At 67.9% G+C, this 57,261-nt stretch carries 53 protein-coding genes and 1 tRNA gene (1 of these 54 only partly in view); 15 read left to right on the top strand and 39 right to left on the bottom strand.

What is annotated here, in order from left to right; genetic code table 11:
* Window positions 1–255: 255 nt before the first annotated feature.
* From murA to argS, 23 genes are all read right to left on the bottom strand, one after another.
* Entirely contained in the window at window positions 256–1,518 is a 1,263-nt protein-coding gene (murA, locus tag ACPCUW_RS00005) for a UDP-N-acetylglucosamine 1-carboxyvinyltransferase (RefSeq protein ID WP_030518271.1), read from the bottom strand.
* Between the two features lie 10 nt (window positions 1,519–1,528).
* On the bottom strand, window positions 1,529–2,137 hold the full coding sequence (locus ACPCUW_RS00010) for a cob(I)yrinic acid a,c-diamide adenosyltransferase (protein ID WP_063015835.1): 609 nt from the start codon (window positions 2,135–2,137) through the stop codon (window positions 1,529–1,531).
* A gap of 24 nt (window positions 2,138–2,161) precedes the next feature.
* Window positions 2,162–2,584 carry a DUF2550 domain-containing protein gene (locus ACPCUW_RS00015; RefSeq protein WP_030518273.1) on the bottom strand — a complete coding sequence of 141 codons (423 nt, stop codon included), beginning with the start codon at window positions 2,582–2,584 and terminating at the stop codon, window positions 2,162–2,164.
* A gap of 435 nt (window positions 2,585–3,019) precedes the next feature.
* Window positions 3,020–3,394, bottom strand: coding sequence for a F0F1 ATP synthase subunit epsilon (locus ACPCUW_RS00020; RefSeq protein WP_030518274.1), 375 nt, complete (start codon window positions 3,392–3,394; stop codon window positions 3,020–3,022).
* 6 nt (window positions 3,395–3,400) lie between these two features.
* Window positions 3,401–4,849 (bottom strand): F0F1 ATP synthase subunit beta, encoded by a 1,449-nt coding sequence (gene atpD, locus ACPCUW_RS00025; RefSeq protein ID WP_039776817.1) that lies wholly within the window; start codon window positions 4,847–4,849, stop codon window positions 3,401–3,403.
* A gap of 26 nt (window positions 4,850–4,875) precedes the next feature.
* Window positions 4,876–5,844 (bottom strand): F0F1 ATP synthase subunit gamma, encoded by a 969-nt coding sequence (locus ACPCUW_RS00030; RefSeq protein WP_063015836.1) that lies wholly within the window; start codon window positions 5,842–5,844, stop codon window positions 4,876–4,878.
* 54 nt (window positions 5,845–5,898) lie between these two features.
* Entirely contained in the window at window positions 5,899–7,536 is a 1,638-nt protein-coding gene (gene atpA, locus ACPCUW_RS00035; RefSeq protein ID WP_063015837.1) for a F0F1 ATP synthase subunit alpha, read from the bottom strand.
* Window positions 7,537–7,597: 61 nt separating this feature from the next.
* Complete coding sequence (locus tag ACPCUW_RS00040) at window positions 7,598–8,407, bottom strand: F0F1 ATP synthase subunit delta (protein WP_030518278.1); 810 nt, start codon at window positions 8,405–8,407, stop codon at window positions 7,598–7,600.
* Between the two features lie 89 nt (window positions 8,408–8,496).
* The gene (locus ACPCUW_RS00045) at window positions 8,497–9,051 is read right to left on the bottom strand and encodes a F0F1 ATP synthase subunit B (RefSeq protein WP_039776814.1); all 555 of its coding nucleotides are present in this window, start codon (window positions 9,049–9,051) and stop codon (window positions 8,497–8,499) included.
* A 5-nt stretch (window positions 9,052–9,056) separates the two neighbouring features.
* Window positions 9,057–9,305: an ATP synthase F0 subunit C gene (locus ACPCUW_RS00050; RefSeq protein ID WP_025347580.1), complete on the bottom strand. Its 249-nt coding sequence runs from the start codon at window positions 9,303–9,305 to the stop codon at window positions 9,057–9,059.
* A gap of 70 nt (window positions 9,306–9,375) precedes the next feature.
* Window positions 9,376–10,101, bottom strand: a complete 726-nt coding sequence (gene atpB, locus ACPCUW_RS00055) for a F0F1 ATP synthase subunit A (protein WP_030518280.1) — start codon at window positions 10,099–10,101, stop codon at window positions 9,376–9,378.
* A 370-nt stretch (window positions 10,102–10,471) separates the two neighbouring features.
* Complete coding sequence (locus ACPCUW_RS00060; RefSeq protein ID WP_321190243.1) at window positions 10,472–10,849, bottom strand: hypothetical protein; 378 nt, start codon at window positions 10,847–10,849, stop codon at window positions 10,472–10,474.
* 97 nt (window positions 10,850–10,946) lie between these two features.
* A complete protein-coding gene (locus ACPCUW_RS00065) occupies window positions 10,947–12,098 on the bottom strand; it encodes an MraY family glycosyltransferase (protein ID WP_030518282.1) in 1,152 nt (383 codons plus the stop codon).
* 11 nt (window positions 12,099–12,109) lie between these two features.
* The gene (locus ACPCUW_RS00070) at window positions 12,110–12,775 is read right to left on the bottom strand and encodes an L-threonylcarbamoyladenylate synthase (RefSeq protein WP_036498542.1); all 666 of its coding nucleotides are present in this window, start codon (window positions 12,773–12,775) and stop codon (window positions 12,110–12,112) included.
* A gap of 71 nt (window positions 12,776–12,846) precedes the next feature.
* Window positions 12,847–13,746 carry a peptide chain release factor N(5)-glutamine methyltransferase gene (prmC, locus tag ACPCUW_RS00075; protein WP_423423314.1) on the bottom strand — a complete coding sequence of 300 codons (900 nt, stop codon included), beginning with the start codon at window positions 13,744–13,746 and terminating at the stop codon, window positions 12,847–12,849.
* Window positions 13,746–14,828 (bottom strand): peptide chain release factor 1, encoded by a 1,083-nt coding sequence (gene prfA, locus ACPCUW_RS00080; RefSeq protein WP_064910675.1) that lies wholly within the window; start codon window positions 14,826–14,828, stop codon window positions 13,746–13,748. The genes prmC and prfA overlap by 1 nt, the downstream gene beginning before the upstream one ends.
* A 90-nt stretch (window positions 14,829–14,918) precedes the next feature.
* A complete protein-coding gene (gene rpmE, locus ACPCUW_RS00085; RefSeq protein WP_030518286.1) occupies window positions 14,919–15,155 on the bottom strand; it encodes a 50S ribosomal protein L31 in 237 nt (78 codons plus the stop codon).
* 873 nt (window positions 15,156–16,028) lie between these two features.
* Window positions 16,029–18,032, bottom strand: coding sequence for a transcription termination factor Rho (gene rho, locus ACPCUW_RS00090; protein ID WP_423423315.1), 2,004 nt, complete (start codon window positions 18,030–18,032; stop codon window positions 16,029–16,031).
* 432 nt (window positions 18,033–18,464) lie between these two features.
* Window positions 18,465–19,424 carry a homoserine kinase gene (gene thrB / locus ACPCUW_RS00095; protein WP_423423316.1) on the bottom strand — a complete coding sequence of 320 codons (960 nt, stop codon included), beginning with the start codon at window positions 19,422–19,424 and terminating at the stop codon, window positions 18,465–18,467.
* A gap of 97 nt (window positions 19,425–19,521) precedes the next feature.
* Complete coding sequence (gene thrC, locus ACPCUW_RS00100) at window positions 19,522–20,619, bottom strand: threonine synthase (protein ID WP_063015840.1); 1,098 nt, start codon at window positions 20,617–20,619, stop codon at window positions 19,522–19,524.
* Window positions 20,616–22,016 (bottom strand): homoserine dehydrogenase, encoded by a 1,401-nt coding sequence (locus ACPCUW_RS00105; RefSeq protein WP_423423317.1) that lies wholly within the window; start codon window positions 22,014–22,016, stop codon window positions 20,616–20,618. The genes thrC and ACPCUW_RS00105 overlap by 4 nt, the downstream gene beginning before the upstream one ends.
* The gene (gene lysA, locus ACPCUW_RS00110) at window positions 22,013–23,443 is read right to left on the bottom strand and encodes a diaminopimelate decarboxylase (RefSeq protein WP_063015842.1); all 1,431 of its coding nucleotides are present in this window, start codon (window positions 23,441–23,443) and stop codon (window positions 22,013–22,015) included. Before lysA ends, ACPCUW_RS00105 begins: the two co-directional genes overlap by 4 nt.
* Before the next feature lie 40 nt (window positions 23,444–23,483).
* Window positions 23,484–25,142 carry an arginine--tRNA ligase gene (gene argS / locus ACPCUW_RS00115; RefSeq protein WP_063015843.1) on the bottom strand — a complete coding sequence of 553 codons (1,659 nt, stop codon included), beginning with the start codon at window positions 25,140–25,142 and terminating at the stop codon, window positions 23,484–23,486.
* Window positions 25,143–25,277: 135 nt separating this feature from the next.
* Between argS and ACPCUW_RS00120 the strand changes: the two genes are divergently transcribed.
* The 3 genes from ACPCUW_RS00120 (at window position 25,278) to ACPCUW_RS00130 (ending at window position 26,437) form a co-directional block, all read left to right on the top strand.
* On the top strand, window positions 25,278–25,577 hold the full coding sequence (locus ACPCUW_RS00120) for a hypothetical protein (RefSeq protein WP_423423318.1): 300 nt from the start codon (window positions 25,278–25,280) through the stop codon (window positions 25,575–25,577).
* Window positions 25,578–25,698: 121 nt separating this feature from the next.
* Window positions 25,699–25,771 (top strand) — tRNA-Arg (locus ACPCUW_RS00125).
* A gap of 261 nt (window positions 25,772–26,032) precedes the next feature.
* Complete coding sequence (locus ACPCUW_RS00130; RefSeq protein ID WP_423423319.1) at window positions 26,033–26,437, top strand: SgcJ/EcaC family oxidoreductase; 405 nt, start codon at window positions 26,033–26,035, stop codon at window positions 26,435–26,437.
* A 16-nt stretch (window positions 26,438–26,453) separates the two neighbouring features.
* Here ACPCUW_RS00130 and ACPCUW_RS00135 read toward each other — a convergent pair whose 3' ends face one another.
* Both ACPCUW_RS00135 and ACPCUW_RS00140 read right to left on the bottom strand, forming a co-directional pair.
* Window positions 26,454–27,392, bottom strand: a complete 939-nt coding sequence (locus ACPCUW_RS00135; RefSeq protein ID WP_063015846.1) for an undecaprenyl-diphosphate phosphatase — start codon at window positions 27,390–27,392, stop codon at window positions 26,454–26,456.
* Between the two features lie 162 nt (window positions 27,393–27,554).
* Window positions 27,555–28,997, bottom strand: a complete 1,443-nt coding sequence (locus ACPCUW_RS00140) for an MFS transporter (RefSeq protein WP_245922413.1) — start codon at window positions 28,995–28,997, stop codon at window positions 27,555–27,557.
* A 126-nt stretch (window positions 28,998–29,123) separates the two neighbouring features.
* Here ACPCUW_RS00140 and ACPCUW_RS00145 point away from each other — a divergent pair, with 126 nt between their 5' ends.
* Both ACPCUW_RS00145 and ACPCUW_RS00150 read left to right on the top strand, forming a co-directional pair.
* Entirely contained in the window at window positions 29,124–29,717 is a 594-nt protein-coding gene (locus tag ACPCUW_RS00145; protein ID WP_423423320.1) for a TetR/AcrR family transcriptional regulator, read from the top strand.
* Between the two features lie 82 nt (window positions 29,718–29,799).
* Complete coding sequence (locus tag ACPCUW_RS00150) at window positions 29,800–30,288, top strand: FBP domain-containing protein (RefSeq protein ID WP_423423321.1); 489 nt, start codon at window positions 29,800–29,802, stop codon at window positions 30,286–30,288.
* Window positions 30,289–30,426: 138 nt separating this feature from the next.
* On the opposite strand, the gene ACPCUW_RS00155 is transcribed toward ACPCUW_RS00150, so the two are convergent.
* A complete protein-coding gene (locus tag ACPCUW_RS00155) occupies window positions 30,427–31,002 on the bottom strand; it encodes a TetR family transcriptional regulator (protein WP_423423322.1) in 576 nt (191 codons plus the stop codon).
* Window positions 31,003–31,107: 105 nt separating this feature from the next.
* Here ACPCUW_RS00155 and ACPCUW_RS00160 point away from each other — a divergent pair, with 105 nt between their 5' ends.
* Complete coding sequence (locus tag ACPCUW_RS00160) at window positions 31,108–32,277, top strand: FAD-dependent oxidoreductase (protein ID WP_423423323.1); 1,170 nt, start codon at window positions 31,108–31,110, stop codon at window positions 32,275–32,277.
* Between the two features lie 7 nt (window positions 32,278–32,284).
* Here the strand turns inward: ACPCUW_RS00160 and ACPCUW_RS00165 are convergent, their stop codons facing one another.
* Window positions 32,285–32,695: a hypothetical protein gene (locus tag ACPCUW_RS00165; protein WP_146100742.1), complete on the bottom strand. Its 411-nt coding sequence runs from the start codon at window positions 32,693–32,695 to the stop codon at window positions 32,285–32,287.
* Between the two features lie 194 nt (window positions 32,696–32,889).
* Between ACPCUW_RS00165 and ACPCUW_RS00170 the strand changes: the two genes are divergently transcribed.
* The gene (locus tag ACPCUW_RS00170; RefSeq protein ID WP_423423324.1) at window positions 32,890–33,564 is read left to right on the top strand and encodes a hypothetical protein; all 675 of its coding nucleotides are present in this window, start codon (window positions 32,890–32,892) and stop codon (window positions 33,562–33,564) included.
* Between the two features lie 4 nt (window positions 33,565–33,568).
* On the opposite strand, the gene ACPCUW_RS00175 is transcribed toward ACPCUW_RS00170, so the two are convergent.
* Window positions 33,569–34,603 (bottom strand): extracellular solute-binding protein, encoded by a 1,035-nt coding sequence (locus tag ACPCUW_RS00175; RefSeq protein WP_195073258.1) that lies wholly within the window; start codon window positions 34,601–34,603, stop codon window positions 33,569–33,571.
* Window positions 34,604–34,746: 143 nt separating this feature from the next.
* Between ACPCUW_RS00175 and ACPCUW_RS00180 the strand changes: the two genes are divergently transcribed.
* From ACPCUW_RS00180 to ACPCUW_RS00190, 3 genes are all read left to right on the top strand, one after another.
* Window positions 34,747–36,156 carry a metallophosphoesterase gene (locus tag ACPCUW_RS00180; RefSeq protein WP_423423325.1) on the top strand — a complete coding sequence of 470 codons (1,410 nt, stop codon included), beginning with the start codon at window positions 34,747–34,749 and terminating at the stop codon, window positions 36,154–36,156.
* A 62-nt stretch (window positions 36,157–36,218) separates the two neighbouring features.
* Window positions 36,219–36,755, top strand: coding sequence for a MarR family winged helix-turn-helix transcriptional regulator (locus ACPCUW_RS00185; RefSeq protein WP_030518305.1), 537 nt, complete (start codon window positions 36,219–36,221; stop codon window positions 36,753–36,755).
* Between the two features lie 73 nt (window positions 36,756–36,828).
* On the top strand, window positions 36,829–37,911 hold the full coding sequence (locus ACPCUW_RS00190) for an Hsp70 family protein (protein ID WP_423423326.1): 1,083 nt from the start codon (window positions 36,829–36,831) through the stop codon (window positions 37,909–37,911).
* A 7-nt stretch (window positions 37,912–37,918) separates the two neighbouring features.
* Here ACPCUW_RS00190 and ACPCUW_RS00195 read toward each other — a convergent pair whose 3' ends face one another.
* The 7 genes from ACPCUW_RS00195 to ACPCUW_RS00225 all read right to left on the bottom strand — a co-directional run bounded on the left by ACPCUW_RS00195 (window position 37,919) and on the right by ACPCUW_RS00225 (window position 44,521).
* Window positions 37,919–38,425 (bottom strand): DUF3558 family protein, encoded by a 507-nt coding sequence (locus ACPCUW_RS00195; RefSeq protein WP_423423327.1) that lies wholly within the window; start codon window positions 38,423–38,425, stop codon window positions 37,919–37,921.
* 5 nt (window positions 38,426–38,430) lie between these two features.
* A complete protein-coding gene (locus tag ACPCUW_RS00200; RefSeq protein ID WP_423423328.1) occupies window positions 38,431–38,931 on the bottom strand; it encodes a DUF3558 family protein in 501 nt (166 codons plus the stop codon).
* 53 nt (window positions 38,932–38,984) lie between these two features.
* Window positions 38,985–39,761 carry an enoyl-CoA hydratase gene (locus ACPCUW_RS00205; RefSeq protein ID WP_030518309.1) on the bottom strand — a complete coding sequence of 259 codons (777 nt, stop codon included), beginning with the start codon at window positions 39,759–39,761 and terminating at the stop codon, window positions 38,985–38,987.
* A gap of 16 nt (window positions 39,762–39,777) precedes the next feature.
* A complete protein-coding gene (gene mmsB, locus ACPCUW_RS00210) occupies window positions 39,778–40,686 on the bottom strand; it encodes a 3-hydroxyisobutyrate dehydrogenase (protein WP_423423535.1) in 909 nt (302 codons plus the stop codon).
* Between the two features lie 5 nt (window positions 40,687–40,691).
* Window positions 40,692–41,774, bottom strand: a complete 1,083-nt coding sequence (locus ACPCUW_RS00215; RefSeq protein ID WP_423423329.1) for an enoyl-CoA hydratase/isomerase family protein — start codon at window positions 41,772–41,774, stop codon at window positions 40,692–40,694.
* Window positions 41,775–41,856: 82 nt separating this feature from the next.
* Window positions 41,857–42,996: an acyl-CoA dehydrogenase family protein gene (locus ACPCUW_RS00220; protein WP_063015862.1), complete on the bottom strand. Its 1,140-nt coding sequence runs from the start codon at window positions 42,994–42,996 to the stop codon at window positions 41,857–41,859.
* 4 nt (window positions 42,997–43,000) lie between these two features.
* On the bottom strand, window positions 43,001–44,521 hold the full coding sequence (locus tag ACPCUW_RS00225) for a CoA-acylating methylmalonate-semialdehyde dehydrogenase (RefSeq protein ID WP_423423330.1): 1,521 nt from the start codon (window positions 44,519–44,521) through the stop codon (window positions 43,001–43,003).
* 218 nt (window positions 44,522–44,739) lie between these two features.
* Between ACPCUW_RS00225 and icmF the strand changes: the two genes are divergently transcribed.
* The 3 genes from icmF (at window position 44,740) to ACPCUW_RS00240 (ending at window position 50,787) form a co-directional block, all read left to right on the top strand.
* Window positions 44,740–48,009 carry a fused isobutyryl-CoA mutase/GTPase IcmF gene (gene icmF, locus ACPCUW_RS00230; RefSeq protein ID WP_423423331.1) on the top strand — a complete coding sequence of 1,090 codons (3,270 nt, stop codon included), beginning with the start codon at window positions 44,740–44,742 and terminating at the stop codon, window positions 48,007–48,009.
* A gap of 84 nt (window positions 48,010–48,093) precedes the next feature.
* Window positions 48,094–49,179, top strand: coding sequence for an amidohydrolase family protein (locus ACPCUW_RS00235; RefSeq protein ID WP_064911231.1), 1,086 nt, complete (start codon window positions 48,094–48,096; stop codon window positions 49,177–49,179).
* Between the two features lie 93 nt (window positions 49,180–49,272).
* The gene (locus ACPCUW_RS00240) at window positions 49,273–50,787 is read left to right on the top strand and encodes a flavin-containing monooxygenase (protein ID WP_423423332.1); all 1,515 of its coding nucleotides are present in this window, start codon (window positions 49,273–49,275) and stop codon (window positions 50,785–50,787) included.
* On the opposite strand, the gene ACPCUW_RS00245 is transcribed toward ACPCUW_RS00240, so the two are convergent.
* Genes ACPCUW_RS00245 through ACPCUW_RS00255 form a run of 3 tightly spaced genes read right to left on the bottom strand, consistent with a single transcriptional unit; the run spans window position 50,760 to window position 55,193 of the window.
* A complete protein-coding gene (locus tag ACPCUW_RS00245; protein WP_423423333.1) occupies window positions 50,760–51,533 on the bottom strand; it encodes a helical backbone metal receptor in 774 nt (257 codons plus the stop codon). The genes ACPCUW_RS00240 and ACPCUW_RS00245 overlap by 28 nt on opposite strands.
* A gap of 16 nt (window positions 51,534–51,549) precedes the next feature.
* The gene (locus ACPCUW_RS00250) at window positions 51,550–52,338 is read right to left on the bottom strand and encodes an SWIM zinc finger family protein (RefSeq protein WP_423423334.1); all 789 of its coding nucleotides are present in this window, start codon (window positions 52,336–52,338) and stop codon (window positions 51,550–51,552) included.
* Window positions 52,335–55,193 carry a DEAD/DEAH box helicase gene (locus tag ACPCUW_RS00255; protein WP_423423335.1) on the bottom strand — a complete coding sequence of 953 codons (2,859 nt, stop codon included), beginning with the start codon at window positions 55,191–55,193 and terminating at the stop codon, window positions 52,335–52,337. Before ACPCUW_RS00255 ends, ACPCUW_RS00250 begins: the two co-directional genes overlap by 4 nt.
* Window positions 55,194–55,381: 188 nt before the next feature.
* Here ACPCUW_RS00255 and ACPCUW_RS00260 point away from each other — a divergent pair, with 188 nt between their 5' ends.
* Window positions 55,382–56,083 carry an HNH endonuclease family protein gene (locus tag ACPCUW_RS00260; protein WP_423423336.1) on the top strand — a complete coding sequence of 234 codons (702 nt, stop codon included), beginning with the start codon at window positions 55,382–55,384 and terminating at the stop codon, window positions 56,081–56,083.
* A 52-nt stretch (window positions 56,084–56,135) separates the two neighbouring features.
* Here ACPCUW_RS00260 and ACPCUW_RS00265 read toward each other — a convergent pair whose 3' ends face one another.
* A complete protein-coding gene (locus ACPCUW_RS00265; RefSeq protein WP_104407626.1) occupies window positions 56,136–56,804 on the bottom strand; it encodes a TetR/AcrR family transcriptional regulator in 669 nt (222 codons plus the stop codon).
* A 217-nt stretch (window positions 56,805–57,021) separates the two neighbouring features.
* Between ACPCUW_RS00265 and ACPCUW_RS00270 the strand changes: the two genes are divergently transcribed.
* A protein-coding gene (locus tag ACPCUW_RS00270; RefSeq protein ID WP_423423337.1) for an amino acid permease crosses the window boundary here: on the top strand, window positions 57,022–57,261 show its 5' portion. Its footprint extends 1,284 nt past the window's final position; only the first 240 of its 1,524 coding nucleotides appear in the window; its start codon is at window positions 57,022–57,024; the stop codon falls past the right edge of the window.

The raw sequence follows: 57,261 nt of genomic DNA on the forward strand, positions 1-57,261 counted from the left end.
TCACCATCTCCCAGATTTTCATCTGTTCGATCGGCGAGGCAACTTTTCCAGCTTAGCTCAACCATCGGACCCGAACCAAATCGGGGTCTCGGTCGAACCAGTGTGATCGTCAGGCGCTCCCCGTACTACCTCGTTGTCCCCTTGCCTTTCGGCCCGGGGTTGGTGTCCGTGTCGCTCTGACCTGGAATAAGTTACGTGGCGGTTGATTCTATGTCAAATCGCCTGGTCAGGAAGGTCTTTCGGATGTACGCCCGACTACGCCGGCGTGCCGACCCGTTCCACCTCGGCGCCCAGCGAGCGCAGGTTCTCCACGAAGTGCGGGTAGCCGCGGTCGATATGGAACACGTCGTGCACCTCGGTGACGCCGTCGGCGACCAGACCCGCGAGCACCAGACCCGCGCCGGCGCGGATATCCGACGACCACACCGGCGCACTGGACAGCCGCGGGATGCCCCGGACCACCGCGTGATGGCCGTCGGTGCGGGCGTCGGCGCCCAGGCGGATCATCTCCTCGACGAAACGGAAGCGCGCCTCGAAGATGTTCTCGGTGATCATGGACGTCCCGTCGGCGATGGTCGCCAGGCCGATCGCCATCGGCTGCAGATCGGTGGGAAAGCCCGGGAACGGCAGGGTGGAGAAGTTCACCGCGCGCGGCCGCTCCGGTTGTTCCACCCGGAAACCGTTGGGTTCGAACGTGATTCGCGCACCCGCCGAACGCAATTTGTCCAGCACCAGCGAGAGGTGCTTGGGGTTCAGGCCGGTGACGCGCACGTCGCCTCTCGTCATCGCGGCGGCGATTCCCCAGGTCGCGGCCACGATCCGGTCACCGATCACCTGATGGGTGGTGGGCGCGAGTTTGCGCACGCCGGAGATGGTGAGCACCGAGGTGCCTGCGCCGTCGATGCGGGCGCCCATCCGGGTGAGCATGGTGCACAGGTCGACGATCTCGGGTTCGCGCGCGGCGTTGTCGATCACCGTCTCCCCCTCCGCGAGGACCGCGGCCATGAGGATGTTCTCGGTCGCGCCGACCGACGGGAAATCCAGCCGGATGCGCGCACCCTGCAGCTCGTCGGCGCGCGCGACCAGGCAGCCGTGCTCGATTTCGCTGGTCGCGCCGAGCAGTCGCAGACCGGCCTGATGCATGTCGAGTGGACGGGACCCGATCGCATCACCGCCGGGCAGCGCGACGACCGCGCGCTTGCACCGCGCCATCAGCGGCCCCAGCACGCAGACCGAGGCGCGGAACTGCGTCACCGCCGGGAAGTCGGCGTGATACTTCGGCTCGGCCGGAGTGGTGATGGCGACCACCGATCCGTCGACGGTGACATCGCAGCCCAAACCGCGCAGAACCTCCGCCATCAGCGGTACGTCGAGGATGTCCGGGCAGTTGGTGATCGTCGTCGTGCCTTCGGCCAATAGGGCGGCGGCCATCAGCTTGAGGACGCTGTTCTTCGCGCCACCCACTGCGACCTCGCCGACCAGCCGACTGCCCCCGGTCACCAGAAACCGTTCACTCACGGGGGCCAGCCTAACGGGAGGGCTGGTCGGTCGCGGCCGGTCCGCCGGTCTCCGATCCCCCGGGCCGCCACAGCACGTCACCGTCCGGGTTGGCCACCCGGCCGAGGATGAACAGCAGATCGGACAGCCGATTGAGGTATTTCGCGGGCAACACGCTGATGTCGTCCGGATGTGCGTCTACCGCCGCCCACGCCGCGCGTTCGGCCCGGCGCGCCACGGTGCGGGCCGTGTGCAGCAGCGCGGCCAACGGCGTGCCGCCGGGCAGGATGAACGAATTCAGCGGAGCAAGTTCGGCATTGAACTCGTCACACCAGCGTTCCAGCCGGTCGATATAGGACTGGGTGATCCGCAGCGGCGGATATTTCGGATCCGGCACGACCGGGGTGGACAGATCGGCGCCGGCGTCGAACAGATCGTTCTGCACCTGGCGCAGCACCTCGGCGATGCGCGATTCCGGCCGGCCGAGGGCGAGAGCCACACCGAGTGCGGCGTTGGTCTCGTCGCAGTCGGCGTAGGCCACCAGCCGCGGATCGGTCTTCGGAACCCGGGAGAAGTCGCTCAAACCGGTGGTGCCGTCGTCTCCGGTCCGGGTATAGATCTTGGTCAGATGCACACTCATTGCTGGTGACCACCTACTTCTGGGTCAACGTCCCGGTCGGCGCCGGATGCGTTCGGAGGGCCGCGATTCGACCCAGGACAGGAATGCCGTCAGCGCCGGCCGATCCAGGGCGAGTTCATAGCTGCCGTCACCGTCGGAGACCGCGATCACAACGATGTCGTCGGTCATGATGTCGTACTCGTCGCCCACCGGAGAACGCCGATCGACCACTTCGATGCCCAGCCGCCGGATGGTCGAATCCGGTCCCACCTTCAGGCTGGTGAGCTTGTAGAAGACGAGCCGGGATTCGCCGTAGCGAATCAGGCCGTGCCGCCACCCTTGACCACCCTGCGCCGGAAGGACGCGCAGAATCGCCGCGGTTCCACCTCGACGCAACATGATCAGGCGATACAGCGACACCAGCGCTACGCCGACCAGCAGCAGCACCAGAATGATCAGAAGCACCATCCCGGTCCGCAATCCAGGTCCGTCCCTTCGCTTCGCCCCTGTGCCGTCGCCAGCGCCGTGCCATCCCCGAACAAGGCCGCTCCCGCAGCGAGTCTACAAACCAGGGCGCCGCGGCACACAGCCGGTACATCCGTTCCACAAACGAGGATATCGGCCGATTCGCCGATCCGGAGGAAGGTGATCAGAGGCACACTCGCGCAAGGGCATTCGAAGCCCGTCAGGGTTGGCTGTGCGCGGGTTCACGATGGGTCTCGTTTGCCCGCCGGCATCGGGTCGCGCTCAGGACAGGGTGGAGGGCGCACCACCGGACGGTCACCCCGGCGAGGGTGCGGCCGATTCATCACCAGCGATTCCGGCAGAAACGCCGGGTGGCGGCCCGGAGATCCGGACCGCCACACGGTTGCGCTATTCCGTTGTCGCCCTGAGGCGTTCGCGTCAGGCGCTCATCGCTTCCACCGCGCGAATTCGCGCGGTCGCCGCGTTCTGTTCCTGCTCCGAGGCATTCGGATCGGCCAGGACCGCGCGGGCGGCGTCGAGATCGATATCGCCCGCGAATTCCGCCGATTCGGCGAGAATCCGGACCGCCTCACCGGTGCACGAGAAGAAACCGCCGTGCACGGCCGCGACGATCCGCTCGCCCTCGGTGCTGTCGATGGTCACGATCCCGCCTTCGACCAGCTGGCCGAGTACGGGCTCGTGGCCGTGCAGAATACCGATCTGACCTTCCGTGGTCTGGGCGCTGACGAAACTCGCCGTCCCCGACCACAGCCGCCGCTCGATGGCGACCAGATCAACTGACATATCCGCCATGGTGGACTACTTCCCGGCGATCTTCTTCGCGGCCGCCTCGACGTCGTCCAGGCCACCGCAGGAGTTGAACGCCTGCTCCGGCAGGTGGTCGAATTCGCCCTTGCAGACCCGCTCGAAGTCGTCGATGGTCTGCTCCAGCGGCACGACCGAACCCGGCTGACCGGTGAACTTCTCGGCCACGATGAAGTTCTGACCGAGGAACTTCTCCAGACGACGCGCCCGGCCGACCAGGACCTTGTCCTCTTCGGAGAGCTCGTCCATACCCAGAATCGCGATGATGTCCTGCAGTTCCTTGTACTTCTGCAGGATTCGCTTGACCTCGTTGGCCACCGCGAAGTGCCGCTCGCCGACGATCGAGGCCTCGAGGATTCGCGAGGTCGAGGTCAGCGGGTCGACGGCGGGGTAGATACCCTTCTGCGAAATTGGGCGGGAGAGCTCGGTGGTCGCGTCCAGGTGGGCGAAGGTGGTCGCCGGCGCCGGGTCGGTGTAGTCGTCGGCGGGGACGTAGATCGCCTGCATCGAGGTGATCGAACGACCACGGGTCGAGGTGATGCGCTCCTGCAGCTGACCCATCTCGTCCGCCAGGGTCGGCTGGTAACCGACGGCCGAAGGCATACGACCCAGCAGGGTCGAGACCTCGGAACCGGCCTGGGTGAAACGGAAGATGTTGTCGATGAACAGCAGCACGTCCTGGCCCTGCACATCGCGGAAGTACTCCGCCATGGTCAGCGCGGACAGCGCGACGCGCATACGGGTGCCCGGCGGCTCGTCCATCTGGCCGAAGACGAGGGCGGTGTCCTGAAGGACGCCCATCTCTTCCATTTCCAGGTGGAGGTCGGTGCCCTCACGGGTGCGCTCACCGACGCCGGCGAACACCGACGTACCGGAGAACTCACGCGCGATACGGGTGATCATCTCCTGGATCAGAACGGTCTTGCCGACACCGGCACCACCGAACAGACCGATCTTGCCGCCCTTCACGTACGGGGTCAGCAGGTCGATGACCTTGATGCCCGTCTCCAGGATCTCGGTCTTACCCTCGAGCTGGTCGAAGGCCGGCGGCTGGCGGTGGATGCCCCACTGCTCGCCGTCGCGGCCCAGGCCGGGGGTGTCGAGGCAGTCGCCGAGGGCGTTGAACACGTGGCCCTTGGTGACGTCGCCGACCGGAACCGAGATCGGCTTGCCGGTGTCGGATACCGGGACGCCGCGGACCAGGCCGTCGGTCGGCTGCATCGAAATGGTGCGGACGATGTTGTCGCCCAGATGCTGCGCGACCTCGAGGGTCAGCGTCTTGGCCACCGACGGCAGGGTGACGTCGGCGTGCAGCGCGTTGAACAGATCTGGGATGGCGCCGCGCGGAAACTCGACGTCCACAACGGGGCCGTTGACCCGGACGACGCGGCCTGTGCCAGCGCCCGCCCGGCTTGCGTTTTCTTGCGTGACAGCTGCGGTCATTTGTTCTCTTCCATGGGGGCTAGGGCTTAGTCGCGATCCGAGGACGCAGCCAGCGCGTTCGCGCCGCCGACGATTTCACTGATTTCCTGCGTGATGTTCGCCTGCCGGATCGAGTTCGCCTGGCGGGTCAGCGTATTGACCAGCTCGGTGGCGTTGTCGGTGGCAGCCTTCATTGCGGTGCGGCGCGCGGCCGACTCCGAGGCCGCGGCCTCGAGCAACGACGAGTAGATGCGGGTGTTGATGTACTTCGGCAGCAGGGCGCCGAGCAGCTTGTCCGCATCCGGTTCGAACTCGTAGAGCGAGGTGATCTTCGCGTCCGGCGAGTCGGTGAGCATGTCCTCGCCGAGTTCGAAGTTCTCGTCGATGAAGCTCACCTGGATCGGAGCGAGCCGGCGAACCTCGGGCACCTGCGACAGCATCGAGACGAAGCGGGTGTAGACGATGTGGATCTCGTCCACGCCCTCCATGGTCCCGCCGCCCGGAGCCTCCACCTCGGTCTCGGAACCCGCCATGAACACATCCACCAGGTGATGGCATGCGGCCGAGGCATCGGTGTAGTGCGGCTGCTGCGAGAACCCGGTCCACGAACCGGCCAGCGGCCGGTTGCGGAACGTGTAGTACGTCAGGCCCTTGTTGCCCATCACGTACAGCACCGGCTCCTTGCCCTCGGAGCGCAGCGTCGTGATGAGCTCCTCGGTGCGCTTGAGCACGTTGGAGTTGTAGCCACCGCACATACCGCTGTCACTGGTGATCACCAGGATGGCGGCGCGGCGCGGAGTGGCCCGCTCGGTGAGCAGCGGGTGGTTGAGATTCGAGGACGCACTGGCCAATTCGCCGAGCACCTTCGTGATCTCTTCCGCATACGGCTTCGCGGCGGCCACCCGGGCCTGGGCCTTGCTGATTCGCGAGGTCGCGATCAGTTCCTGGGCCTTGGTGATCTTCTTGATCGAGCTCACGCCACGAATACGGGAGCGCAATTCACGCAAGTTCGCCATCAGCGGTTCACACTCCCTTCGCGTATCGAATTCGTAGGCATCGTCGGACCCGGCTTACTTCTCGACGTGCTTACGGGTGACCGACAGCGACTCGACCTCTTCGTGGTCCAGCTCGCCGGCCTCGGCCTCGTTGACGACGCGGCTGCCGTCGGAGGCCAGGAAGCCCTGCTTGAACCGCTCGGTCTCGGTCTTGATCGCGTCGGCGGCCTCGCCCTCGAGGACCTTGCCACCAGCGATCGACTCGAAGGCCTGCGGCGCGGCGCGGTGCAGCGTCTCCAGCAGTTCGGAGTTGAAGCGGCGGACGTCGCCGACCGGCACCGAGTCGTAGTAGCCGGCGTCGACCAGGTAGATCGAGACGATCTGGTCCTCGACGGCGACCGGCGAGTACTGGTCCTGCTTGAGCAGCTCGACCCAGCGGGCACCACGCTCGAGCTGGGCCAGCGAGGCGGCGTCCAGGTCGGAGGCGAAGGCGGAGAACGCCTCCAGCTCGCGGTAGGAGGCCAGCTCCAGACGCAGCGAACCGGCGACCTTCTTCATGCCCTTGGTCTGCGCGGCGCCACCGACACGGGAGACGGAGGTACCGACGTTGATGGCCGGACGCACACCCTTGTTGAACAGGTCGGACTCGAGGAAGACCTGGCCGTCGGTGATGGAGATGACGTTGGTCGGGATGAACGCCGAGATGTCGTTGGCCTTCGTCTCGATGATCGGCAGACCAGTCATCGAACCGGCGCCCATCGCGTCGGACAGCTTCGCGCAACGCTCCAGCAGACGGGAGTGCAGGTAGAAGACGTCACCGGGGTACGCCTCACGGCCCGGCGGGCGACGCAGCAGCAGCGAGATGGCGCGGTAGGCCTCGGCCTGCTTGGACAGGTCATCGAACACGATCAGGACGTGCTTGCCCTGGTACATCCAGTGCTGGCCGAGCGCGGAACCGGTGTAGGGCGCGAGCCACTTGAAACCGGCGGAGTCGGAGGCCGGGGCCGCGACGATGGTGGTGTACTCCATCGCACCGTGCGCCTCGAGCGCGGACTTCACGCCGGCGATGGTGGAGCCCTTCTGGCCGATCGCGACGTAGATGCAGCGCATCTGCTTCTTCGGATCGCCGGACTCCCAGTTGGCCTTCTGGTTCAGGATGGCGTCGATGCAGACCGCGGTCTTGCCGGTCTTGCGGTCGCCGATGACCAGCTGACGCTGGCCGCGGCCGATGGCGGTCAGCGCGTCGATGGCGGTGATGCCGGTGGCCATCGGCTCCTCGACCGGCTGGCGCTCCAGCACGGTCGCGGCCTGCAGCTCCAGCACGCGGCGCTCGTCGGCCTCGATCTCGCCCAGGCCGTCGATCGGCTGGCCGAGGGGGTTGATGACGCGGCCCAGGAACTTGTCGCCGACCGGCACCGAGAGCACGTCACCGGTGCGGCGGACCTGCTGGCCCTCTTCGATGCCGTCGAACTCACCGAGGATGACCGCACCGATCTCGTCGGGGTCGAGGTTCAACGCGACACCCAGCACACCGCCGGGGAATTCGAGGATCTCGTTGGTCATCGCCGACGGCAGGCCGCTGACGTGCGCGATGCCGTCACTGGTGTCGGTGACCGTGCCGATTTCCTCGATGGAGGTTTCGGGGGTGTAGCTCTGGGTGTAGCTTTCGATCGCGCTACGGATCTCATCGGGGGAGATCGTCAGCTCCGCCATGGTTCTTCCTGCTCTCGCTGTGGTCTGGAATGTCGGGTGGGTGCCGGGCTCGGGGGCTCGGCTAGGCCAGGGCCTGGCGCAGGCGCTGCAGTCGGCCGACGGCGCTGCCGTCGATGACGTCGTCGCCGATGCGCACGACGACACCGGCCAGCAGTGCCGGATCGACCTGCACGTGGATGGTGACCGGCTTGTCGTAGATTCGCTGCAGCGATGCGGCGAGATGCTCCCGCTGCTGCTGCGTCAGGGCCGTCGCCGAACGAACGTGCGCGACGATCTGCTTGCGCAGCGACGCCGCCAGATCGGACAGCTGGTCGAAGGCGACGCCGACATCACCGCGCGACCGGCCGACCGCCTGCTCGGCCAGCTGCATGGTGACGTCTTCGACCTTCCCGGCGAGCAGCCGCGCCAGCAGGTCGCGCTTGGCGGCCGCCGGCTTACCGCGATCGGTGAGTGCCTGCTCCAGATCCGGGTTGTCCTCGACGGTGCGGCCCAGCCGGAACAACTCGTCCTCGACGGCGTCGATACGTCCGCGGTCGGCCGCGGCGCGCAACAGCGCCTCCTGCCCGAGCAGCACCAGGGTGTCGACCAGATCTCGGGTCCGAGACCAGTCCTGGGCGACGGCAGTGGTCAGCACGGCCTGGGTGGCCGCGCTGATCTTGCCGCCGAAAACGCGTTCGGCCAGTTCGGCACGCACCGAACTCGACACCGACTTATCCGCGAGCGCCACACGCAGCGAACGCTGGTCGTCGAGCACGGCGACTACGGCGAACAGTTCGGAGCCCGTCGTGGCGGCGACGGAGTCACTCCCGGTGAGTGCGGCCGAAAGAGCTTCCCTCGCACGGGAACTCGCCTCGCGGCTCGCTGCGTACATGCTTCCCACTTTCACTGTGTTGAATTCCGGGGCCCGGAGTGGTCGGGCGCCGGTGACTTGCGTCACCGACAAGACCTCTCAGGCGCAGGTTACCTTCCGACCCCGATGCCGGCCTTCTGATCCAGCTCGGTGAGGAACCGATCGATGGACGCCGCCTGCTTGGCTTCGTCCGCCACGGACTGCCCGATGATCTTCTCGGCCAGGTCGACCGCGGTGCGGCCGAGCTCGGACCGGAGCTCGGTCACGATCTGCTGACGCTGCGCGTCGAGCTGCGCGTGACCGGCGGAGACGATGCGATCGGCTTCGGCCTGAGCCTCCGAGCGCAGCTGCGCGAGAATCTGCTGGCCCTGGGTACGCGCTTCCTCGCGGATGCGCGCGGCCTCGAGCCGAGCCTCGGCCAGCTGCTGCTGGTACTGCTGCAGGGTTTCCTGCGCCTCGGCCTGTGCGGCCTCGGCCTTGGCCATGCCGCCTTCGATCTTCTCCGAGCGCTCGTCGAGCACCTTCGTCAATCGAGGAACCACGTACTTGTAGAACAGGATCCCGATGACGACAACGCACACCACCGACCAGACGATGTCGTATGGCTCCGGAATCAGAGGGTTCTTGTCCTCTGCATTCTCGGCGAGCAAGTACATGCTGTTCATCGGAATCAGAAGATGAAGCCGGCGACGAGGCCGATCAGCGCGAGGGCCTCGGTGAACGCGATACCCAGGAACATGTTGGTCCGGATGGTGCCCTGCAGCTCGGGCTGACGGGCGATGCCCTCGATCGCCTTACCGACGACGATGCCGACGCCGACACCCGGGCCGATCGCGGCCAGACCGTAACCGATAGCGCCGTAGCCCTTGACCCGATCCGAGGTCTGGGCGAGTTCGGCGGCCACGTAGGAGAGGCTCATGAGATTTCTTTCCCTTTCTGTTGCCCACCCGCCCGGCGGCCGGTGGGGCAGTTCTTGTGCGGTCGTGCGGTCAGTGCGAGTCGGCGTGCTGCGCGAGGCCGATGTAGACGGCCGTCAGGAGCGCGAACACGTAGGCCTGCAGGAAGATCACCAGGAGTTCGAACAGGGTGAATCCGAATCCCGCGAGCAAGGAGAACGGCGAGAAGATCTTCATCCACGAAGCGGCGTCGAAGAGGAAGAACTGGGTGGCGCTGAAGAACAGCACCAGCATGATGTGACCGGACAGCATGTTGGCCATGAGTCGGACGGTCAGCGTGAACGGACGCAGGATGAAGGTCGAGATGAACTCGATCGGAATCAGCAGCACGTGCAGCGCGACCGGAACATTCGGCACGACGATGGACGAGCGCATGTATTTCCAGAAGCCGTACTTGCGGATACCCACGTAGTTGAAGGCGATATAGGCGATGACCGCCAGCACCAACGGCATACCGACGCGTGCGTTCGAGGAGATGTTCAAGAACGGGATGACGCTGGAGAAGTTCAGGAACAGCACCGTGAAGAAGATCGTGGCGATCAACGGGAAATACCGGCGGCCACTTTCCTTGCCGAGCACCTCTTCGCAGATCTGCTCCCGAACGAACAGCAGACCGATTTCCGCGGCGTTCTGCAGGCCACGCGGCACCAAGCGCGGGCTCCGGAATGCGAGCAACATGACCGCGACCAGGACTGCCGCCATGATGATGCGAATGAGCATCAAACGGTCGAGCTCGAAAGGCGTCCCCTCGAACAGCACAGCCGGAGGGAAGAAGTCTTGCAGCGAAGGCGCGTGGAACTCGCCCGCCAAAGTGGTGACGCTCAGCGTTCTCTCCCGTGTTCGGGCCGCGAGACATGTTCCATCTCGCGGTTCGATCGGACATTGACGATCAGGTGGGTCGACTCAGGTCGGCTCGAAGTTCGTCAGCAGCTGCGCGGGAAGTCCCGCCGTGGCGTCTGTACGTCGGCGACATCGTCGACGGTGCAGGGCCGGATCTTCTCACCGAAGGACCGGCACGGCAGCAAGCATAACCTCTCGCACCGGCGACGATGCGGTCGGCCCCGTTGGTTCGGATGCTTACGGTAAAGAGTTTACCAAGGTATCTACGACAACGTGTAGGGGGTCTTGTTCACACGTTCGAACGATCTTGGTCGGCGGAGCCCGCGGGCGGGTCGATCACCGGAACACGTTGGCGCAGAAGCCCGTACGTCTCGGCTCCGAGAACAATCAGCAACGCGCCCACGACGGTCAGGAAGAGGGTGCCGGGGCTGTAGAAATCGAACTGGTGCAAGATCGCGACCACGATCATCACGACCAGTATTTTGCCGATCCAGCTCGCCAGCATCACCATGCCCTGAATGCCGGAATCCAATTTCGCACTGAACAGCACGAGCGCGGCCGTGGTGAGAATGAAGAAACCACCGATCGCGGATCCGATGAGCGCGCCCCAGAAACCGGCCCAGCCCGCGACGACCGAGCCGGCGACGACCGAAACCACCACCAGCACGCACAATCCGGCGATGCCGTAACGCAGCGCTGCTCGTAGTGGCGCGTCGGGGTGCAATTCGGGTGCCGTGCTCACGTCGAGCCACTTTACCCGTTCCTTACTTGCGGCGACCGCGGAGCCCGACCACTTCGCGCAGCGATGGGACGGCCGTCACAACCAAGGCGAAAACCAAACCCGCCGCGAACAGCAGAACCACCACGCGACGGTCCATCAAAGAGGTTCCGACGGCCGCGAATGCGAGCACGCCGACCCACAGATAGATCAACAACACCACGCGTCGGTGCGAATGGCCGATCTGCAACAAACGGTGATGCAAATGCATTTTGTCGGGAGTGGAGAAACTCACACCCGCGCGCACGCGACGCACGATTGCCAGCACCAGATCCAATACCGGAATGAACATCACCGCTCCCACCAGCAACAGCGGTGACAGCAGACCCACGATGTCGCGCGGCCCGTATCCGGTGAGCGGAATTCGGCCGGACGCGCCGGTCGACACGGCGGCGAGCATCAAACCGATCAACATCGATCCGGAATCGCCCATGAATATTCGCGCCGGGTGGAAATTGTGTGGCAGAAATCCCAGACATCCGCCCGCCAGCGCCGCGGCCAGCAGGGCCGGCGGATAGCCGTCGGTGGCACCGCCCTGCTGGTAGAGCAAACCCACGGTGAACACGAAGACCGCCGCCGCGGCGATCAGCCCCAGCCCGGCCGCGAGACCGTCGAGGCCGTCCACGAAGTTCATCGCGTTGATCATGGTGACGGTGATGGCTACCGTGACCACCCACCCCTGCAGCTGGTCGAGCACGACCGTGGTGTTGCTGAACGGGTTGTAGATGGCCACCCAGCTCAGGCCCATCACGGCCATCGCCCCGGCGGCCGAGATCTGGCCCACGAACTTCGTCAGCGCGTCCAGGCCCCAGCGGTCGTCGACGATGCCGACCAGGACGATCAGCGTGCCCGCGACCAGCACGGCCGGAATGTCGCGCGGGTAGTCGAAACCGCGGCGCAGCGCCGGCAGCTGGTGGGCGAACAGCACCGCGGCCAGTACGCCCAGATAGATGCCGACCCCGCCCATGCGGGGAATCGGCTCGAGATGCACATCACGATCGCGTGGCACCGCGATGGCGCCGAAACCGATGGCCAGCACCCGAATTCCGCCGGTGGACAACATCGTCACCACCGCGGACACGAGCAGCACCAGAAGCAGCTCGCGCAGCGGGACGACCGCACCCTGACTGAAAACCATCTACCGGGCCGTCAGCGGGTGGTCTCGGGCGAGAGTTCGTCCGGCGCCATGCCCAGCACCTCGGCCACCTGCGCGACGGTCACCGCGCCGGCCCGCAGCACCCGCGGGCGGTCGCCGGTCAGGTCCACGATCGTGGAGGGCACGCCGTGTTCGGCCGGGCCGCCGTCGAGGTAGACGCCGACCTGGTTCCCGAGCTGGTGTCGCGCCTCGGTGACCGTCGTGGCGGGCGGCTGCCCGGAGACGTTCGCGCTCGATACGGCCATCGGGCCGACCTCGCGCAGCAGTTCCAGCGCGATCGGGTGCAGCGGCATGCGCAACATCACCGTGCCCCGGGCGTCGCCGAGATCCCAGGCCAGCGAGGGCGCCTGCTGCACGACCAGGCTCAGCCCGCCCGGCCAGAAGGCACGGATCAGATCCCGTGCCTGCGGCTGCACGGAGAAGACGAGTCCGTCGATGGTGTTCCACGAGCCCACCAGCACCGGCACGGGCATGTCGCGCCCGCGCCGCTTGGCCGCCAGCAGACCGGCCACAGCCGTGGAATCGAACGCGTCCGCGGCGATTCCGTAGACCGTATCGGTAGGGATGACGGCCAGCCGTCCGGATTTCAAGGTGGTCCGCGCGGCGGTCAATCCGGCGGCACGAGAATCGGGATCGGAGCAGTCGTAGACGGTACTCACGGCGGTGAGTCTATTGAATGTGTCTCACGGCACGTTGCCCGGCTTCGCGCAAATTCTCGGCAATCCGTGCGTCAGCGGGTGCGACGGGCGGCGACGAAGCGCGGCCGGCCGGCCAGATCCGGATGTTCGACGATGTCGGAGAATCCGCCGTGCCCGGCGAACAACTCCGCGACCTGGGCACCGTGCGAGTCGTCGTGTTCGACGGCGGTCACGCCCTCGGGCCGCAGCAGCCGCGCGATGGTGGCGACCATGGGGGCGATCACCTCGAGTCCGTCCGGGCCGCCGAACAGCGCGAGATGCGGATCGTGTTCGGCCACTTCGGGATCCAGCCGCGCGCCGGTGGGGATGTAGGGCGGGTTGGCGACCACGACGTCGACGCGGCCGTTCAGCTCGGCCAGCACGTGCGCGTCGGTGACATCGCCGGCATGCAGAACGATCGGCGTATCTCCCTGCGCTGCTTGCCGATCGGCGTTGCGCTGCGCCCACTGCCTTGCGGTGGCGTCGATTTCGACCGCGTGCACCTCGGCGTCGGGACGGGCGTTGGCGATCGCCAGGGCCAGCGCGCCCGATCCGGTGCACAGGTCGACGACGATCGGGGGGTGCTCGTGACCGGCGGCCTCGAGCTGGGCCAGCGCCCACGCGAAGATCAGCTCGGTCTCCGGTCGCGGAATGAAGACGCCGGGGCCCACCGCCAGATCCACCTCGCCCATGGAGGCGGCGCCGGTCAGATGCTGCAGCGGCACCCGCTCGGCCCGGCGAGCCACCAGTTTGTGGAACCGTTCGAGCTGTTCCGGTGTGACCATCGGAATCAGCGCCAGGCGCGAACGCTCGACCTCGAGGACGAAAGCGGCCAGGAATTCCGCGTCGATCTGCGGGCTGTGCACCCCGGCCGCCGCGAGCGTGCGAGCCGCGTCGAGGATCGCGGGTCGCAGCGGCAGCCGGTGCTTGCCCGCCTCACCCGGGTCCGGCATCATTCCGCCGCGAGCCGGGCGGTGCGATCGGCTTCGCCCAGAGCGTCCAGCAGCGCGTCCAGTTCGCCGTCCAGCACCGAATCCAGATTGTGAGCCTTGAAGCCGATGCGGTGGTCGGTGATGCGGTTCTCGGGGAAGTTGTAGGTGCGGATGCGCTCGGAGCGGTCGACCGTGCGGATCTGTGACGCGCGGCCCGCGGCCGCGTCGGCCTCGGCCTGCTCCTCGGCCAGGCTCTGCAACCGCGCCGAGAGGACCTGCATCGCGCGGATCTTGTTCTGCAGCTGCGAACGCTCGTTCTGGCAGGTCACGACGATCCCGGTGGGCAGGTGCGTGATGCGGACCGCGGAGTCGGTGGTGTTGACGCCCTGGCCGCCCTTACCGGAGGAGCGGTAGACGTCGATGCGCAGATCGGATTCGTCGATCTGGACCTGTTCGACCTCGTCGGGTTCGGGGTAGATCAGCACGCCGGCCGCCGAGGTGTGGATGCGCCCCTGTGATTCGGTGACCGGCACGCGCTGCACGCGATGGACCCCGCCCTCGAACTTCAGCCGGGACCAGACGCCGTCGCGACTGGGCTCGCGGCTCTTGATCGACAGCGTCGCCTCCTTGTATCCGCCCAGGTCGGACACGTTGGCGTCGAGTACTTCGACCTTCCAGCCGTGGCGTTCGGCGTAGCGGATGTACATGCGAGCCAGATCGGAGGCGAACAGGGCCGACTCCTCGCCGCCCTCCCCCGACTTCACCTCGAGCACGACATCGTCGGCATCGTGCGGATCGCGCGGGGCGAGCAGATCGGTGAGCGTCTTCTCCAGTTCCTCGACCTGCTGTTCGAGGCCGGGCACCTCGGCGGCGAAGGACGAGTCGTCGGCTGCCAGCTCCCGGGCCGCGGCCAGATCGTCGCGGGCCGCGGTGAGCTTGGTGTAGGTCGACATGATCGGCGCCAATTCGGCGAACCGCTTACCGACGCGACGGGCCTCACCGGGATTGTTGTGCAGCGCCGGATCCGACAGCTGGGTTTCCAGGCCGGCGTGCTCGGCGAGAATGTCGTCGATGGCGGATGGGGCCGTGATCTTGTCGGCCATGGCGGTTATGCCTCCTGCTGGGAGCTTTCGGTCACCTATAAACGCACCAACGCCCGGCCTGCGAATGCAGGACGGGCGTTGGCGGGGCAGCTACTTGGCTTCCGAACCCTCGGCCTTCTTGGCGCGCTTGCCGTAGCGGGCCTCGAAGCGGGCGACGCGACCGCCGGTGTCGAGGATCTTCTGCTTGCCCGTGTAGAACGGGTGGCACTGCGAGCAGACCTCGACGGTGATGTGGCCCGACTCCTTGGTGCTGTGAGTCTGGAAGGTGTTGCCGCAACCGCAGACAACGGTGGTCGGCACGTATGCCGGGTGGATTCCTGCCTTCATGGGTGTCCTCTCGATCTGGCCCCGGGTCGCCCCGGCCCACGGCTGTATCTGCCGTGCTGCCGTGCTGGACGTGAACCGGAACCGACTAGGCGGGATGGTCTGCCGATCGCAGACGCACCGACGGTCCAGTATGCCAGAACCGCCGATACGCACTCACAACGCACCCCGCACCGGATTTGTTCCGGCATCGGCGCGCCCCGGAAGGCCGCACACCCCAAGGAACTGACGGCACGCGAACTCGCGGTTCTCGAGCCACCCTGAAAACGAGTAGTCGGCTACTCGGGAATATGAACACCTTTGTTCGTAGATTCGTTGCAGGAAGAAGACCCATGGCAATCGAGCCGACGATCCGAGGGACAGCAGTGAATTTCCACACCGCGCGGGGGGCGAGTAGGAGATCGCGCGCCCCCGCCGTCGGCGAGCCCCGCCCCGGAGACCGCCGCCTGGGAGATCGCACCATCCGCCCGGTGCCGGGCCACGGACATGCGAAGGAGATCGGCGCGGCGACCGTATTGGCCACGCTGGGCGTACTCGTCGTCACCGGGTGGCTGACCGCCTCCGGCACCCCGCCCCGCGCGACCGTCGCGACGCCCGCCGGACCGGATCGGCCCTACGAATTCGCCGCGACCTCGGTCTCCACCGGGTCCATCACCGGCGTCACCGCCCTGATTCTGATCTGCCTGATCACCGGCGCCGCGGTGATCGGCCTGCTGTTCTATGCGCCGACCCCGCCACACGCCGACCGGCGACGCGATCATCGACGTGGACGGTTACCGCAGACAGCAATGCGGCCCCGCCGAAGCGGGGCCGCATTATCGCGAGCCGAGCGGCACCTGCGGGTGCGCACCGGGCACGGAGAGATGTACTGCTCTCCTATTCGTCCAAGGCGCCCGGCGCGGTCTTCGAGACCGTCATCAGGAATTCGACGTTGCTCTTCGACTTCTTCAAACGGTCGATGAGCAGGTCGATCGCCTGCTGCGAATCGAGGCCCGAGAGCACCCGGCGCAGCTTGTGGATGACCGCCATCTCGTCGGGCGACATCAGCAGCTCGTCGTGGCGGGTGCTGGACGGGTTGATGTCGACGGCCGGGAACACGCGGCGCTCGGCGATCTTGCGATCGAGCTTGAGCTCGGCGTTACCGGTGCCCTTGAACTCCTCGAAGATCACCGTGTCACCGGTGGAACCGGTCTCCACCATGGCGGTGGCGATGATGGTCAGCGAGCCGCCGTTCTCGATGTTGCGAGCCGCGCCGAGGAACCGCTTGGGCGGGTACAGCGCGGTCGAGTCCACACCACCGGACAGGATGCGACCGGAGGCCGGCGAGGAGTTGTTGTACGCACGACCCAGCCGGGTGATCGAGTCGAGCAGCACGACGACGTCCTGCCCCATCTCGACCAGGCGCTTGGCCCGCTCGATGGCGAGTTCGGCGACCGAGGTGTGGTCGCTCGGCGGACGGTCGAACGTGGAGGCGATGACCTCGCCGCGCACCGAGCGCTGCATATCGGTGACCTCTTCGGGACGCTCGTCCACCAGCACCACCATCAGGTAGCACTCGGGGTTGTTGGTGGCGATCGCGTTCGCGATGTCCTGCAGGATCGTGGTCTTACCCGCCTTGGGCGGCGACACGATCAGCGCACGCTGACCCTTACCGATCGGCATGATCAGGTCGATCACGCGGGTCGTCAGCTTGTTCGGCGTGGTCTCGAGCCGCAGCCGCTGGTTGGGGTACAACGGGGTGAGCTTGTTGAATTCCGGCCGGCGGCGGGCGGATTCGACATCCGAGCCGTTGACCGTGTCCAGCCGCACCAGCGGATCGAACTTCTGCCGCTGGTTGCCCTGTTCGCCCTCGCGCGGAGCACGCACCGCACCGGTGATCGCGTCGCCGCGGCGCAGGCCGTTCTTACGCACCAGGTTCATCGACACGTAGACGTCGTTCGGGCCGGCCAGGTAGCCGGAGGTGCGGACGAACGCGTAGTTGTCCAGCACGTCGAGGATGCCGGCGACCGGCTGCAGGACGTCGTCCTCGCGGATCTCGACCTCGCGGCCCTCGCCGCCCTCGCGGTCACGCCCGCCACGACGGCGCTCCCGGAACCGGCGGCCGCGGCGCCCGCGCCCACCTTCCTCGTCGTCGCCACCACGGTCTCCGCCACGGTCGCCACCGCGGGCGGCGCCGTTCTGGCCGGCCTGGTTCTGACCGCCGGACTGGTTGCGGTCGCGGCGACGATCGCCCGACTCCTGATCCGCCTTGGCGTCGCCGCCCTCGGCCTTCGGTTCGGTCTTGGTTTCGGCGCGAGCCTCACCACCGCGGTTGTCGCCACGGTTGTCGCCGCCCTCGCCACGCTGGTCGCGGCCACGACGCTGGCGGCCGCGGCCACGCTGGCCGCCGTCACGGCCGGACTCGTCACCCGAATCGGCCGGGCGCGCAGCCGATTCCGCGGTTTCCGCCTTGGCGGACGCGTTCTCGGCGCCCACACCGTCGAGAGTCTGCTGCTGACCGCGCGCGGCACCGTTGCGGGTGCCCTTCGGCGCATCGTTCTTGGCGCGGCCCTTGCCGGTGGACTCGGCGGCGTTCTCGGAGGTCTGGGGGGAGTCCGTCTTCGCCGCCGCGCCGGATTCGGTCGCAGCGCCGGCATTCGACGCGGACTTCGCGACGGGCTCGACGCCCGAGTCCGCTTCGGCGGATTTCGCATCACCCCGGCCACCACGCGCGGACTTGCCGGCGCCGGCGGAAGCCTGATTTTCCTTGATGGCGGCGATGAGATCGCCCTTACGCATTCCGGATGTGCCTCGGATACCGAGCTCTCCGGCAAGCGCACGCAACTGCGGCAACAACATTCCAGTCAGCCCCGATCGTGCGACGTCGGTGTGTTCGCTCATCTTCGAAATCTGTCCGGAGTCACTTTCGCGGCCGTCCGAGGGATTTGCAGTGTCCACCCCGGGTGTCGCGAGCAGGTCCGTATCTGTCACGGAGATCCTTTCCTTCCCTCGATTGCCGTGTGCATATTCGAGGGTTCGTCCCGAAGCCCGATCACTGTGCCGAGCTCGGATGCCGTATCGCCTGCCCCGCCGGACCGATGGAATCACCACCTGGTCACGGCCACCGGTTCATTGAGTGGGAGTGATCATTCCAGTCGCTGTCCCCGACGTCGAGGTCGAAGTCCCGAGTGATTCGAGCCCCCGAGCCACCGAGCTTGAGCAAGGAGCCTGCTGGAGCGATTGCCCTGATGAAGCACCGGCGTCTGACGCGCACGATGTACGGACGTGCTCAGGATAGCTCTGTATGACCACGTCAGCAAGGCAGCCACGCCATCAATCCACGCGTACACCCGCGGAAATGTCGGGTTCGACGACGCGCAGACCGTCGGCCTCGGCGAGTTTGCGCAGGTCGTCCGGAAATTCTCCGGTGCCCAGCGCCAGGATGGTCGGACCGGCGCCCGACACCATCGCGGCGAGTCCGGCGGTGCGCAGCCGGGTGATCCAGGCGGTGGTCAGCGGCAGCGCGGCGGCGCGATAACCCTGGTGCAGACGGTCCTGGGTCGCGGGCAGGAGCAGGTCGGGACGCTCGGTCAGGGCGACCACCGACAGTGCGGCGCGGCTGACGTTGAACGCGGCGTCGCCGTGCGGGACCATCTCCGGCAGCAGGCCGCGGGTGTGCGCGGTCGAGGACCGCTCCTGCGGGATCAGCACCGTCGCGCGCAGTCGCGGGTGCGGATCCAGCCGCACCGCACGGTAGACGCGCTGGTAGCGCTCGACCGAGCTGCTCGCGTCGAGTTCGCCGGCCCGGTCGGATTCGGTCCACGACACCACGATGCCGCCGAGCACGCTGGCGGCCGCGTTGTCGGGATGTCCCTCGAATTCCGAAGCCAGCTGCACCAATTCGGCATCCGAACCCGTCAGCGCCGGGTCGAATTTCGCGGCCAGTCCGCGCGCGGCGGCGAGTCCGCCGACCGCCGCCGAGGCCGAGGATCCCAGCCCGCGCGAATGCGGAATGACGTTGCGGCACACCACGTCCAGCCCGTCGGCCCACACGCCCGCGGCTTCCAGACCGCGTTCGATCGCGCGCACCACCAGATGCGAAGGGCCCCAAGGAACGTCGTCGGCGCCCTCACCCTCCACTCGGATGGTAAGCCCGGAATCGGTGGTACGTACCACGATTTCGTCGTACAGCCCCAAAGCGATACCGAGCGAATCGAATCCGGGGCCGAGATTGGCGCTGGAGGCGGGCACCCGGGCCGTGACGGTGATTCCGGGGGGCAGGGTTCGCGTCACCGCGGCACCGTGCTGTCGCTCGGCGCCGTCCGACGAAGGCGCTGCGGGGTCGACTCGCCGCGCCCGCTCACTGAGCTGACCTTCGCGCGCACTCAACTCAGGCCAACTCGAGCTCGCGAGCCACCGCTACCGGATCGACCGCGATCGCCTCGACCGCGGGCATACCCAGCAGCGCGGTGTCGGGATCCTTGAGACCGTTGCCGGTGACGGTGCACACGACGGTGAGCCCGGAATCGAGCCAGCCCTCCTTGCGCGCGGCCAGCAGACCGGCCACGCTCGCGGCCGAGGCGGGTTCCACGAAGACGCCCTCGGTGCTCGCGACCAGGCGGTACGCGGCGAGGATCTCCTCGTCGGTGGCGGCCCGGAAGGCGCCGCCGGACTGCTCCTTGGCGGCCACCGCGCTGTTCCAGGACGCGGGCGCGCCGATCCGGATCGCGGTCGCGATGGTTTCGGGGTCCTTCACCGGCGCGCCGTTGACCAGCGGCGCGGCCCCGGCGGCCTGCACACCGAGCATGCGCGGACGGCTCGCGGTGAGGCCGTCGGCGTGATATTCGCTGTAGCCCTTCCAATACGCGGTGATGTTGCCCGCGTTGCCGACCGGCAGGGCGTGCACATCGGGAGCCTTGCCCAGTGCGTCGCAGATCTCGAAGGCCGCGGTCTTCTGCCCCTCGATGCGCGCCGGGTTGACCGAGTTCACGAGACCGACCTCGGGAAAGTCCGAGGTGACCTTGCGGGCCAGCTCGAGGCAGTCGTCGAAATTGCCCTCGACCTGAATGATCTTGGCGCCGAGCATGACCGCCTGCGCGAGCTTGCCCATCGCGATCTTGCCCTGCGGGATCAGCACCGCGCAGTGCATGCCGGCCCGGGTGGCGTAGGCCGCCGCCGACGCGGAGGTGTTACCCGTGGAGGCGCACAGCACCGCCTTCTGGCCGCGGGCCTTCGCATCGGTCATCGCCATAGTCATGCCGCGGTCCTTGAAGGAACCGGTCGGGTTGAGGCCCTCGACCTTGAGATACACCTCACAGCCCGTGAGCTCGGACAGGTGATGCGCGGGCACCAGCGGCGTGCCGCCCTCGTAGAGGGTGACCGGCTCCCAATCGGCGCCGACCGCCAGGCGTTCCCGATAGGCGGCGATCAGCCCCGGCCACGGAGTGTGCACGGCCCCGGCCGACGGCGGCGCTCCTGTCTGACTCATTCCTCGGTGCCTTCCAATCTCAAGACGCTGGTCACGGACGTGACGGATTCCAGCTCGGCAAGTGCTGCCACCGTATCGGCCAGCGCCGACTCCGGTGCGTGGTGGGTGACCACGACCAGTCGGGCGCCCTCGTCGTGTCCCTCCTGGCGGACCGTCGAGATGCTGACACCGTGCTCGGCGAATTTGCCGGACACCGCCTGCAGAACCCCGGTGCGGTCGGCAACCTGCAGGTTCACGTGATAGCGGGTCGGGATGTCGCCGATCGGCGCGATCGGCAGCTCAGCATAAACCGATTCACCCGGTGCGCGGCCACCGTAGAACTTGTTGCGGGCCGCCATCACCAGATCGCCCATGACGGCCGAGGCGGTCGGCGCGCCGCCGGCGCCCTGGCCGTAGAACATCAGCCGGCCGGCGTTCTCGGCCTCGACCACCACCGCGTTGAAGGCGCCGTTCACCGACGACAGCGGATGCCGCCGCGGGATCAGCGCCGGGTAGACGCGCACCGACACCCGGTCCTTACCGGCGGGCGTGCTGCCCGCTTCCCCCGGCGCGGCCACCGTCGAGCCGTCCATCGACAGCCGCTCGCCGCCGGGCATCCGCTCGCAGATGGCCAGCAGCTTCACGGTGCAGCCGACCGCCGCCGCGGTTTCCATATCCTCGGCGGTGATCTTCGAGATGCCCTCGCGGTACACATCGGCCGCGGTCACGCGGGTGTGGAAGGCCAGCGAGGCCAGGATCGCGGCCTTGGCGGCGGCGTCGTACCCCTCGACATCGGCGGTGGGATCGGCTTCGGCGTAGCCGAGCCGAGTCGCCTCGGCGAGCGTATCGGTGTAGTCTGCGCCGGTCTCGTCCATCGCCGAGAGAATGAAATTCGTTGTGCCGTTGACGATTCCGACCACCCGGTTCACCCGGTCGCCGGACATCGACTGGATCAGCGGGCGCACCACCGGGATGGCGCCGGCGACCGCGGCCTCGAAGTACAGGTCGGCGCGGCTGCCCTCGGCCGCCGCGGCCAGCTCACCGGTGTAGTCGGCCAGCAGCGCCTTGTTCGCGGTCACCACCGACTTGCCGCCGTTGAGCGCGGACAGGATCAGCTTGCGAGCCGGATCGATACCGCCCATCACCTCGACCACCAGGTCGACGTCGTCGCGGGCGACCAGCGCTTCGGCGTCGGTGGTCAGCAGCTCGGCCGGAATGCCGCGGTCGACGTCGAGGCGCCGCACCGCGACGCCCCGCAGCACCACCGGGGCACCGACCCGCGAGCGCAGGTCGTCGGCGTGCTCGCGCAGGATGCGCACCACCTCGGTGCCGACATTGCCCATGCCGAGCACCGCGACCCCGATGGGATGTTCGATTCCGAACGCACCGCCTCGGGCCTGGTTCGTCGCCTCGGTCATGAGTGCACCTCCGTCGCTTCCAGGCTCATCAGATCCGCCACCGTCTCGCGGCGCAGCAGCAGCCGCGCCTGCCCGTCGCGGACCGCGACAACGGCCGGGCGGGTGAGCATGTTGTAGCGGCTCGCCATCGAATAGCAGTACGCTCCCGTGGCCGCGACCGCAACCAGGTCTCCCGGTCCGACGTCGGCGGGCATCCAGGTGTCCCGGATGACGATATCGCCACTCTCACAATGCTTTCCGACCACACGCGCCACCACGGGGGCGGACTCGCTGGAGCGCGAGACCAGCCGGCAGTCGTAGTCGGCCTGATACAGCGCGGGGCGGATGTTGTCGCTCATCCCGCCGTCGACGCTGACGTAGCGGCGCTGCGCGCCCGCGTCGAGCGAGACGTCCTTGGTGGTACCGACCTCGTAGAGGGTGACGGTGCCGGGGCCGGCGATCGCGCGGCCGGGCTCCACCGCGATGGTCGGGGTGGGCAGGCCGATCTGCGCCGCCTCCACCTCGACGATGTCGCGCACCTTCGCGGCGAAGTCGTCCAGCGGCGGCGGATCGTCGCTCGGCAGATACGAAATGCCCAGGCCGCCACCGAGATCCAGGATCGCGATCTGTTCGGTGCGCTCGACGCCGAACTTCTCGATCGCATCGCGCAGCAGTCGCAACATGCGCCGCGCCGAGATCTCGAAGCCGTCGATGTCGAAGATCTGCGATCCGATGTGGCTGTGCAGGCCGACGAGGCGCAGATTGTCCGCCTCGAAGACCCGGGCCAACGCCTCCATCGCATCGCCGCCGGCGATCGAGAAGCCGAACTTCTGATCCTCGTGCGCGGTCGAAATGTATTCGTGCGTATGCGCTTCCACGCCGACGGTGACGCGGACCAACACGTCCTGCACCACGCCCGCGCGGGCGGCGACCGACTCCAGGCGCTCGATTTCGATCAGCGAGTCGACCACGACGTGACCGACGCCCGCCGCGACGGCCTGCTCCAGCTCGGCGACCGATTTGTTGTTGCCGTGCAAGGCGATTCGCTCGGCGGGGAAGCCGCCGTGCAGCGCCACCGCCAGTTCACCGCCGGAACACACGTCCAGGTGCAGGCCCTCGTCACGCACCCAGCGCGCGATCTCGCCGCACAGAAATGCCTTGGACGCGTAGTGGACTCGCGCGCCGGGCCCGAAGGCGCGGACCATGTCGCGGCAGCGGGAACGGAAGTCGTCCTCGTCGACCACGAACAGCGGTGTGCCGAATTCGGCGGCGAGCTGCGTGACGGGCATACCGGCCAGGCGCACCACGCCGTCGGCGTCGCGAGAGGCGTTGCGGGGCCAGACCTTTTCGGGCAGGTCGATCATCGCGCGGGGGTCGGCGGGCCGCTCCGGCAGGTTGGGGGCGTGGGGGATCTCGGCGTGCCGAGGTCCCGCCGGATGCGCACTCACAATAATTCCTTCCTCACACGATGACCTGACCGACGGCGGTTCACATGCGCTCCGGGGCGGATACGCCCAGCAGCGCCAGACCGTTGGACAGCACCTGACGGGTGGCGTCGACCAGTTGCAGGCGGGCGGCGTTGACCGGCAGGACCGGGTCGTCGTTCTGCGGCAGGATCCGCAGCGTCTTGTTGGTCTGGAAGCGGTGGTAGGCGCCGGCCAGTTCCTCCAGATAGCGGGCCACGCGGTGCGGTTCGCGCAGGCTCGCCGCGCTCGCCACCACGGCCGGGAACTCGCCGAGGGTGCGGATCAGCTCACCCTCCTCGTCGGCGGACAGCAGACCGAGATCCGGTGTGACACCGGCGAATCCGAAGTCCGTGGCGTTGCGGGCGACCGCACAGGTGCGGGCGTGCGCGTACTGCACGTAGTAGACCGGATTCTCACTGCTCTGCTTGGTCCACAGATCCAGGTCGATATCGATACTCGAGTTGACCGAACTGCGCACCAGCACGTAGCGGGCGGCGTCGACGCCGATCGCCTCGACCAGATCGTCGAGAGTGACGACCGTGCCGGCGCGCTTGCTCATCCGCACCGCCACACCGTCGCGCAGCAGATTCACCATCTGGCCGATCAGCACCTCGACGGTGTCCGGATCGTCGCCGAACGCGGCCGCCGCCGCCTTCAACCGGCCGATGTAGCCGTGATGGTCGGCGCCGAGCATGTAGATGCAGAGATCGAACCCGCGCGAGCGCTTGTTCTGGAAGTAGGCGATGTCGCCGCCGATATAGGCGGATTTGCCGTCGCTCTTGATGACGACGCGGTCCTTGTCGTCACCGTATTCGGTGCTGGCGATCCACCAGGCGCCGTCCTTCTCGTACAGGTTGCCCGAGGCCTTGAGCTGGTCGAGTGCCTTCTCGACGGCACCGGAGGCGAACAGCGAGCTCTCGTTGAAGTACACGTCGAAATCGGTGCCGAAATCGTGCAGCGTCTGCTTGATGTGGGCGAACATCAGCTCGACACCCTCGCGGCGGAACAGTTCGTGCCGCTCGTCCTCCGGCAGCGTCACCGCATCCGGATGCGCGGCGGTGATCTGGCCGGCGATATCGGAGATGTAGGCACCGGCGTAGCCGTTCTCCGGGGTGGGCGCGCCGGTGGCGGCGGCGACCAGCGATTCGGCGAAGCGGTCGATCTGCGCGCCGTGGTCGTTGAAGTAGTACTCGCGGGTCACGTCGGCGCCCTGAGCGGCCAGGATGCGGCCCAGCGCATCGCCGACCGAGGCCCAGCGGGTGCCGCCCAGATGGACCGGGCCGGTCGGATTGGCGGAGACGAACTCCAGGTTGATCTTGGTGCCGGCGAGCGTCTGCGCGGTGCCGTAGGCGGCGCCCGCGGCGCGGATCTGCTCCACGATGGCGCCCTGGGCGGCCGCGGCGAGACGGATATTGAGGAAGCCCGGACCGGCCACATCGGCCGATTCGATGCCGTCGGTGGCGGCCAGCGCGTCGGCCAGCAGACCGGCCAGTTCGCGCGGATTCATTCCGGCCTTCTTGCCCACCTGCATGGCCACATTCGTGGCATAGTCTCCGTGTTCCGGATTACGGGGACGCTCCACCTTGACCTCGTCGGGCAGGACCGCAGGGTCGGATCCACGTTCGACGAGCACCTTCGCCGCGGTCGCACGAAGGAGTTCTGCAAGGTCAGCTGGAGTCACGAGTCTCTATCCTATGGTCCGAGGGGGTGTGCGCCGCCAGCGGGCACCTGCTCGGCGCACCCGGCATCCGGCACCGGCGGCCCCGGCCCGCCACGCCCGTACTCCTCCGACATACCCGAAGAGAGCGCTACGCCGATGCCGAACACCAGCGCGAAATCAGCCAAGGCGATTCGTGCCGCCGCGAAATCCGCCCCCGGCGGGGCGTACAACGGTAATTCCAACCCGCCGAAGCACCGGCGTGTTCCCTGGGCGCTGGTCGGCGCGGTCGTGGTGATCGCCGCCCTGGTCGTCGCCCTGGTCGTCTATTTCGTCCCCAAATCGCGCCACCACGCCGACAAGGAGAAGGCCGTCCCGCCCACCGGTCAGATGGACGAACTCCCCGCCGGCATCCCTGCCATTCCCGGCATGCCGGGTGCGCCGATGCCGACGCGTTAGTGCCGCGCCGCCGCTGAATCCCTGCTCGGACCTGTCTTTTGGCGCACGCCGTGTGATGCGATACGCTTTCCCCGCCCGATCGGACGACGTATCCACTGGTGTCGACCCGGGTCCAATCCCCGCCCTCGTAGCTCAGGGGATAGAGCGTCTGCCTCCGGAGCAGAAGGCCGCAGGTTCGAATCCTGCCGAGGGCACAGAAAACAGACCCCTGACCAGCGATCCACTGGTCAGGGGCTTTTTTTTCGTCCACACCTTCTGCGCGAGCAGTTGTGGTCCGGACCGCTGGAGAATTCAGTAGCTCGCGTTGCCGGGGCGGCTCCCACACCCCATTTAGGACGGTCCGGTCGGGCCAGTAGGCACACAGTCCCGTTCGGGTTGTCGATTCCGGGGAAGCTCGCGCGTCGGAGGGGTGTACGGCCCGAACGAGGGCCACGCCGACGAACGAAGGACATGCCATGACCACGACTCGAACCGACGACTCGGCCGCCATCGCGCAGATCTTGGCCGATCAGTACAAGGCCTGGACGGCCGGGGACGCCGACGCTTTCGTCGCGGACTACGCCGAGGACGCCACGGCGATCATGCCGGGGACCTATCGGCGCAGCCGGGCGGAGATCCGGCAGGGTATGGCGGACAGTTTCGCGACCGTTCTCGCGAACTCGACCGTCATCGACGACATCGGAGATATCCGATTCCTCGGCGCGGACCACGCCGTGGTGGTCAGCAGGGCCGCGATTCTGTTCGCCGGGGAAACCGACGTCCCCGCCGACCGGTACGTCAACGCGACCTGGATCCTGCACCGGCGCGACGGCAAGTGGACGGTTGCCGCGTACCACAACAGCCCCGCCGCGACGCGCTAGCGGCTCGCTACGCTGCTCACCCGAATCGAACGATCGACACCACCCCCACGATCACGCAGTACGCCGCGAACGGCAACAGGGTTCGAGTCTGGAAGTAGCGTTCGAGATAGCGGACGGCGAACCACGACGTGACACCGGACACCACCGCGCCGACGAGGATCGGGCCCCAGATCACCTCGGCGCGTGGGGATATCAGGTCCGGGAGGTCGACTATCCCGGCGCCGAAGATCGCGGGGGTGGCGAGGAGGAAGGCGAATTTGGCGGCATGTTCGTGCTCCAGACCGCGCCAGAGACCGCCGACCATGGTGAGGCCGGCCCGGCTGAAGCCGGTGAGGAGGGCGCCGGCTTGAGCCAGGCCGATGCCGACCGCGTCCCGGGAGTCGAGGGCCGCCAAGCGGCGGTCCGATTGCGGGAGAGAAAGCGTTGTCGCCGTGCGAGTTCGGCCGTTCGCCTGGTTCAGGGCGAAGCGACGGCCGTATTCGGCGAGGGTGGGCTCGTTGCGGCGACGCAGCCCCTCGCCGACGACCAGCACCACGCCGTTGACGGTCAGAAAGGCCGCGGCGCACAACGGAGCCGCGAAGACATCGTGCAGAGGATGTTCGAGCAGCGGACCGAGCACCGCGACCGGCACGGTCGCGACGATGATCAACCAGGCCAGCCGCTGCGGAACGGTATCCAGGCGCCGTGTCCGCACCATCTCGACGAATCCGACGATGATCGCGCACCAGTCGCGCCGGTAGTAGATCACCAGCGCGACCGCCGTCGCCACGTGCAGGGCGACGACGAACGCCAAATAGGTTGCGGCGGATTCGGTTCCGCCCCGGTCGGCCAGCGCTCCCCAGCGTCCACCCAGCCAGGCCGCCACGAGAACCGAATGTCCGAGACTGGAGATCGGGAACAGCTCGGTGAAACCCTGCACCGCGCCGATGACCATCGCTTCGAAATAGGTGAGCATCGCGACGAGTTTCGCACGGCAATCATAAAGGTTCCTGTGAGTCGAATCTCGGATAAGTCACTGCGCGACAACGAGTTTCGAATCGTCCGATATGCCCGAAGTTGATCTTGGATATCGAGGACGGCGGCCCTGGGGCATCTCCGAGGGCCGCCGTCCCGGCACTCACCGCTGCGCCCGTACGCTCCGAAATGTCGACGCCACAAGCAATGTCAGTACCGCGATCCCCGCCGCCGCGGCGAAGGCGGTCGTGATGCCGGAGACGAGCACATGCACGGCCGAGCCGGACGCGGCCCGGACAGCGGTGCCGAAGACCGTGACCAGCACCGCCAGCCCCAGCGCCGCACCGGTCTGCTGCAGCGTCTGCAGCGCACCGCCCGCCGCACCGGCCTCCTCGGGCGCCACATTCGCCATGATGATCACGTTCAGCGGCGAAAACGCCAGGCCGATACCGCACCCCATCAAGACCGTCGCCACCGCGAGCAGCGGGAAGTAACCGGTATCGGTATCGAGCAGGGTGAGCAGGACCAGTCCGGCGATCATCGCGGCCGTCCCCACCAGCGTCACCGGCTTGGGTCCGAAACGGGGCAGCAGGCGGGGAATCAGCCGGATCATGGTGAACATCGTCACCGCGGTCGGCAGAAAGGCGAAACCCGTTGCCAGCGCGCTCATTCCCCGCACTTCCTGCAGATACTGGGTGAGGAAGAAGAACATCGAGGTTCCCGCCATCGGGCCGAGGAACATATTCGCGTACGCGGCGGCGCGATTGCGGTCGGCGAACAGGTGCAGGGGCAGCAGCGGCTGGACGGCGCGGCGTTCGATGAGCAGGAACGCCACCAGTGCGACGACGCCGACCGTCAGCGACACATCGGTCGTCACATCGTCCCAGCCGTGCGCCGCGGCGCTGATGAAGCCGTAGACCAACGCGGCCACCGCACCCGTCGCGGTCACCGCTCCGGGGAGGTCGAGGTGCGCGCGACGGCGCGGCGCGTCGGGCAGATACCGCACCGCCAGCAGGGCCACCACCAGTCCGAACGGCACGTTGATGAACAGCACCGAGCGCCAGCTCAGCCACTGGGTCAGCAGCCCGCCCAGGATCAACCCGATCGCGAATCCCGCACTCGACATTCCGGAGAACAGGGCGAGCACCCGGACCCGCATCTTCGGATCGGCGAATGTGGTGGTGAGCAGGGCGAGAGTATTCGGTCCGGCCATCGCGCCGCCCAGACCCTGCACGATGCGCGCGACGATCAGCCAGGCGGCCGACGGCGCCAGACCGCCGCCGAGGGAGGCGAGGGTGAAGAGCACGGTCCCGAGGATGAACAGGCGCCGGCGTCCGAACAGGTCACCGGCCCGGCCGCCGAGCAGCAGCAGCCCACCGAAGACCAGCGTGTAGGCGTTCATCACCCAGGACAGGCCGGTGGCGCTGAAGTGCAGATCGTGCTGAATGCGCGGCAGCGCCACATTCATGACGGTGATGTCGAGCACGATCATCAACTGGCAGGTCAGCAGCGTGACGAGCACGATGCCGGAGCGCAGGCGGCCGGGCGGTGCGCCGGCCTGCGCAGACGAGGAAAGCACGGAGGTAGAGGTCGTGGAGGTAGACAAGGAGGCTCCATCGGATGCGGAACTAAAACGGAGAATGTCTCCGTTTCCAATGGAGATAGCATATGGAGAAGTTCTCCGGTTACGCAAGACTAAGCGGAGAGTTCGTCCGTTTCCACTGGAGGAATCGTGAGCGCACCGTCGACACAGGGGTCCGGGCGCGCGGCGCCGCCGCGTCCGATGCGCGCGGATGCGCGGCGTAACTACGAGCGCATACTCGAATGCGCGCGCGAGGCGTTCGCCGAACACGGTCCCGAGGCGCCCCTCGACGAGGTCGCCCGCCGCGCTGCGGTGGGGCCGGGCACCCTCTACCGGCACTTTCCCAACCGGGACGCACTCATCGAGGCCGTCTACCGATCGAGCATCGAGGCGTTGGCCGAACTCGCCGCCGAGCTGACCGAAACCCTCCCCCCGCTCGAGGCCCTGGAGCAGTGGTTCCGCGCCCAGGTGCGGTTCGTGATGGACAAACGCAGCCTGGCAGTGACCCTCAAGGCCGCCATCGACCGCGGATCGCAGACCTTCACGCTGTGCTCGAATCTGATCACCGACGCCGCGACCTCGGTCCTGCAACCCGCCCAGGAAGCCGGGTTGATCCGCACGGAGATCGAACCACGCGATCTGTTGCGCCTGGGCCACGGGATCGGCGTCGCGTGCGAGACATCACCCGATGCGGCCGAACGGCTGATCACGGTCACCCTGGCCGGCCTGCGGACCACCGGCTGAGCCGATATTCGATTGCCCGCCGCGATCGGTGGCCGTAGCCTCGCTCCGTTTTCCATTCATCCATTCGGAAGGGAGTGAACACGTGCAACCACTGACCGAACGCGACATCCGCTCGTCGTTCGTGAACTGTTCCAAGGGCGAGGCCAAACGCATGCCGGTCCCCCGGGATCTCGACGCGCAACCGTGGGACGACCTGGACTTCTTCGGCTGGAACGATCGGTCGATGCCGGGCCGCGCCTATCTGGTGACCCCGCAGGACGATCGGCTGGTCGGCGTGGCCCTGCGCTACGAGACGGGCGTATCCGGCCGGGCCCAGCTGTGCTCGATCTGCCTGACCACGCATACCGGTAGCGGCGTGTCGCTGCTCACCGCGCACAAGGTCGGCGACTCCGGGCGGCGCGGTAATTCGATCGGCATCTACATGTGCACCGATCTCGCCTGTTCGCTGTACGCGCGCAACAAGAAGCGTCCGGCGCTGGGCAACCGCTACCGCGAGGATCTGACCGACGAGGAGAAGGCCGAGCGGGTGCGCACGAACCTGCGCGCATTCGTCGAGCGTCTCTACAGCTGACCGCCCAGGACAGCGCCCACCCGATCGAACGGAGGTAGATGCCGTGCGCCGACACTCGAGGACCGCGCCGCAGCCCTGATGCCCCGAGCCCGCCGGACTCGGGGCATTTTCATGTCCACCTCCGGACCACTCGGACCCTCACTTCGGCACCGACACCAGATACCGCTGCACCGTCGCACCGATCTCCGCGACGATCTCCTCGGCCGTCAACGCCACCACGGGCGGCAGACGCAGCACATAGCGACACACCGCCAGTCCCAGAATCTGCGAGACCACCAATCCGGCTCGCCGCGGCGCGTCCGCGGGATCGCCGACCCGGGTTACCATCGGCATCAGCTGTTCGGCGAAGACGCGTTGAAACCGTTGCGCCACAGCCTCGTCCGACACCGACGAACGCAGCAGGGTCAGCAGCAGTTCGTTACTCGGTGGCGTCTCCCAGAGTTCCAGGAAGCGCCGCGCGACCGTCTCACCCAACTCGTCCTCGGCCACCGCCGCCAGATCCGGGAGGCCGAGATCGACGTCGAGCGCCGCGTCGAACAGGCCGTCCTTGTTGCCGTAGTACCGCATCACCATCGACGGATCGATGCCGGCGTCGGCGGCGATGGCCCGAATGGTCGCCTTGGCGAATCCCTCGCGGGCGAAATGCCGGCGAGCCGCCTCCAGAATCGCCGCGCGGGTGGCGTCCGAGCGGCGCGGCGCAGTTTCCTCATTCATGCCCACAACCGTAGGCCAACAACTGTTGACTTTCCAGCGGCCGCGACCTTATTCTTAAGTCAACAGCCGTTGGCCAACACAGGTTGGCAAACTGAGGGAGTAGCCATGAACAGCACCGTTCCCGCCACCGCCGCGGTCGTCATCGTCGGCGCCGGGCCCGCCGGGCTGACCGCCGCGATCGCGCTCGCCGATGCCGGCGCCGACGTGGTTCTGCTGGATCGGCTGGCCGCCGGGGCGAACACATCCCGCGCCGCGGTGGTCCATGCCCGGACCTTGGAGGTCCTCGACGGATTCGGCATCGCCGCGGACCTGCACGATCGCGGCCTGGAGGTACCGCGCTTCGTCATGTACGAAGGCGCCGATCGGCTGACCACCATCGATTTCTCCGGGCTGCCGACACCGTTCCCCTACACGCTGATGATCGGCCAGGAGACGACCGAGGCGGTCCTGCTCGACCGGCTGCAGCGGGCGGGCGGAACGGTTCTGCGGCCCGTCGAGGTCACCGCGGTGATACCGGGCGAGGAGGCGGTCACCGTCGAATTCACCGATGCCACAGGGGAATCCGGGTCGATCCGGGCCGGCTACGTCATCGGGGCGGACGGGATGCACAGCCGGGTCCGCGAGGCGGCGGGAATCGGATTCACCGGCGCCACCTATCCGGAATCGTTCGTCCTCGCGGATGTGCGGATGGACTGGCCCGCGCCCCGCGACGAAGTATCGCTGCACGTCTCACCGGAGGGCATCACCGTCGTCGCGCCGCTGCCGGACCCCGAGCACGATCGTTTCCGCATCGTCGCCACCGTCGCCGAAGCACCCGAACAGCCCACCCGCGCGCAAGTGCAGGCGCTGCTCGATGCCCGCTGCCCCGGCGCCACGGCGCGAGAGGTGTTGTGGAGCTCGCGTTTCCGCGTGCATCACCGCGTGGCCGACCGGTACCGCGCCGGGCGGATTCTGCTGGCCGGAGACGCCGCACATGTGCACAGCCCCGCCGGTGGGCAGGGAATGAACACCGGCATTCAGGACGCCGCGCTACTGGGCACGCTGCTGGCCCGGGTCCTGCGCGGTGAACCCGACACGCTGCTCGACGAGTACGAGCGCACCCGCCGCCCGGTCGCGCTGGACGTGGTCGCCTTCACCGATCGCATGACCCGGATGGCGACCCTGCGCCCGCGCCCGGCCCGCCTGCTGCGCAATACCGCGATCCGCCTCGTCACCCGCGTTCCGGCGGTGCGCACGACGCTGGCCTACCGGCTTGCCGAACTCGCCAACCGGTGACATGCGCTCAGGCGCAGGCCAATCCGAACTCCGCCGTCGCGGTCCGGCCGGCCACCACATCGACCTTCTTGGCGGTGTCGGTGGCCAACCGGCATCCCATCGGCACCGACGTCACCTGCACCTGATAGCAGTCGGCGGCGACATCCTGGTGGGCCTTGCCGTCGCGGCCGGTGGTCAGGGTCGCCAGCACCGAACCGGCCTGACAGGTGGTGATGCCCGCGGCGAGGCCGGCGGCGGCGTACTTCTCGGGACCGTGGGTGGCCACCACCTCGATCGTGCCGTTGGTGCCGTGGTCGGCAGCCGCGGGCGCGGACGCGGGCGCCGATGTACCCGCCGGTGCGCGGTCGGCCTCGGCGGAGCAGGCGAGCGCGGGCAGTACAGCGGCACACAGCGTCATCGCGAACAGTATGCGGCGCACCTGGTCTCCTCTCACCGGATGAATGTCGCTCTCACTGTAGGCGACCGACCCGTCCGGACCGTCGCACATGCGCGGCGATCCGGCATCCGATTCGGTCCCGGTGAGCGGGACCGGATTCGGCGAATCGCGAGTGTCGCGCGGTAGACGGAATTACCGTCGTCGCAGCCGAACGCAGTTCCCCGAAAGGATCCGGCATGAAATTGATGTACGCCCTCTGGGGGCCGGATCTCGCGGATATCCTCCACGCGCCGGATTTCCACCGGCGGCTGGCCGCCGCGGGGGCGACCCAACTGCAGGTCAACATCGGCGATGCCGACGTCGCCACCGCACAACTGCGGGTGAGCAGCTACGACGAACCGGTCGCCGCGATCGTCGCCGTCTGGAGCGAAGGACAGAACGGGCCGATCACCGATGTGCTCAGCGGCGTCGCCGAGCGGATCAACGGCTGGATCGTGGAGGAACGCGAACCGCTCACCACCGCGCGCCCCCCGGACGGAACCCGCTACGACGCACTGGCCAATATCGCGCTGCTGCGAATTCCGAAGGAACTGAGCCGCGCCGAATGGCTGCACAACTGGCAGGATCGCCATACGACAGTGGCGATCGAAACCCAGGCCACCTTCGGTTATGTGCAGAACACGGTGGTCGCCGCGGTGACTCCGGGGCCGCGGGTGGACGCGCTGGTCGAGGAACTGTTCCCGATGGATGCGATGACCGACCAGCACGCGTTCTGGGGCAGCGGTGGTGACGACGCGGAGTTGCAGCGCCGCGCCGGTCGCATGATGGCCAGCGTCGCGACCTTCGGCGCCGATCGCGACCTCGACGTCATCCCTACCAGCAGGTACCGCTACGACCTGACCGCCTCGTAGCGGATCAGAGCAGCCCCGCCTCGCGCATCAGCGCCTCGACCCTCACCGGGTCGAGGTCGCTCGGATTCACGCGCGGCGGGTCCAGTGAATCCAGCGGCGGCAGCGCCGGGTCGGCGGGTACGCCGGGGGCCACCGGATACTCCATGGCCGCACCGCCGCTGAGCAGACCCTGACCGGCCGCGGCCGTCACGAATCGCACGAACCGCTGCGCGTCGTCGGCGTGCCGGCTCGACTTCAGCACGCCCGCACCGGACAGCGAGAGGTATCCGCCCGGGTCGCCGCCGCGGAAATAATGCGGCACCGAGGGACCGGTGATCCGCTCGGGCGCGAGCTGGGCGCGGTACCAGTCGGTGGCGAAGACCAGCGCGCCGCCGACTCCACCCGCGCCGACGGATTTCAGTGCGGCGAAACCGTTCGGCGCGACGGACGCGTTGTCCTTCACCCCGTGCAGCCACGCGCGCGTGGCGTTCTCGCCGTCGAGTTCCAGCAGCGCCGCGACGATCGCCTGGAAATCCGCGCCGTGCGGATCCGTGGTCCAGCGGCCGTGCCACTGTGGCTGTTGCAGGTCCAGCAACCCGGCGGGCAGCTCGGCGGGCGGAATCTCGGCCGGATGGGCAACGAAAGCGGTTGCGCGCGCGGCGATTCCGGTCCAGTGACCCGAATTCGGGCGGAACCGTTCCGGCACCTGCGCGAGGGTGGCGGGGTCGAGGTCGGCGAACAGCCCGGCGCGTTCGATCCGGGCCATGGCCGGTGAATTCTCGGTGACAACCACATCGGCGGGCGATCGATCCCCCTCGGCCAGCACCTGGTCGGCGACTTCGGCATCGGCGCCGGCGCGCAGCGTCACCCGGATTCCGGTCTGCTCGGTGAAAAGGTCGGCCCACTGCCGGGTCAGGCGTTGATCGTGCGCGTTGTAGACCACGATCTCCGGCTCGTCCGACGACGCCGAACAGGCGGTGACCAGCGCCGAGGCGGCCAGCGCCACCACGCCGAGCACGAGTTTCCATCGGGTACGTTCGTGCTGCTGCGCCGTTGCCATGGACCGTCCTTCCGATCGGAAATTGCGCCGAGGCGACCGGCTAGCCAACCTACCGCGTGGGTTAGCGACACGAAACGCGGTATGGCGCCGATCTGGGTAGGGTCGGCTTCGGATCGGAACCGACCACCTCCGAGGGAGCGACGATGACCTGCTGCGGGCCGAATCGCCGCCGGCTGCTCGCGGCTCTGGCCGCGGCGGCCGCCGCACCGCTCGTACTCCCGGGTTCGGCTCGGGCCCAGGCTGATTCACTGCGCGCGACCGATCTCGAGGTGGTCACGATCACCGACACGTCGGCGATCATCACCTGGACGACCCTCGGCGTCGATGCGTCGGGAGCCCCGGTACCGGTCGATGCGGGCACCGAAATCCGGTTGGCTCCCGCGGATTCCACCGGCCCCGCCCGGACGGTTGCCGTGGCGGGCGCCGATCGGACGCCGTATCACTACGCGCAGATCGACGGTCTGGAACCGGGGCGGCGGTATCGATTCGAGGCATGGTCGGACGGCGTGCGGGCGGTACCGGCGCCGGAGCTGGTCACCCATCTGCCGGACGCACCCGAATGCACCGGCGAATTCACCACTCTGGTCGCTCCCCCGGGCCGGCTGCTGCGCACCCTCGCTCTCTGCAACGACGTGCACATCGGTGAGGAGACCAGCGGCATCATCGCCGCCGGCCTGCCACCGGGTGTGCGGCAGGAACCGGGACTGCCGCCCTACCCCGAGGTAATGCTGGGGGCGTTGCTCGACGATCTACGCCTACCGGATCGCGGCGCCGACCATCTGATCCTGGCCGGTGATCTGACCTCGGAAGCTACTCCCGAGCAGACCCGGACCGTACGAAACCGGCTGGACGCCTGGGGAATCGAGGGACGGGACTGGTTCGCCGCGCGCGGCAATCACGACCGGCCGCATACCGGCGCCGACTACGCCGCCTGCCCGGCGGTGACCGCCGATCACCACGACTGCTGGGGCGAATCCTTCCTTCCCCCGGAACAATTCAGCGAGCACCGGCTCGGCGGGTTGCGGCTGATCGGGCTCGACACCACCGAACTCGACGGATCCGGGGGCAGTATCGGTCCCGGGCAATTCGATCGCCTGCGGGAATCACTGAACCGCGACCCCGATCGGCCGACGGTCGTCTTCGGACATCATCCGGTCACCGCGGAATCGGGCCTGACCAATCTCGCCGGGCCGAATTTCGTGCTGAATCGATCGGACGCGCTCACCCTGCAACAGCTGTATCAAGCGACGCCCGGGGTGTTCTTCCACCATGCGGGCCATACCCACCGCAATCGCCGCACCCGGCCCGACATCCCGCTCCGGGTGGAATTTCTGGAAGTGGGCGCGGTGAAGGAGTATCCGGGTGGCTACACCCTGCTGCGCCTCTACGAGGGCGGCTACATGGTCAATTTCTACAAAACCCGCACCCCGGACGCGCGGCGGTGGAGCACCCGCAGCCGGGCCGAATATCTCGGATCGATGCCCGAATACACACTGGGCAGCACCGCCGATCGCAACCATGTTGTCCTCGGTGATCTTTCGGGACTGTCCTGAATTACCGATTCGGCGACTCCGGACCGCAGCGTGGGAGCGGACGGGCAAATACACTCGGCGGTATGGCCGCACCTCGCCCGCTTCCGCTGGACCCCATTGAAGAGGCCCACCGCCAGTGGACCTCGCACGGCTGGGGCGATGTCGCCGACGGGATGGCGGCGGTGACCTCCCTGGTGCGTGCCCAGCAGATCGTGATGGCCCGGGTCGACGAGGCACTGCGCCCGTCGGGACTGACGTTCTCCCGCTACGAACTGCTGACGCTGCTCAGCTTCAGCAAGACCGGGGCCCTGCCGATGGCGACGGCCAGCGCCCGGCTGCAGGTTCACCCGACGAGTGTCACCAATACCGTCGATCGGCTCGAAGCCGCCCAACTGGTCAAACGAGTACCACACCCCAGCGACCGCCGGGCAACCCTGATCGAGATCACGGCCGCCGGGCGCGATCTGGCGGCGGCGGCCACCCGGGAGTTGAACGAGAAGGTCTTCGCCCGGCCGGGGCTGCCCCCGGAGCGTCTCCACCTGCTGCTGCAGTTGCTGGCGGAATTCCGGCGCGAGGCGGGGGACTTCGACAGCGGCGACACACCGACTCGCTGGGCCTGACCACCGGGTTGCCGACATTCCGGCAGCGACATCCCGGGGCGCTGCCTTCCCATCGGCGGCCGAAAGGTTCACCATGGACGCCATGGTGCTGGTCCTGGGCGTGTCGGCGGGCGCTGGTGGCGCGCGCGCCATGCTCACCCACTCCGATCAGCCCCATCTGCCGCCGATCGATCGCTGCGTGGTCGCTCGTCGCGCGGGGGCCGGGGTCGAGGAGCCGGTCTTCCAGGCCATCGACGCGATGCGGGCCTCCGCGGCCGACCGCGACGAATTCGTCACCGGCATCGCCGTCACCTCACGCTGCGCCCTGCACGCCGAGGCCATCCGGGCCGCGGCCGGACGCAGCCGGCTCACCATCGTCGACGAACCGCCGGCCCAGCTGCGCTATCTGCGGTTCAGCGGACAGCTGCCCGACGAGGGTGCGGTGCTGCTCTACGACCTCGGCAGCTCCGGGCTCACCCTCACCGAGGCCGATTGCCGCACTCAGGCCATTCTGGCCGGTAAGCGCAGCACCCTCCTGGGCGGCGACGGCCACGACGCTCTGCTGCGCTGGCATCTCGCGCACGGTGGTGTCGAGATCGACAATGCCACCGGGCGCGAATACAAGGAACAGCTCAGCGGCACCCGGGTGGTGACCGCCGGCGATCCCTGCTCGGGCATGCGAATCGTGGTGACCCGCAGCGACTTCCACGATCTGGTCGTGGCCGGAATCCACCATTCGGTGTCGTATGTGCGGCAGTTGATCGAGGAGACCGGGGTCCCGCCGCGGGCGGTGGCGCTGCTCGGCGGCTGCACACGCAGCCCGAGTATCCGCGAGTCGCTCGAGCAGCTGCTGGATCTGCCGGTGATCTACGATCCGGAGCCCGATTTCGTCTCCGTTCGGGGCGCGGTACTGATGGCCACCGAACAACCGTCGGCGCGCCGGGTACGCGGTATCCGATTCACCCCCCCGCAGTGCGGATCGGCGGCCTCGACACCACGGCCGGCGGTATCGCGGCGCAAGGTGGTCGCGGCGCTGGCGGTGACCGCGGCGCTCGGCGCGACGGTCACCGGCTTGCTGGTCACCGGGCACGATGCGGCACGGCCCGCGCACGACGGCACACCGGCACGTCCCGTGGAGGTCGCGGGCAGCAGTGCCGAACCCCCACCCGGGAACTGACGGCGGATCATCCGTCCAGTTTGACGGTCGCCTTCTCCGCGTCCGTCGCCGCGGCGCACGGGTCCGGGGTGGCGAGGCGGGAGCGGTTCTGCACCCAGTAGGTGACGGTCCCGGAATCGGCGGCCGAGACCCCGCAACTGCCGGGATCCCGGGGATCGTGCCAGATGAGCCCACCGAAACTGCCGATCACCAGATGCTCGGTGCGGTAGCCGAGCGCCGCGGCGACCTGGCCGGCGCGCAACAGCGAGTCCCGCGCGAACCAGGCGTAGGTGATGTCGACGACGCCGCCGTCCGGGTAGTTGCCCTCCCAGGCACAGACGGTCGGTCCGCCCTCGCGGTGAACGGCGGTGGCATGCACCAGATTCGCGATCTCGGCATCGGTTTCCGGACCACACCCCTGCAGGAGTTCGTCCTCGGCTTGCACCGGCCGCTGCGGGGGCGTCGGCCCCGAGGAACATCCGGCCGCGGCGGCGATCAAGGCCACCGCGACGAGGAGCCGACGGGCTCGGCGCATCGTCGTCACCCCGCCTTCGCCAGGGTCGCCGCGGCCAGCTGCCGCACGGCCGAACAGGCTTGTGCCGCAGCGGGTTGCGGCTCGTCGGCACGCCAGTCGACGAAATCCGCGGCACCGGAATCGACGGCGGCCTCACACCACTGCGGTGTGGAGAAGATCCGGCCGGTGTGGTCGCCGATCCGCAGCGGCGCCGCCTGGGCCGCGGGGTCGGTGGCGATATGCGCGGCGATCGGACTGGCACGGAACCATTCGAAGGTCACCGCGGTGCCGGCGGCCGCCTCCCACCGGCAGCGCAGCGGATTGGCCGACACCTGCTGGAACCCGGAAATGCCTGTTGCGGCAACGACATCCGCATCGGTGGCGGACCCGCACTCGGCGACCGCCAGTGCCTGCGCGGAGACCGGCGCCGGGGCCGGACTCGTCGTGGCCGGTGCGGGCCCGGACGCGCCACATCCCGCCACCACCACAGCGGTGGCCACCGTGACCGCGGCGACTACCCATCTCACGCCGATGAGCGTACGGGAATTCCCGGGCACGCGACCGCTCGTGCCGAGACTGCTCAGCGGTGTTCGAAGTTCGCCGCGCGCTTCTCCACGAAGGCGGTCATGCCCTCGGTCTGATCCTCGGTGGCGAACAGCGAGTGGAACACCCGGCGCTCGAAACGCAAGCCCTCGGTGAGCGTGGTCTCGTACGAGCGGTTCACGGCCTCCTTGGCGATCATCACCGACGGCAGCGACATGCCGGCGATGGTCTCGGCGACCTCGCGCGCGGTGGACAGCAGTTCCGCCGCCGGGACGACGCGGGCCACGAGTCCGGCCCGTTCGGCCTCCTCGGCATCCATATTGCGGCCGGTGAGAATCAGATCCATGGCCTTGGCCTTGCCGACCGCGCGGGTCAGGCGCTGGGAGCCGCCCATGCCGGGAATCACACCCAGCTTGATTTCCGGCTGCCCGAACTTCGCGGTGTCGGCGGCGATCAGGATGTCGCACATCATCGCCAGCTCGCAGCCGCCGCCGAGGGCGTATCCGGCCACCGCCGCGATGATCGGCTTGCGGAACGCGCCGACCCGGTCCCAGCCCTGGAAGAAATCGGCGAGGAACATGTCCATATAGGACTTGGACTGCATCTCCTTGATATCGGCGCCGGCGGCGAACGCCTTCTCCGAACCGGTCAGCACCACCGCGCCGATGCCGGCATCGGCCTCCACCTCGTCGAGTGCGGCGGTGATATCGGTGAGCACCTGCGTATTCAACGCGTTGAGTGCCTTCGGCCGATTCAGGGTGATCACCGCGACGCGTCCGGTGCGCTCCAGCAGAATGGTTTCGAAGTCGGTCACTGTTTCCCTTTCTCGGCTACTCGCCGGAATCCTGGCCCGGCTTCGCGCCGGAACGGCGGCGAATATCGGTGACGATAGCGGAGAAGTCCAGGTCCCCCGCCGACCGGTTGAACTGCTCGTAGATCTCGGCCGCCAGCAGACCGAACCGTCCCTCGACATCGTTGTCGCGCAGGGCGTTCGCGGCCAGGCCCAGGTCCTTGTTCATCAACGCGGTGGCGAATCCGGGCCGGTACTCGTTGTTGGCCGGGCTGGTCGGGACCGGGCCCGGCACCGGGCAATAGGTGGTCAGCGACCAGCACTGGCCCGAGGCGGTGGAGACCACGTCGTAGAACTTGTCGTGGGTGAGGCCCAGCTTCTCGCCCAGCACGATCGCCTCGGACAGCCCGATCATCGAGATGCCCAGCATCATGTTGTTGCAGATCTTGGCGGCCTGGCCCACCCCCGCGCCGCCGCAGTGCACGACCTTGCCGCCCATCACGTCCAGCACCGGCTGCGCCGCGGCGAAATCGTCGGCCTCGCCGCCGACCATGAAGGTCAAGGTGCCGGCGGTGGCACCGCCGACGCCACCCGACACCGGCGCGTCCAGGGCCCGATGTCCCGCTGCCACAGCGACTTCCGCGGCGCGCTTGGCGTCGGCGACGTCGATGGTGGAACAGTCGATGAACAGGGTCCCGGGCTTGGCGGACGGCAGTACGTTGTCGTAGACGTCGAGCACGATGCGGCCGTTGGGCAGCATGGTGATCACGATCTCGGCCTCGGTCACGGCCGCCGCGGCGGTGTCGAAGACCTCCGCTCCGTCGGCGCGGGCCTGTTCCTGCGCGGCCGGCACCGGGTCGTAGGCCAGTACCCGATATCCGGCACGCACCAGATTCGCCGCCATCGGGCCGCCCATATGCCCGAGGCCCAGGAAGGCCACCTTCGTCACGTTCGTCACTCCTGTGCTCCGCTCAGTCCGAGTTCCCGGTCGCCCAGACCGGCGAAATAGCTGTCCACCAGCGCCTCCGACACCTCCGCGAGGGTGGCGGGCGACCACTGCGGGTTGCGGTCCTTGTCGACCACCTGGGCACGGATGCCCTCGACCAGATCGTGCGTGGTCAGCGCGGCCACCGAGACCCGGTACTCCTCGTCCAGCGCCTGTTCCAGGTTCGCCGCCGCGCGGGCGTTGCGCAGGGAACGCAACGTCACCTTCAGTGCCACCGGCGATTTCGACAACACGTCGCCGGACGCCTTGGCTGCCTCGGGGGCGTCGTGGCGCTGCAGCCGCGCGACGATCTCCTCGACCGTGTCGGCGCTGTAGCAGGCGTCGATCCACGACCGCTGCGCGGCAAGGTCCGACACCGGCGCGGGCTGCGCGACCGCCGCGATCGCGGCGTCGGCATCGGTGCGGCGCAGTTCGGCCAGCAGATCCGAAATGCGTTCGGCGGGAACGAAATAGTCGGCGAACCCGGCCGCGATCGCATCTCCGGCGCCCATGCGCGCCGTCGTCAGGGCGACGTGAGTACCCAGTTCACCCGGTGTGCGCGCCAGCAGATACGTACCGCCCACGTCGGGGATGAAACCAATACCGGTCTCGGGCATGCCGACCATCGACCGCTCGGTCACGATGCGGCGATTGCCGTGGGCGGACAGTCCCACGCCGCCACCCATCACGATGCCGTCCATCACGGCGACATACGGTTTCGGATAGTTGCCGATCAGCGCGTTGAGGATGTACTCGTCGCGCCAGAACCGGCCGCTCGGTGAATCGGCGCTGTCGTGGCGCGAAATACCGTGCGCCACCGCGTTCTTCGCGTCGGTGTGGATGGCGACGATATCGCCGCCCGCGCACAGCCCGCGTTCCCCGGCGCCGGTCAGCACCACCGTGCGGACCTCGTCGTCGACGGCCCACTCGCGCAGGGTCGACAGAATCGCCTGCGCCATCGGATGATTGAGCGCGTTGATGGCCTTGGGCCGGTTGAGCGTGATCAGGCCGACGCCGTCGCGCTTGTCGAACAGTACTTCTGCTTCGGTCATATTCTTCCTTACGCTGTATCCGCTCGGCATGAGCGGGCGCCCTCCGTGGTTACGCAGGCTGCCGCCTCCGGGCGCTGACCGCTCATGCCGCGCCGACCACCGAGCGGGCCACCACGACCCGCATGATCTCGTTGGTTCCCTCGAGAATCTGGTGCACGCGCAGGTCGCGCACGATCTTCTCGATTCCGTACTCGGCCAGATAGCCGTAGCCACCGTGCAATTGCAGGGCCTTGTTGGCCACCTCGAATCCGGCATCGGTGGCGAAGCGCTTGGCCATCGCGCACAACTCCACCTTGTCGGCGGCGTCGGCGTCGAGGGCGGCCGCCGCCCGCCACAGCAGGGTCCGCGCCGCCTCCAGCGAGGTGCGCATATCGGCGAGGTCGAACTGCAGTGCCGCGTTGTCTAGCAGCCGGGCCCCGAATGCCTTGCGCTGGGCCATATATGCCACGGTCCGGTCCAGCGCGGTCTGGCCGCCGCCGAGGGAGCAGGCCGCGATGTTGAGCCGGCCGCCGTTGAGGCCGTTCATCGCGATCCGGAAGCCGTTGCCCTCACCGCCGAGCAGGTTCGCGGCCGGCACCCGGGCCTCGTCGAGGATGACCTGCCGGGTCGGCTGAGCGTTCCAGCCCATCTTCTTCTCGTTGGCGCCGAAGGAGAGTCCGGGCGTATCCGCGGGCACGATGAACGCCGAGATGCCGCGGGCGCCTGCGTCGTCGGTCCGCGCCATCAGGACATACACATCGGTGCTGCCCGCACCGGAGATGAACTGCTTGACCCCGGTGAGCAGATAGTCGTCGCCGTCGCGAACGGCCCTGGTGCTCAGCGCGGCCGCGTCCGAGCCGACGCCCGGTTCGGTGAGCGCGTAGCTGGCCAGCAGATCCATCGAGGTCAGCCCCGGTAGCCAGCGGTTGCGCTGGGCCTCGGTGCCGTAGCTGTCGATCATCCACGCGGCCATGTTGTGGATGGAGATATAGGCCGCGATCGCCGGGCAGCCGGTGGCGAGCTGTTCGAAGATCCGCACCGCGTCCACGCGGCGCAATCCGGAACCGCCGACGTCCTCACCGACGTAGATGCCGCCCATGCCGAGCGAGCCGGCCTTGCGCAGCACATCGATCGGGAAGTGCTTGTGCTCGTCCCATTCCAGCGCGTTCGGGGCGAGCAGTTCGTCGGCGAAACTGCGCGCGGTGTCCACGATCGCCTGTTCGTCCTCGTCGAGTACGAACATCGTCTCAGTCCATCGTCGGGATGACGAAGTGATCGGCACCGGCCCCCGCGGCCGGTTCGGTCCGCAGGCCCTGCGGCCAGCGCTGGGTGACCGTCTTGGTCTTGGTGTAGAAGCGGATCGAGTCGGGACCGTGCTGGTTCAGGTCGCCGAAGCCGGACGCCTTCCAGCCGCCGAAGGTGTGATACGCGATCGGCACCGGAATCGGGACGTTGACGCCGACCATACCGACCTGCACGCGCGCGGCGAAGTCGCGGGCGGTGTCGCCGTCGCGGGTGAAGATCGCGACGCCGTTGCCGAATTCGTGCTCGCTCGGCAGGCGCAGCGCCTCCTCGTAGTCGGCGGCGCGCACGATCGCGACCACCGGGCCGAAGATCTCCTCCTTGTAGATCCGCATCTCGGGGGTGACGCGGTCGAACAGCGTTGCGCCGACGAAGAATCCGTCCTCGGCGCCCGCGACCTTCAGTCCCCGGCCGTCGACCACCAGCTCGGCGCCCTCGTCGACACCGATCTGCACGTAGTTGTTCACCCGCTCCACACCGTCGCGGCCGACCAGCGGGCCGAAGTCCGCGCCCGGATCGTCGGAGCGGCCGACGTTCAGCTTGCCGATGCGCTCGACGAGCTTGGCGCGCAAGCGATCCGCGGTCTCCTCGCCGACCGGCACCGCCACCGAGATGGCCATGCAGCGTTCGCCCGCCGAGCCGTAGCCTGCGCCGATCAGCTGGTCGGCGACATCGTCGAGATCGGCGTCCGGCATGACGATCGCGTGGTTCTTGGCGCCGCCGAAGCACTGGGCGCGCTTGCCGTTCGCGGTGGCGGTTTCGTAGATGTACTGCGCGATCGGGGTGGAGCCGACGAAGCCCACGGCCTTGATCCGCTCGTCGTTCAGCAGCGTGTCCACCGCCTGCTTGTCACCGTTGACGACGTTGAACACACCGGCCGGCAACCCGGCCTCGAGAAACAGTTCGGCCAGCCGCAGCGGCACCGAGGGGTCACGCTCGGACGGCTTGAGCACGAAGGCGTTACCGCAGGCCAGCGCCGGTCCGGCCTTCCACAGCGGGATCATGGCCGGGAAGTTGAAGGGGGTGATGCCGGCAACCACACCGAGCGGCTGCCGCATCGAATAGACGTCGATCCCGGTGCCCGCGCTCTCGGTGTACTCCCCCTTGAGCAGATGCGGGATGCCGATCGCGAATTCGATCACCTCGAGCCCGCGCTGGATATCGCCCTTGGCGTCCGGGATGGTCTTGCCGTGTTCGCTCGACAGCAGCGCGGCCAGCGAATCCATCTCGTCCTGGACCAGGGCGACGAACTTCATCAGCACCCGGGCCCGCTTCTGCGGGTTGAACGCGGCCCACGTGCGCTGCGCCTCGGCCGCATTCGCGATGGCCGCCTCGACCTCGGACACACTGGCCAGCGGCACCCGCGCCTGGACCTGCCCGGTGCTGGGGTCGTAGACGTCGCCGAAGTTACCGGAGGTCCCGGCCACCCGCTGCCCGCCGATGAAATGAGTGAGTTCGCGAACCATGCCAGTCCTGTTCTCGATGCGGTCGATGCCTGCCACGCCGGAGCCGACGCAGTACCCGGCCATCCTATAGTTGGATGTCCAAGTATCGGAAGTCATGTGATTTATGACACCGATGGCGCCGTGGTCCGCATCACAGTACAGTTGATTTGACGTCCTACTATCGGGACGCCAAGCGTAGGCGCCCGGCGATCCCGCGCCGGCCTCTGGTGGAGGATTACATGGCCGACCTGCACGTTCCGGTCCATCCCGTACGTTTCGTCACCTCCGCGGCCCTTTTCGACGGCCACGATGCGGCGATCAACATCATGCGGCGCATCCTGCAGTCACAGGGGGCCGAGGTGATCCATCTGGGGCACAACCGCGCGGTCCACGAGGTGGTCGACGCGGTGCTGACCGAGGACGTCCAGGGCGTGGCCGTCAGTTCGTATCAGGGCGGGCACGTCGAGTACTTCGAATATCTGGCGACCGCGCTGCGCGAGGCCGGGGCGGGGCACGTCGAGATCTTCGGCGGGGGCGGTGGCGTGATCGTCGCGGAGGAGATCGAACGGCTGGCGGCGGCGGGGGTGCGCATCTTCTCTCCCGAGGACGGCCAGCGACTCGGGCTACCCGGCATGATCAACGAACTCGTCCGGGCTTGCGATGTGGATCTGTCGACCGAACCGGCCGCCATCGAGGCGGTGCTGGCGGGTGAGCGATATGCGCTGGCGCGCACCATGACCTGCCTGCAGGCCGATGCGCTGCCCGCGGCGGATCTGGACGAACTGCGGGCCGCGGCCGCCGGCCGCACCGTGCCGGTACTCGGCATCACCGGCACCGGCGGATCCGGAAAGTCCTCGCTCACAGACGAACTCGTGCGGCGGTTGCGCACCGATCAGCAGGACAAACTGCGGGTGGCGATCCTCGCCGTCGACCCGACCCGGCGCCGCGGCGGCGGCGCGCTGCTGGGTGACCGCATCCGGATGAACTCGCTCGACAGCGAACACGTCTACTTCCGCTCGCTGGCCACCCGTGGCGCACACGAATTGCCGACCAATATCGACGCGATGATCCTGGCCTGCAAGGCGGCCGGATTCGATCTGGTGATTCTCGAGACGCCCGGTATCGGTCAGGGCGATGCGGCGATCATCGACCACGTCGACATCTCGATGTATGTGATGACGCCGGAGTTCGGCGCGGCCTCCCAGCTCGAGAAGATCGACATGCTCGATTTCGCCGATGTGGTGGCGATCAACAAGTTCGAGCGCCGCGGCGCCGAGGATGCGCTGCGGGACGTCTCGCGCCAACTCGTGCGCAACCGCGAGGCGTTCGGGGCGGCGCCGGAGGATATGCCGGTATTCGGCACCAGCGCAGCGACGTTCAACGACGACGGGGTGACCGCGCTCTATCAGCATCTGGCCGGGCTGCTCGGTGCGCGCGGCCTGCCGCTGGAGACCGGTGTGCTGCCGCGGGTCGACACCCGCGCCTCCACCCGATTCGCACAGATCATTCCGCCGGGGCGGGTGCGCTACCTGGCCGAGATCGCCGAGACTGTCCGCGATTACCACGCCGAGACCCGGCGGCAGGTGGTCGCGGCCCAGCGGGTGCAGCGCTTCGAACAGGTGCTGGCGGAACTGCCCGTGGGGGCGACCGACGATCCGACCGGCACGGAAGACGCTACGGCGGAAGATCTCTCGGTCGCGAAACGGACGGTGTCCGGATTGCTCGGGCGGGCGAGCGCGGATCTCACCCCGGAATCCGCCGCGCTGCTGCGGGATTGGCCCGCGACCGTGGAGTCGTATCGCGGCGAGGAACAGGTGGTCCGGGTCCGCGATCGCGAGATTCGCACGCCGCTGCGACGGACCACGTTGTCGGACAACTCGATTCCGCGCGTGGCGCTGCCGCGCTTCACCGATCACGGCGAGCTGCTGCGCTTCCTGCGCTCGGAGAATCTGCCGGGGCGCTTCCCGTTCACCGGCGGCGTGTTCGCGTTCAAGCGCGACAACGAGGATCCGGCCCGCATGTTCGCCGGCGAGGGCGATCCCTTCCGCACGAACCGGCGGTTCAAGGTGCTCTCGGAACACGCCGAGGCCAAACGCCTCTCGACCGCCTTCGACTCGGTGACCCTCTACGGTCACGATCCGGCCCCGCGGCCCGACATCTACGGAAAGGTCGGCACCTCGGGGGTTTCCATCGCCACCGTCGACGATATGAAGGCCCTCTACGACGGTTTCGACCTCAGCGCGCCCAGCACCTCGGTCTCGATGACCATCAACGGTCCGGCGCCGACGATTCTCGCCTTCTTCCTCAACACCGCGATAGATCAAGCGCTGCAACGGTTTCGGGAGGACAACGGGCGCGAGCCGAGCAGCGACGAGGCCGCCGACCTGCGTGCCCGCACCCTCGCCACGGTGCGTGGCACCGTCCAGGCCGATATTCTCAAGGAGGATCAGGGGCAGAACACCTGCATCTTCTCCACCGAATTCAGCCTGCGCATGATGGCCGATATCCAGGAATGGTTCGTCCGCAACGGCGTGCGCAACTTCTACTCGGTATCGATTTCCGGCTATCACATCGCCGAGGCCGGCGCGAATCCGATCAGTCAGCTGGCGTTCACCCTGGCCAACGGATTCACCTATGTCGAGGCCTATCTGGCGCGTGGCATGGCCATCGACGATTTCGCACCGAATCTGTCGTTCTTCTTCTCCAACGGCATGGATCCGGAGTATTCGGTGATCGGGCGGGTGGCCCGGCGGATCTGGGCGATCACGATGCGCGACAAATACGGCGCCGACGACCGCTCGCAGAAGTTGAAGTACCACATTCAGACCTCCGGGCGTTCGCTGCACGCCCAGGAGATGAACTTCAACGATATCCGCACCACGCTGCAGGCCTTGATCGCCATCTACGACAACTGCAACAGCCTGCACACCAATGCCTACGACGAGGCGGTGACCACACCCACCGAGGAATCGGTGCGGCGCGCCCTGGCCATCCAGTTGATCATCAACAAGGAATGGGGCCTGGCGATGAACGAGAATCCGCTACAGGGCAGTTTCGTCATCGACGAACTGACCGATCTGGTGGAGGAGGCGGTGCTCGCCGAATTCGAGCGGATCAGCGAACGCGGCGGGGTGCTGGGCGCGATGGAGACCGGATATCAGCGCGGGCGCATCCAGGACGAATCGATGCGCTACGAACACCGCAAGCACGACGGCACGCTGCCCATCATCGGAGTGAACACGTTCCGCAATCCGAACGGGGAAACCCATCAAGTGCTGGAACTGGCCCGCGGTACCGAGGCCGAGAAACAATCGCAGCTGCGTCGCACCGAGGAATTCGTCACCGCGCATCGCGAGCCGGCGCAGGCCGCCCTGGCCCGGCTCGAGGCCGCCGCACGCGGCGACGACAACGTCTTCGACGTGCTGATGGACGCCGCGCGGGTCTGCACTCTGCAGCAGATCACCGACTGTTTCTTCACCGTCGGCGGGCAATACCGCCGCAATGTGTGACAAGGGTTCGGATGTGACCCGCCGGTGTGTACGGCCGTGTGACAATGCCGGAGAGCGGACAGTCGAACGCGACGGAAGGGCGCCATGGACCTCGCCGGTATCAGCGTTGTGGATGCGCACATCCATCAGTGGGATCCGCTGAACACCCCGCGGGATTTCAGCATGCTGGCGAAACTGTTCCGGTTCGTGCCCGTGCCGGTCGACAAGGCCGCTCGGCTCGCTCCCAAGCGGGACCGCGATTTCGTCGGCACTCCCGATGCGTATCTGCGGCCGTATCTGCCCGCGGATTACCGCGAGGACCTGGGCACGGTGCCGGTGGAGGCGCTGGTGCACATCGAGGTGGAGTGGGCCGGACGCGCGCCGGACGCCAAGGCCGACGAAACGCGGTGGGTGGCCAGCCTGCCGTTCGGGGTCGACACCCCGGCCCTGGGCGCGATCATCGGCAGCGGCGATCCGGCCGCGCCCGGATTCGCCGAACTCATCGACAAGCATCAGTCCGCGTCACCGCTGTTCCGCGGTATCCGCACCATGGTCGCTCACCATCCGGACCCCGGGGTGCGGTCGTTCTGCCGGGCCGAGGGCGCACTGACCGATTCGGCCTTCCTCGACGGCTTCGCGGTTCTGGCCGAACGCGGGCTGTCGTTCGAGGCCTGGGTCTACTCGCATCAGATCCCGCAGGTCACCGCCCTGGCCCGGCGCTATCCCGAGGTCACCATCGTGCTCAACCATCTCGGCACACCCGCCGGGATATTCGGCCCGGTCGGCAAGAGCACCGGCACCCAACCGGGCCGGCGCCGCGAACTGTTCGTGCAGTGGCGCGACGATATCGCCACCCTCGCAACCCATCCGAATGTGATGGCGAAGGTCAGCGGGCTGGCCATGCCGATCCTCGGCCATCCGGTGCCGATGCGAGGCCTACCGACACCCGTCTCCGAACTACTGGACCGCACCGCTCCGCTGTTGCACCACGCCTTCGACGTCTTCGGTGCGCAGCGGCTGATCTGGGGTTCGAATTACCCTGTGGACAAACCGATTACGAGTATCGCCAACGGCGCGCAGGCGGTGATCGACGTACTGGCCGACCGCGGCGGCAGCGCCGAGGAGCTCGAGCAGGTCTTCCGCACCAACGCCCAGCGAACCTACGGCATCGACGCGGAACTGCTGGCCTGAGGCGGGACCATTGACATCCCGGCCACCGCGCGGTTAATTGGTGGCAGGTGCGGCCAGTCAGGTGCCCTGGCCGAGGACGGCACAGGAGCAGTCATGGCCATCGACCACGAAGTGATCATCGTCGGCGCCGGATTTTCCGGTATCGGGGTGGCCATCGCGTTACGGAAGGCCGGCTTCCGGGACTTCCTCATCGTCGACGACGCCGACGGCGTGGGCGGCACCTGGCATTGGAACACCTACCCCGGCATCGCCGTGGACATCCCCTCGTTCAGCTATCAGTATTCGTTCGAGCAGAGCACCCGGTGGTCGCGCGTCTACGCACCCGGCCGGGAATTGAAGGACTACGCCGAACACTGCGTGGACAAGTACGGGCTGCGACCGCGCATCCGGTTCAGCACCACCATCGCCGCCGCGGAATTCGACGAGGACGCCTCGGTGTGGACGCTGCGCACCAGCGACGGTGAGAGTTTGACCGCGCGCTACGTCGTCGGTGCGACCGGAGTGCTGACCCGGCCGAAACTGCCGGATATTCCTGGCGTGGAATCGTTTTCGGGCATCACCATGCACACCTCACGCTGGGACCACGACCGGGACCTGTGCGGAAAGCGCGTGGCGATCATCGGGACCGGAGCCTCCGCGGTGCAGGTCATTCCCTCGATCGCCCCGCAGGTCGCCGAGCTGACGGTATTCCAGCGCACGCCGATCTGGTGCCTGCCGCGGCCGGACGCCACGCTGCCCGCGCCCGCCCGCTGGGCACTGCGGTATCTGCCGGGCGGACAGGCGGTTTCGCGCCTGGCGAGCCAGGCGTTCGTCGAACTGACCTTCCCGTTGTCGGCGCACTACTATTCGAAGCTGCCCCTGGCCAAACTCGGCGAGCGCTCCGGACTGGCCCATCTGCGGCGCCAGGTGCACGACCCGGCGATCCGGGACAAACTCACCCCGCGGTATGCGCTCGGATGTAAGCGGCCCGGTTTCTCCAACGATTACCTGCCGACCTTCAATCGCGACAACGTGACGCTGGAAACCGATCCGATCGCAGAGATCACCCCCACCGGCGTGCGCACGGCGAACGGAACCGAATACCCGGCCGACGTGCTGATCCTCGCGACGGGCTTCAAGGTCATGGAATCGGGCAACATGCCGACCTTCGAGATGACCGGCGTCGGCGGCCGTGATCTCGAGAAGTGGTGGGACGAGAACCGCCTGCAGGCCTACGAAGGCGTCAGCGTGCCGGGCTTTCCGAACTTCTTCTCGATCATCGGGCCCTACGGATACAACGGCGCGTCGTATTTCACGCTGATCGAGATGCAGACCCAGCACATTGTGCGGCTGTTGCGGCACGCGCGGAGCAAGCGGGCCGGCCGCATCGAGGTCACCGCGGCGGCCAACGCGCGATACTTCCGGGAAATGCTCGAACGCCGCGACGGACAGGTGTTCTGGCAGGACAGCTGCGCGGTCTCGAACAGCTACTACTTCGACAAACACGGCGATGTGCCGCTGAAACCGATGAGCACCGTCGAAGCGGCCTGGCGCGCTGCGCATTTCGATCTGCGCGACTACAGCTTCGAACGGATCCCGGCTCAGCTGCAGACCACACGGGCCAGCTGAGCGGTCAGCCGCTCGCGCGCCTCGACCAGCGACGGGCCGTACCAGGTGAGATCGCGGCCGCTCACCAGGGCGACCGGGATGCCCGGAAACGCCTCCGGGCCGTCGGTCGCGGTGAACACGTACGGCTCGTCCGGCAGCACCGCCAGCCGAACACCCTGTACCAGTTCGGATTCCGTCACCGTGGGATAGCGCTCGGGACCCGTGGCGTGCACCAGGTTCAGCCCCAGGCGTCCGGCCAGGTCCGCGGTGAACGTATCGCGGCCGACCACCATCCACGGCTTGCGCCAGATCGGGATCACCGCATCGATCGGCGGATGCGGCGCGGGCGCGGACCAGACCGCGCGGGCCAGGGTCAGCCAAGCCGGCACCGCGCCGCCCAGGGCGATACCGAACAGTCGCGTCATCGAGGTGAACGCCTCGTCCACGGTGCGAATCCTGGTGACCCACACCGGAATTCCCGCCTCGCGCATCCGCTCGACATCGAGGCGGCGGTTCTCCTCCTGATTGCACACCACCAGATCCGGCGCCAGCTCGGCGATCCGGCGCAGATTCGGATTCTTCGTCCCCCGCACCCGTTCGACCGCCAGCTCCGGCGGATGGGTACACCAGTCGGTGGCGGCGAGCAGCAACTCCGGGCGGCTCGCCGCGATCGCTTCGGTCAGCGACGGAACCAGCGAGATCACCCGGCGGACCGGACGCCGCAGCGCAACCGCGGCATTCAGATCGTCGACGAGATCCTCGGGCACGAGGCCAGCATAGGGGCTAGCCGGAGCTCTCGAGGGCGCGGTACAGGGCACGGAGTTCCCGCATACCGGCCTCGGCGACCGCTTCCTCCTCACTGGTCATCCGCAACGCCTGCCGCAGGGGAATCGGATCGAGGTCCTCGATCGCCGCACGGAACTGCGGTGCCGGCAGCTCGGGCAGCGCGACGTTCTCGCCGTAGAGGTCATCGGAGATCGTCGGGCCGCTGTCCTCCTGCACCCCGCGAATCAGAGTGTCGAGATCGAGGCCACGCAGGGTCAGCATGATGGCCGGGGACTCGTCGAGGCGTTCGGCCACGATGTAGCACAGCGCGGCGACGTGCTTGCACGGCCAGCCGTCGTCCGGGCAGGTGCAGGAGAAATCGAGTTCGGCGGCGGTGCCGGGCAGCAACAGCGGACCGAGCTCCTGCGGCAGGGCGCCGGAGGCGAGCTGGGCGAGCATGCCCGGTGTGCCGCGGACCTGCTCGACCAGTTCGTCCAGCCGGTCGTCGCGCAGCACCCGCAGCGTCAGCACCGAGGTGAACGGCCGCGGTTGACTGCCCTGGACCTCGGCGGCCACCGCCCCGGGCTCGATGTGGTAGCTGACCACCTGCCCCGAGCGGGCGTAGGTGCGCCCCCGGGAGAGCCGGCCCGCATCCGCGACCTCCTCCACGGCTTCCAGAAAGGCCCGGCCCCACCAGGTCCGCGCGAAAGACCCACGGCGGCTGCGCGGTTCGACGCCGCCGCGAACCGGACGGCGCTTCCCGTAGACGCTGAAGTCGGGGACCGGGAAATCGGGTGCCGGACTCATTCGCCGACCGCCTCGGCGCCGAGCGCGAACAGATCGCGCAATTCGTCGGTACTCAGTTCGGTGATCCAGTTCTCCCCGGTGCCGACGGTGAGATTCGCCAATTCCTGTTTGCCGGTGAGCATATCGTCGATGCGCTCCTCGATGGTGTCGACACAGACCAGCTTGCGCACCTGCACATCGCGGCGCTGACCGATGCGGAAGGCGCGGTCGGTGGCCTGATTCTCCACCGCCGGATTCCACCAGCGGTCCAGGTGCACCACGTGATTGGCGGCCGTGAGATTGAGGCCCGTACCACCGGCCTTCAGGGACAGAACCATGATGGGCGGTCCGTCGGACTCGGCGAAGCGTTCCACCATCCCGTCGCGGCGCTTCTTGGCGACACCGCCGTGCAGGAACGGGATCGCGGTGCCGAACCGCTCGCTCAGATACGGCGTGATCAGATCGCCGAATTCCCGGAACTGGGTGAACAGCAGCGCCCGCTCCCCCTCGGCCAGCACCGACTCCAGCACATCCTCGACCAGGGCCAGCTTGCCGGAGCGGTGGCGCCCCCGCCGCAGCAGCGCCGACCCGTCGCCGAGGTAGTGCGCGGGATGGTTGCACACCTGTTTCAGCCTGGTGAGCGCGGCCAGGACCGCACCCCGGCGAGCCATGTTCACCGCGCTGGAGCCGGTACCCCGGGAAGCCTTCAGCTGCGCGAGCATGTCGTCGACCACCGCCTGATACAGCGCGGCCTGCTCGACCGTGAGGTTGGCGCGCACCGTCATCTCGAACTTCTCCGGCAGATCCGAGATGACCGAGGGATCGGTTTTCACCCGGCGCAGGACGAACGGTGCGGTGACGGCACGCAGGCGGCTGACGGCGTTCTCGTCGTGTTCGCGTTCGATCGGCACCGCGAAGCGGGCGTGGAATTCCGACGGTTTGCCCAGCACGTTCGGCGCCGCGAAATCGAGAATCGACCGCAATTCCTCGAGCCGGTTCTCCACCGGAGTGCCGGTCAGCGCCAGCCGATGCCGGGCCGGAATCGCGCGGGCGGCGCGAGCCTGACGGGTCGCGGCGTTCTTGATGTGCTGCGCCTCGTCGAGGACGACACGCTCCCAGGGCTGGCGCTTCAACTCCTCCGCATCGCGCGCCAGCAGCGCGTAGGTGGTCAGCACCAGGTCGGAATCGGCCACGGCCGCGTCCAGCTCCGGACCGGAGCGTCGTGACGAGCCGTGATGCACCAGCACCCGCAGCCCGGGGGCGAAGCGTTCGGTTTCGCGTTGCCAATTGCCGACCACCGACATCGGGCACACCAGCAGAGTCGGCCCCGGGACGGAATCAGTTGCGGGACTTTCGTTCTCGTGCAGAAGTAGCGCGAGCACCTGCACCGTCTTGCCGAGGCCCATATCGTCGGCGAGGATGGCGCCGCAACCGAGACGATTCATCGTCGCGAGCCAAGACAGTCCGCGCAGCTGGTAGGGGCGCAGCTGCGCCTTCAAGCCGGCGGGCGGGTCGACCGGATCGCCGGAGTGGACACCGTCGAACAGTTCGCGAACCCAGCCGGTCGCCGTGACCTCCGCGATCGGCACCTGGCGCACCTGCGTGGCCGCGATCTCGCCCAGAAGCTGGGTCAGGGTCGCCGGGCGTTCGTCGACCTTGCCCTCCAGATAGGCGGCCGCGGCGGCCAGGCTGCGCTGATCGGCCTGCACCCAGTGGCCGCGCAGCCGCACCAGATCCGATTTGGCCTGGATGAGCCGGCTCATTTCCGCCGGCGTGAGGACGGTATCGCCCAGGGCCAGTTCCCAGCGGTAGGAGACCAATCCACTGAGCCCGACCGCGGTTTCGGTCGCGGCCGGGGACTGCACCCGCAGCCGCATACTCGGCGAGACGATGCGCCATGCGCGCGGCAGCATCAGATGCACACCGGCCGAACGCAATTCGTGCGCACCGTGGGCGACCAGCTCCTGCACGACCGGCGTCGGGAGCAGGAAATCCATTCCGTACGGATCGCGCGGGACCTGCTGCAGCCGCGGGTAGGCCTGGATCGCGGCCGCCACCTTCTCCCCGGCGAGCCGGATCAACGCCGGGTCGCCCTGGAGCGGAACCGGTTGCGGCGCTTCACCTTCCGAGCGGAGACAGACTTCGAGCCGCCACAGGGCGTCGACCGCCTGCGGGTCGTCGTCGGGATCGTCGTCCGGTTCGAGTAGGCGCAGCACCAGTTCGGGCTCGCCGGCGGTGAGGCTCGCGCGCCACTCGTCGAGCACCGAGGCCACCCGATGCGATCCCGATTCCAGCGGGACCTCCGCGACCAGCGCTGCCGTCAGCGGATGCGACGGTTCCCGGACACTCAGCTCGAGCCGGACGAGCGGGTCGGCGAGTTCGGCGACGAAATCCTCGAGGATCGAGGACGCGGACCGGGCATCGGGCACCCGCAGCGCGGGCGGCATCGCCGCGGCCAGTTCGGCCAGCCAGGCCCGTTGCCGCCGGCCGCCGACCAGCCGCCACCGCACCCACCACTCGCCGTCGGCGCGATGCAGTTCGGGCACGATCCGCCCCGCCCGGACCCAGCGCCGCAGTCCCCGGGCCGCATGCGCGAGAAACCGCAGATCCGCCGCCACCGCCGTGTCGGGCAGCGGCTGGGTGAGGACGCGGGCGGCCACCTCCGGCGCCAGGGCATGCCCCCGCACCTCGACGACCTCCGGCCCGGAATCTCCCGCCACCAGGACCCGCACCCGATGCCGAAACCGCGCAGTCTGCGCGATCGTCCCCAGCGGATCGGGCAGCTCACCCCCGGCGTCCGCGGCCGGCTGCGCCGCCGACCCGGGCAGGCGCCAGAGCACCAACCCCGATCCGGGCGACCACAAACCGTGCAGCATGTCCCCATCCAATCAGCCACCACCGACACGCCCGTCCGTGGCCGGTGCGGAGGCGAGCAGTGCACAGACCGCGCATGACGGTACTGCCCGGCTGTACCGCAGCGCGCTATCCGGACGTATCGAACGAACGCACCCCGTGCGTGACTTCCGGTGCGGAAGTTGTCGGGCGGGGTCGGTAGATCTGCGTTATGCGGTGGGGACGAGGTTTCGGATGGGCGGCGGGGATCGTCGTGCTGGTGACGGTGGCGGGGTGTGGGGTGATCGGAGGGCCCGAACCCGCGCCGGGGAGCCCGAGCCGGGCCCGGATCGAGCAGTTGCTGGGTGCGGTGGCCGTGGTGGCCCGGCGGCCGCACCCGGGCGGGTACGACCGGGACTGCGGGACGGGGCACGGATGCGTGTTCGGACCGGCGTGGTCGGACGACCAGGACGGGCCGGGCGGGCACGACGGGTGCGATTCGCGCAACGGAGTGCTGGCACGGCAGCTGCGCGAGGTGCGATTCCGGCCGGGTACCGACGATTGTGTGGTGCTCGCGGGCACGCTGCGGGATCCGTACACCGGCCGCGCGATCACCTTCGACAAGGCGCGGGCCCGGGAGGTGCAGATCGACCACGTCTACCCGCTGGCCGCCGCCTGGGATCTGGGGGCGGCGGCCTGGTCGTCCGAACAGCGGATGCGCTTCGCCAACGACATCGAATTCAATCTGCTGGCCGTCGACGGCCCGGCCAATATGGACAAGGGCGATCGCACACCCGCCGACTGGCTTCCCCCCGCCGGCGCCTATCACTGCTTCTACGCCGGCAAATATCTCACCACCGCGGCGCAGTACCGATTGCCGATCACCGCGGCCGACCACGCCGCGCTCGCCCGCGTCGCACGGCAATGCCCCTGATGCGACGACCGGCTCGGCCGCTACTCGCGAACCGTTTGCCGCACCGGTCGAACTATTCGCCCGCGTCCAGTCGCCGGAGCAGCCGCTGGGCGGCGGCGCGCAGCCCGGCCGGGTCGTCGGTGACACCGAGCACCCGCAGCGCGGCGTCGGGGATGGCGGTTTCCGCGTAGTCGGGGGCGGTGCCCTCGTCGGAGCGAATGTTGATAACCGTTTCCACCATCCGGAAGGGCAGGACATGCGCGCCGGGGACGCCGGCGGGTGCGGCCTCGATCGCCGCCGCCGCCAGTTCCTCGTAGTGGCGGCGCAACCGGGCTCGGCGGCTGCGGAAGTCGGCGAATCGGTCGCTGCGCAGTTCGGGCAGCAGATACAGCGCGCCGAGATTCCATTTGGCGGCGCACAGCTGGCGCACGTCGGCCCGGGCCAGTGCGTACAGCCGCACCGCGGCCGGATCGGGTTCGGCACGCAACCGCTCGGCCAATTCCAAAGGGCCGGTGATTGTTTCGGCGAGCAGCGCGTCCAGGATGTCGTCCTTGGCGGCGAAGTGGTGATAGAGCGACGCCTGCCGGATACCGACCGCGTCGGCGATACCGCGCGTGGACGTGCTGCCGTACCCGTTGGCCGTGAACAATTCCGCTGCGGCGTCGAGGATCTCGGCGCGCGGTGTCCGCCCGCGACGGCTGCGCTGATCGACGCGAGGACGGCCCGGACCCAGGTGTGTCACCGTCTCATCCTGCCATCGCCACGGCCGCGCGGACCGGCTCTACGCCGCGCACCACGTCCCACCTGCGGTGGTGAAATATCTGTCACTCGACAGAAATACCGGCAACGCAGACGTTACGCGGGTTACCGCAAGCGATACACAGCCGTCACCGAAAGCGCGATCCGGCCCGCAAAACTGTCACCTGATAGATATTGGCCGCGACGCCGAAGGACAGCCCATGGCCATCACGCTCGATCCCCCCTCGCAATCCCCGATCGGTGACAGCGCCGATCTCGAACGTTTCGGATATCAGCCGGTGCTGCATCGCAAGCTCGGCCGTTACGCCTCGTTCGCCGCGGGATTCTCCTTCGTCTCGATCCTCACCACCATCTTCCAATTCTTCGGATTCGGTTACGGTTTCGGCGGCGGCGCCTTCTTCTGGACCTGGCCGATCGTGTTCGCCGGCCAGTTCCTCGTC

The organism is Nocardia sp. AB354 (genome assembly GCF_049538315.1).
GTDB classification, from domain to species: Bacteria; Actinomycetota; Actinomycetes; order Mycobacteriales; family Mycobacteriaceae; genus Nocardia; species Nocardia nova.

Coding starts and splice junctions, on each gene's coding strand:
- ACPCUW_RS00010 (WP_063015835.1), bottom strand. CDS start 2,137: ATGAGTGTGCATCTGACCAAGATCTATACCCGGACCGGAGACGACGGC.
- ACPCUW_RS00015 (WP_030518273.1), bottom strand. CDS start 2,584: ATGGTGCTTCTGATCATTCTGGTGCTGCTGCTGGTCGGCGTAGCGCTG.
- ACPCUW_RS00020 (WP_030518274.1), bottom strand. CDS start 3,394: ATGGCGGATATGTCAGTTGATCTGGTCGCCATCGAGCGGCGGCTGTGG.
- atpD (WP_039776817.1), bottom strand. CDS start 4,849: ATGACCGCAGCTGTCACGCAAGAAAACGCAAGCCGGGCGGGCGCTGGC.
- ACPCUW_RS00030 (WP_063015836.1), bottom strand. CDS start 5,844: ATGGCGAACTTGCGTGAATTGCGCTCCCGTATTCGTGGCGTGAGCTCG.
- atpA (WP_063015837.1), bottom strand. CDS start 7,536: ATGGCGGAGCTGACGATCTCCCCCGATGAGATCCGTAGCGCGATCGAA.
- ACPCUW_RS00040 (WP_030518278.1), bottom strand. CDS start 8,407: ATGTACGCAGCGAGCCGCGAGGCGAGTTCCCGTGCGAGGGAAGCTCTT.
- ACPCUW_RS00045 (WP_039776814.1), bottom strand. CDS start 9,051: ATGAACAGCATGTACTTGCTCGCCGAGAATGCAGAGGACAAGAACCCT.
- ACPCUW_RS00050 (WP_025347580.1), bottom strand. CDS start 9,305: ATGAGCCTCTCCTACGTGGCCGCCGAACTCGCCCAGACCTCGGATCGG.
- ACPCUW_RS00065 (WP_030518282.1), bottom strand. CDS start 12,098: ATGGTTTTCAGTCAGGGTGCGGTCGTCCCGCTGCGCGAGCTGCTTCTG.
- prmC (WP_423423314.1), bottom strand. CDS start 13,746: ATGCCGGACCCGGGTGAGGCGGGCAAGCACCGGCTGCCGCTGCGACCC.
- prfA (WP_064910675.1), bottom strand. CDS start 14,828: ATGGCCGACAAGATCACGGCCCCATCCGCCATCGACGACATTCTCGCC.
- rpmE (WP_030518286.1), bottom strand. CDS start 15,155: ATGAAGGCAGGAATCCACCCGGCATACGTGCCGACCACCGTTGTCTGC.
- rho (WP_423423315.1), bottom strand. CDS start 18,032: ATGAGCGAACACACCGACGTCGCACGATCGGGGCTGACTGGAATGTTG.
- thrC (WP_063015840.1), bottom strand. CDS start 20,619: ATGAGTCAGACAGGAGCGCCGCCGTCGGCCGGGGCCGTGCACACTCCG.
- ACPCUW_RS00105 (WP_423423317.1), bottom strand. CDS start 22,016: ATGACCGAGGCGACGAACCAGGCCCGAGGCGGTGCGTTCGGAATCGAA.
- ACPCUW_RS00120 (WP_423423318.1), top strand. CDS start 25,278: ATGCCGAACACCAGCGCGAAATCAGCCAAGGCGATTCGTGCCGCCGCG.
- ACPCUW_RS00130 (WP_423423319.1), top strand. CDS start 26,033: ATGACCACGACTCGAACCGACGACTCGGCCGCCATCGCGCAGATCTTG.
- ACPCUW_RS00135 (WP_063015846.1), bottom strand. CDS start 27,392: ATGCTCACCTATTTCGAAGCGATGGTCATCGGCGCGGTGCAGGGTTTC.
- ACPCUW_RS00155 (WP_423423322.1), bottom strand. CDS start 31,002: ATGAATGAGGAAACTGCGCCGCGCCGCTCGGACGCCACCCGCGCGGCG.
- ACPCUW_RS00160 (WP_423423323.1), top strand. CDS start 31,108: ATGAACAGCACCGTTCCCGCCACCGCCGCGGTCGTCATCGTCGGCGCC.
- ACPCUW_RS00170 (WP_423423324.1), top strand. CDS start 32,890: ATGAAATTGATGTACGCCCTCTGGGGGCCGGATCTCGCGGATATCCTC.
- ACPCUW_RS00175 (WP_195073258.1), bottom strand. CDS start 34,603: ATGGCAACGGCGCAGCAGCACGAACGTACCCGATGGAAACTCGTGCTC.
- ACPCUW_RS00180 (WP_423423325.1), top strand. CDS start 34,747: ATGACCTGCTGCGGGCCGAATCGCCGCCGGCTGCTCGCGGCTCTGGCC.
- ACPCUW_RS00185 (WP_030518305.1), top strand. CDS start 36,219: ATGGCCGCACCTCGCCCGCTTCCGCTGGACCCCATTGAAGAGGCCCAC.
- ACPCUW_RS00190 (WP_423423326.1), top strand. CDS start 36,829: ATGGACGCCATGGTGCTGGTCCTGGGCGTGTCGGCGGGCGCTGGTGGC.
- ACPCUW_RS00195 (WP_423423327.1), bottom strand. CDS start 38,425: ATGCGCCGAGCCCGTCGGCTCCTCGTCGCGGTGGCCTTGATCGCCGCC.
- ACPCUW_RS00215 (WP_423423329.1), bottom strand. CDS start 41,774: ATGACCGAAGCAGAAGTACTGTTCGACAAGCGCGACGGCGTCGGCCTG.
- ACPCUW_RS00220 (WP_063015862.1), bottom strand. CDS start 42,996: ATGTTCGTACTCGACGAGGACGAACAGGCGATCGTGGACACCGCGCGC.
- ACPCUW_RS00225 (WP_423423330.1), bottom strand. CDS start 44,521: ATGGTTCGCGAACTCACTCATTTCATCGGCGGGCAGCGGGTGGCCGGG.
- icmF (WP_423423331.1), top strand. CDS start 44,740: ATGGCCGACCTGCACGTTCCGGTCCATCCCGTACGTTTCGTCACCTCC.
- ACPCUW_RS00235 (WP_064911231.1), top strand. CDS start 48,094: ATGGACCTCGCCGGTATCAGCGTTGTGGATGCGCACATCCATCAGTGG.
- ACPCUW_RS00240 (WP_423423332.1), top strand. CDS start 49,273: ATGGCCATCGACCACGAAGTGATCATCGTCGGCGCCGGATTTTCCGGT.
- ACPCUW_RS00250 (WP_423423334.1), bottom strand. CDS start 52,338: ATGAGTCCGGCACCCGATTTCCCGGTCCCCGACTTCAGCGTCTACGGG.
- ACPCUW_RS00255 (WP_423423335.1), bottom strand. CDS start 55,193: ATGCTGCACGGTTTGTGGTCGCCCGGATCGGGGTTGGTGCTCTGGCGC.
- ACPCUW_RS00260 (WP_423423336.1), top strand. CDS start 55,382: ATGCGGTGGGGACGAGGTTTCGGATGGGCGGCGGGGATCGTCGTGCTG.